This window comes from Persicobacter diffluens (assembly GCF_036244895.1).
Classification (GTDB): domain Bacteria; phylum Bacteroidota; class Bacteroidia; order Cytophagales; family Cyclobacteriaceae; genus Persicobacter; species Persicobacter diffluens.
In genome coordinates, this window is record NZ_BQKE01000001.1 from 3575628 (window position 1) to 3629155 (window position 53528).

Consider the following 53528-nt stretch of genomic DNA (forward strand, 5'->3'; position numbering starts at 1 on the left):
GGAAGATAGCGAACTGACCTTGGCATGCTTTCAGGCATGTTTTGATATCGCTAAAAAAGTGACGCTTTCAGAGTAACATCATGCGGAAAATGGTTAAAAGGATATACTATTCTAATAACAATGAATTTTCTGCTTTTAATCGCCGCAATAGTCTGTAGCCTGGCTTGTGCCGGGCACTTTACCATTGGAGATAAGGATTTCTTAAAACCCGTTTTGGAGAGCCAGGATGTTGGAATAATTCCTAGAAAGGTCATGCACAGCCTGTTTCATTATATGTCCGTCTGGATGCTTATTTCGGCGGTACTGCTTTGGGGATTTGCATTTGATTATGCCTTTGTTTTTCGAAGTACAGAGGATGTAACGCTCCTTATTGGAATTTGCTATTTGGCTTTTGCCATTGTTCAAATCCCCATCGCCATCAATAGTCAACTTGAAAAAGGGCTATTAAAAATGTTCCAGTGGATATTTTGGATCATCATTGGTGTTTGCTGTTTGTTAAGCCTGGGGTAGTTTCAGGCATTTCATGCTCGCCAATGCCCTAATTTGTCTTTAAGAAATTCGATGAGGGCTTCCATTTGATATTTCCCTGAGGCTAAATCTTCCGCCCCCCTTCCCTGTAAATTCATCCACCAGTTCATTCGGAACGTTATTGATTAGGGCAAAATAAGTAAAGGTCACAATACTGATACGCTTATTTCCATCCTGAAATGGATGATTGGAATTAATGGCAAACAACAATTAGGCAGCCTTATCGAAAAAATCAGGAGAATAAATATCTTCCTGTACAAAAAACAAAATCTTATCCAGCTTCCCAATATCAATAATCCCATGACTCCCTCCGGATTTATCAATCAGGATTTTATGGAAATAAAGTATTTCCTCTTTGCTAGGATAATTCATTGAAAAATAGGTTAACCCGGATTATTCGAGCTTAAATCCTCGTTTAGCTGTAAGGCGGAAAAAATGAAGGAATAGTTTCCTATTTCGAGTTTTTTCCAACGAAACAGATGAATGAGGAGAAAGCAAGCTTACCCAACTTTGGGATATAATAAATCAAAGAAAATAGATTTCAAAGACTTGAAAATAAACCGGCTATGATTGACGAATAAAATTTAGCGGTGAATAATTCGGGTTAAGGTTAGGAGAGTAGCTTTACCCGCCTGATCATCAGGTACTTCGTAGTTCCATTAAGATAAGCGCTTAAACATTTCCAAATGCTTATCGATCATTTCTTCCTGTTCTCTCATTTTCAACTGACGATCCACTTCTTTACTTTTATGTAAAATTTGATTCATAGCCGTGGAAAATTTTAAATGGTGACTTTTCGCATATTCCTCGACATAGGCAATGACCTCTGCATCGAGGGTTTCTGCCTTTTTTACCTTTAACTCTTCCATCATTGCGTCTCCTAATGTATGATTTTATACTACTAACGCAAGTCTACCAATTTAATCACTGACTACCAAGCAATTATCAATAACAAACCACATAAACGCCTTTCCTGCCGGAGTCCTTCCTTTTTGATATACTTTCATCCCCAGCTTCTCCGCCAACTTTATGGAGCCTTGATTTTCGGCATACATCCGGGCGGACAATTGTTTGATCCTTAATTCTGAAAAGGCATAATTCATCAGTGCTTTCACCAGCTCATAACCCAATCCTTTTTGCCAATGAAAATGATCCAATATATAGCCCATCTCCAAATGTGTAGCATCCTCAAAAGAGTCAAACAAGCCAACCTCACCAATCAGCTGCTGATTTTCAATTAAAAAAATTCCCCAGAGCCCTCCGTTTTCACCCTGATTACAGCGCTCCACCTTTGTTTTCAATTCCGTATAGGTCCAGTCGGTACGGCCGGATTGAATGTAGCGCATATTCTTTTTTTGCTGATAGACTGATAATAAATCAACAATATCCGTGTTGCTGAGGGACCTGACTTGCAGACGGGAGGTTTCAAAAATGATCATGCTAAAAAATAGTAATAAAACACGAAAAGCCGGCACCCTGAGGATGCCGGCTTCGTATTTTTAATTCCCGAAAAGAATCCGAAAATTTTATTTCGCGCGACGCTCTTTGATACGAGCAGCTTTTCCTTGACGACCACGTAGGTAGAACAAACGTGCACGACGTACTTTACCCAAACGAACAACGTCAATTTTGTCGATGTTTGGAGAAAGCAATGGGAAGATACGCTCTACAGCGATACCAGAAGAGATCTTACGAACAGTGAAAGTTTCACCGTTAGAACCTGCATTACGGATCTGCATTACAGTTCCTTGGTACTGCTGGATACGCTCTTTGTTACCCTCTTTAATTTTACAGTGTACATTTACAGTATCACCGGCTTTGAACTTAGGAAGCGCTGCACGGCGCTCATTGCTCTCAGCTTCTACGAATTTAATTAAATCGCTCATTATTGTAATCTTATCGTGCCCTCGCAGGGCACCATGTTGAATAATTTTAATTCAAAGGAGCGGCTGATCCGCTCTTTAATTTTTAGAATCAGCATCCTTGAGTAATTCCGGGCGACGCTCTTGTGTACGCTTTACGGATTGCTCAAAACGCCAGGCCTCAATCTTGCTGTGGTCTCCGGAAAGTAATACTTTGGGCACTTCCCAACCATTGTATTCCTTTGGTCGGGTATAAACAGGAGGGGCGACTAAACCATCCTGAAAGGAATCAGTAAGTGCTGAAGTTTCATCTCCTAACACTCCCGGGATCAATCGGGCTACTGCGTCCGTCACTACCGCCGCACCAAGCTCACCACCGGACAACACATAGTCGCCAATGCTGATCTCCCGCGTAATGTAGTGCTCCCGCACCCTTTCGTCCACACCTTTATAATGCCCACAAAGAATAATCAGGTTGCCGCCTTTCAGCGCAAGCTCATTGGCAATACTTTGCTCAAATCGCTCCCCATCCGGACTCATGTAAATGACCTCATCGTAATCGCGCTCTGCCTTCAATGAATCGATGCATTTGGCAATCGGCTCAATCATCATCACCATTCCGGCACCACCTCCAAATGTATAATCATCTATCTGGCGATACTTATTGGTAGAGAATTCGCGAAGGTTATGTACCTCCACGGTGATCAGACCTTTGTCCTGTGCACGTTTCAGGATCGAATGACTCAATGGACTTTCGATCAATTCCGGCAGCACGGTGATAATATCAATTCTCATTTCCCTGCTTAGTCCTCTGTGTAAACTTCCAATAAACCCTCAGGCAATTGCGTCTCAATTACCTTTGCTTCCTTATCAACTTTCAGTAGAATATCATCCGCCATCGGGACCAAAACTTCCTTCCCATTACAGTCCACTGCAATTAAAGGTTGTTTATCGTTATCGTAAACGGTGGTAACCATTCCGAAATCCCCGTGCTGACGATCCTGCATCCGGAAGCCAACAATCTCGTGATAGTAAAACTTTCCTTCGCCTAAATCCGGCAGGATATCAAGCGGCAGAAATAATTTTACACCTTTTAATGCGTCAGCGTCTTCAGGGCTTTCAACCCCTTCAAAAGTGAATATCGCCTGATCTCCCTTCATGCGGATATCCTCCACAATATAAGGCACCAAACTTCCACCATGTTCCAGGAATACCGCTTCCAAATCAATATAAACTGAAGGATCATCTGTATCTAAAACAGCATTTACTGATCCATCTAATCCATGTCTTTTGGTGATATACCCCAGCTCAAAACACTGATCTATACGCATCGGCTATTAATCAATCTTATGCTTCAGTTTCTTCAGCAGCAGGAGCTTCTCCTTCTGCATCATCACCAGCAACCTCAGCTTCAGCAGCTGCAGCAGCAGCTTCTTCTTCCGCTTTACGAGCCGCGATAGCATCAATACGCGCTTGGTTTTTAGCCGCTTCAGCGTCAAAACGTGCTTTCGCCGCAGCGTCAGCTTCGTTCGCCAATTTAGCGATCTTACCTTCGATCTTCGCCAATTTAGCTTCTTTCCATGCGTTATACTTCTCGTCAGCTTGCTCCTGAGTGATCGCACCTTTGTTCACACCAATTTGAAGGTGCTTACGGAACATTACTCCTTTGTAAGACAACAATGCACGTGCAGTATCGGTAGGCTGAGCACCTTTCATTACCCAATCAAAAGCTGCATCTTCGTTGAAATCAACGGTTGCAGGGTTTGTGTTAGGATTGTAGATACCCAAGTTCTCGATGAATTTACCATCACGTGGTGATCTTGAATCAGCAACAACCAAGTTATAGATTGCTTGTCTCTTGCGTCCACGACGCGCTAATCTGATTTTAACTGCCATTTTTTAAATTATAAAAACGTTTAACGTTAACGAAGGAACACGTCCTTCTATTTAATTGAGGGGCAAAGGTAGAGAAAATTATTGGGATTTCGTTACAATTCCCCCAATAAATTAAACCGCTAACATGCTGAAAATAAATACGGTTTCATTCTTAACCGTTTGCTTATGCCCATAACATCCTTTGGCCTATTCCCCTTTTGCAAAAAAGTAGCCAAACTTGTGATGCTACCGCCAACAAAGTGTTTTGAAGACATGAAGAAATCGCAACTACCGGTAAAAATTTGTAAAACTTGTGGCCGGCCTTTTAGCTGGAGAAAGAAATGGGCAAAGGATTGGGAAGAAGTGAAATACTGTAGTCACAGATGTAGGGCCAATCGCAAAACAAAAAAAGCCCAAACAGCGGGTAACTGATTGGGCTTTAAAAAGAATATAATCCGTTATCTAGTATAATCCATCTATCGAAAGGTATCTTTCACCGGTATCATAGCAGAAAGTCAAAATTTTAGAACCTACTGGAATCTCCGGTAACTTTTTCGCAATAGCAGCCAATGAAGCTCCTGAGGATATTCCAATAAAAATTCCCTCTTCTTTCGCTGCGCGCTGTGCAAATTCAAATGCCTCCTCCTTGTCCACCGTAATGGCTCCGGTCAATACCGAAGTATCCATCACCTTGGGCACGAAACCTGCTCCAATCCCCTGCAAAGGATGTGGCCCGGGCTCACCTCCCGACAACACAGGACTTGCAGTGGGTTCCACCGCATAGACTTTCATCTTGGGGTGGTGCTCCTTCAAAGCGTTTGCTACTCCGGTAATATGACCACCCGTTCCTACACCAGTAATCATATAATCAAAGCCACTGGACATATCCTGAATAATTTCCTTGGCAGTACGCTCAAAATGCACTTTACTATTGGCCTCATTGTCAAATTGCATGGGCATCCAGGCTCCCTCTGTCGCCTCCACCAATTCTTCAGCTTTGGCAATAGCACCCTTCATTCCTTTTTCTTTTGGCGTCAAGACCAATTCCGCTCCATATGCCGCCATAATTCTCCTGCGCTCAATACTCATGGATTCCGGCATCACCAACTTTATCTTGTAGCCTTTCACGGCAGCAACCAAAGCCAAGCCTATCCCGGTGTTTCCTGAGGTAGGTTCAATAATGGTTCCCCCTTTGGATAATTGCCCCTTTTCCTCAGCATCCTCTACCATAGATAATGCAATACGGTCTTTAATACTACCTCCGGGATTCGCTCTTTCCAGCTTCATCCAAACCTCTACATCTTTTCCAAAAAGTCTGTTGATTTTCACCAGGGGAGTGTGCCCGATGGTTTGTAGGATATTTTGTACTTTCATGTTGAATACGCTTATTCAAAATTCAGCGGGGTGATTTCAATAAACTATATCACTTTTACCCTTTTTCAATGCGCCCCGCATAAAAATGCTTAGATGGTAAAAGCTTTATATTAACGTATTATTCAAAGGCTGCGTTCTGTTTTTTCTTATTATTTGTGCAAACAATCTTTGAAAATTAAAAATTCAGGTCTTCAAATCCTGTTTGCTAATGCAATCTTGAAATGCCCCTCCCATTTAACCAAAAGCAAATCCCCTTTAATAAACTGACTCCGATACTGCTTACAATCAATCGATTACCCCTAGCTAAATCCAATTGCTACTAGATTTTTTCAAAAAGTATAATAATTCTAATCAGTCCCTTTCAGGATCTCCTTGAATCGGTTTTATTTGGAAATTGCGGCTTTTCAATTAATAAAATCTAAGCTTTGATGAAAAATTTAATAAATTACCCCTAATTACCATACTTAACTCCTACAGCATGACGATCAAACAAGTCGCCATTCAGCTACTCAATCAACTAGATTCAGTCATTAAACAAATGACCGCTACCGAATACCAAAGCCCAATTGATGTTTTAGGCAAGGGTAGTATTGGCCAACACGTTCGCCATACTTTGGAATTTTTCACTTGCTTAGAAAGCGGTTTACCAAAGGGAATCGTAAACTATGATGAACGCGAAAGAAAACTCGCTTTGGAAAATGATCCAGTAACCGCATTAAAGGCAATTCAGGAAATCCAAAAATTTATTCTAAACACTGAAAATCAAAAATTAAGTTTGGAAGGAAAATACCTTGGTGATGAAGGGGAGATGAGCTTCAGTGTGGAATCTAATTTTGAACGCGAATTAGCTTATAATATTGAACATACTGTCCACCATATGGCCATGATGAGAGTGGGGTATCGACTATTGTTCCCCAACATTAAGGTTCCGGAACATTTTGGAGTGGCAAGCTCCACAGTAGCGCATCAGAAAATAAAATAAACCTATCGCTCATGTGTACGGTAACCTTTGTGCCCACTGAGGAGGGCTTTATCTTCACCTCCAACCGGGATGTAAGCTATCAACGGCCCTATGCCGAATTACCCAAAATCCATATGGAGGGACACCTGAAGGTTTTAATGCCTATAGACCCCATGGGGAGCGGTAGTTGGATTGGACTTTCTCCCTATTTTCATGCCGTATGCCTTCTAAACGGAGGTTTTGTTAATCACAAAAGCAATCCACCTTATCGCCATAGTCGGGGACTGGTGGTCAGAGACTTGCTTCGGCACCAAGATTTGCCCAAATTTTCATCCGAATATAATTTCCACGGCATTGAGCCCTTTACCTTAATTGCCATTCAGGATAAAACCCTGTATGAGATGGTGTGGACGGGCAAGCAACTTTACATCAAAAACCTACCGAATCATCAAAGCTATATTTGGTCCAGCGCCACATTATACGATGCTAATATCCGGCAAAAAAGAATAGATTGGTTCCAGGATTGGCTGGCCAATTATCCGCACGACCTGGCTTCCCTCCGAGGTTTTCATGAAAATGCCGGGGAAGGTAATCCCAGAAACAACGTCATGATGGACTGGGCCGAAATGGAAGTGGGTACGGTAAGCACCACCACCATTTTAAAGGAAAATGGGGCGCATTTTATGCATTATAAAGACTGGAAGACGCAACGCTCGGCCATGGTCAAATTTGAATCTGATTTAGTCATTGAATAAAAATGAACTTAAGGTCATTTTTCATAAAATTAACCTCCTGGGAATACTGGCCCTGGCAGTTGGTTTACCTCCCGATTTGGTTTTACGCTTTGGGCATTGCTATTCGTGCCCGATCTCCTTTTTTCTTTTCCGCCTCTAACCCCGGAATTGAAAACGGTGGGCTTTTGGCGGAATCCAAATCGGCGATTTTAAAAAAAATTCCGGCGGAGTTTACCCCCAAAACCTTATTGATCGAAAAGCCGGAACCACAAAATATTTTAAGGGGAATGGAACAACTCGGGCTATCTTTCCCCATAATCCTTAAGCCTGATTTTGGAGAAAGAGGCAGGGGCGTTGAAAAAATTAATCATGAAGAAGAACTGCCCTCTTATTGCCGGGAAGTGCAAATTCCGGTCATCATTCAGGAATTTATTGATTACCCTCTCGAAGTAGGTGTTTTTTACTACCGCCACCCCAATCGCCAATTCGGAACCATCAGCTCTGTGGTATTAAAAGAAATGCTAAGCATTACCGGAGATGGAAAAAGCTCGGTGGAAACTTTAATGACACAAAATCCAAGAGCATTCTTACAGTTGGAACGACTAAAGGAAGCACAGCATGATCTAATGACCACTGTAGTTCCTAAGGGGGAGAAATTATTATTAGAATCTATTGGAAACCATTGCAGGGGCACGAAATTCCTAAACGGCAATCACCTCATCAATAAAGTGCTTCATGCCAGGTTTGATCAGATCGCGCTTCAGATTGAAGGCTTTAACTACGGGCGTTTTGACTTAAGAGTGCCCTCTCTGGAAGATTTATATGCAGGAAAAAACATCAAAATCATGGAGCTCAATGGCGCTAAGGCGGAACCTGCCCATATTTATCATCCTGGTTATTCCCTGGTTCAGGCCTACAAAGACTTGTTTGCCCATTGGAAAGTAATGGGAGATATCAGTATTGCTAACCATCAAAATGGAGTACCTTACACGACCTTCCGAAAAGGGATTGCCTCCCTCATAGAATACCAACAACTTTCTAAAATGTAAAAGGGAGGCCTCCGTTTCCGAAACCCTCCCCATTAAATATAGTACTTCAAATAGCTTCCTATAATAAGCCTGTAGCTTTTAAATCTTTACCCACCGCTTTGCCAAAGCTCTTCCCAATGGCCTTTACACTTGGAGGATTCTCAATGGTCGTTCTGCAATTGTAAATACGACTTTTGGTTTTAATATCATAAATATCTCCCTGCAAGCGAAGCGTACGTCTTATCTGGATGGCCTGTGGTCTTGACTTATCTAAATTCTCCTGAACATTGCCTTCAGGATATTGCGAACCTGCCTCCACACCATAATGTTGATTGCTGTAAAAACCCATGGACTGATCTTCCATTAAACTTCTACCCGATCGACCCGTCACCTGCGCCTGCACGGTATCGCTCGCATAATCCAACACCGTCACTACCATCAGAGCAGTTTTGCCCATAGCGATCAGCTGATCCAAATGCGCTTGCTTACTTTTCGTGGTATCAGTCAATATTACTCTGGCAGATGTCGCTTTTAAGGCTGCAGGTAAGCCCTTGGCTACAGTAGATTCGATAAATTCTCCATCTCCATAATCACCCTGATAAAGCACCACCAACGACTGCGGCCCCTCAAAGCCGGATTTGTTCATTTTGTCACTTTGTGTAACGATGGTTTTGGTACAGGCAGAAAAAACCGCTGCCATCATTAAAAAAGTAAGTGTTTTAAAAATTCTCATTATTTATGATTGATTAATTGTTGTTATCGCCAAAGCCCCTCCTTCCTCATATTTTTACCCAAAGCTTTCCCAAAACTACTCCCAACTCCTAAAGAGGGCTTTTTGGTTCCCGTTTTTGAAAGGCAATTATAGACCAGTTTCCGGCTTTTCAGGTCATAAAGTTCTGCTCGTAAAACTACTGCGTCTTCAATTTCTGCTGGAGTTTGCTGATCTAATTGCTGCCGGCCCCGGATACTTCCGCCGTCCGCATCAGTCGTCAGATTCATTTCACTGGAATCCTTCACCAGCTTCACGAGTAAAACCGTATTCTTGCCCTGTTCCATTAAAGATTTTACATGCTGCTCAACGGTCGCATGGGGATCAAACAATACTTTTCGGATAGAAACCGCATTTAAATCTGATGGCAATGAACTCGCCAGGCGCTCCTCAAAACTGCATACCCAGTCCAGATCCTGCTCGCCATCATACACCACGACCAACTGGGGTTCCACCAAACTTTCTTTCACCGGAGATTCAGACTGGGTAATCACCGTTTTAGAACAGGAAAATAAGAACATCAGAAAGGATAAAAGGCCTAGTAGGTAGCGATTCGGTTTCATAAGGAGATGTAGGAAATTGGAATTAAACCATCGTTTCTCCAACAGTCATGCTCAGGATTCGTAAAAATTTCCGAGGAAAATTACAAAGAATAAAGCAAACTATCGAGCAGAAACACAATTGTATCTTTATAAAATTTTAACCCTTTAATTGTTTCATACGATCTTTTTTTTCATCCGCCCATGAAATTTGCAACAAAAACCATACATGCCGGCCAAAAGCCAGATCCCTCCACCGGAGCGATCATGCCGCCCATTTATCAGACCTCTACTTATGTACAAGCCGCTCCCGGAGATCATAAAGGATATGAATATTCCCGAACACAAAACCCTACCCGGGATGCGCTGCAAGCCAATTTGGCAGCATTAGAAAACGGTAAGCATGGACTTTGCTTTGCCTCGGGTCTGGCGGCCATAGACGCTATCATCAAATTATTAAAACCGGGAGACGAAGTAATTTCGTCCAATGATCTGTATGGTGGGAGTTATCGCATTTTTACTAAAATTTTCGAACCCCTGGGAATTAAATTCCACTTCGTTGATATGGAAAAGGTGGACAATATTGAATCCTTTATCAATAAAAACACCAAAATGGTATGGGTAGAAACGCCCACCAATCCCATGATGAACATTGTGGACCTGAAAGCCATCGGTCACCTGGCGAAAAAGCATGATTTGCTATTCACCGTAGACAATACCTTCGCCACGCCTTACCTGCAACAACCCTTGAATTTTGGAGCAGATATCGTGATGCATTCCGCCACTAAATACCTGGGCGGCCATTCGGATGTGATTATGGGGGCCGTAGTCGTGAATGATAATGAGTTGGCGGATAAGCTCGCCTTTATTCAAAACTCCTGCGGTGCAGTACCCGGCCCACAGGATGTTTTTTTAGTTTTAAGAGGCATCAAAACCCTAGCCGTAAGAATGGATCGGCATTGCCATAACGGTACCATTGTGGCAGAATTCTTAAAACAGCACGAGGCCGTAGAAAAAGTTTACTGGCCCGGATTTCACGATCACCCCAACCATGCCGCAGCCCGCGCGCAAATGAAAGATTTCGGTGGAATGATTTCCTTCAGCCTGAAGGACAACCGGCAGGAAAAGGCTTTTGAGGTTTTGAAAAAATTCAAATTCTTTGCCCTGGCGGAATCCCTTGGCGGAGTAGAGAGTCTGGCCGGACATCCTGCTACCATGACACATGCTGCCATTCCTAAGGATCAAAGAGAAAAAGTAGGAGTGACCGACTCCCTGATTCGCCTGAGCGTTGGTATTGAAGATGCCGAAGATCTGGTGGACGACCTGGCGCAAGCCCTTAGCTAAAATGAATAGCCCGGAAATTCCGGGCTACTTTCAATCCCCTCAACTATTTGAAGTTGCTGTAATTAAATGGTAAATTGCATCCATAATAAATAGCAACGCAAGTTTTTTTTGGCTCATGCACATAGAGAAAATTCAGGAAGTAAAGGACACCCTCAAAAAACACGGACTTCGGTATACGGCTTGTCGACAGGATATGCTCCTTTTATTCAAGGACAAAAGAGAGGCTTTGTCCCATCCTGAGATTGAGGCCATCCTTTCGGATGACTATGATCGCGTGACCCTGTATCGCACCCTCAATTCTTTTGAAGAATCCGGCATTATTCACCGCGTTATTGATGATGGTGGCGCCGCCCGTTATGCCACCTGTTCGGGAGGATGTGAAACCCATGAACACCACGACAACCATGTGCATTTCAAATGCAAAGTTTGTGGTAAGGTGCGTTGTTTAGAGGAAACCGAAATTCCGACCATCGCGCTTTCTCCGGACTATGTGGCGGAAGAAATCAATTTATTGGTGTTAGGGAAATGCCCCGATTGCCGCTAAGGCCTGCGGTAGATTCACTTTTTGAATTTTTCATTTACGATTTTTGATGAATAGCAGGGTAGGTGCGTTAATGCAAAACGCCGGCATCGTATTGAGTCAGTATTTTGGCTACGAATCTTTCCGGCCTTTACAGGAAGATATTATTCAAACCGTCCTTCAGGGAGAAGATGCCATGGTGCTCATGCCCACCGGTGGAGGGAAATCACTATGTTTTCAGATCCCGGCCATTGTCATGGAAGGCACTTGTATCGTGATTTCACCCCTAATTGCCCTGATGGAAGATCAGGTGGAGGGATTGAAAAGAAATGGAGTTGCTGCAGCCTGTTTGCACCGCGGTGTGCCTTATCAGGAACAAATGCAAATTGAAGAGGATGCTCGCTCCGGCAGGCTTCACCTCCTTTATATTTCTCCGGAAAAACTACTTTCACAAAACTTCTTTGAGTTTCTGAAGAGGATTCGCATCAATCTTTTTGCCATCGATGAAGCACATTGCATCTCTTTTTGGGGACATGATTTTCGAAAAGAATACAGTAAGCTTTTTGCCCTGAGAAGAAATTTCCCCTCGGTGCCTATTATTGCCTTGACCGCTACGGCAGACAAACTCACCCGAAGAGATATCATCCATCAGCTTCAGATTCCGGAAGCTAAGTCTTTTATCTCCTCCTTTGACCGACCGAACATTTTCTTACAGGTAGTTCCGGCAGAGGATCGAAACAAACAGCTTATTAAATTCTTGTCCCAACGCCCCAACGAGGCAGGAATTATCTATTGCTTAAGTCGTAAATCCACAGAAGATCTTGCATACCGCTTAAGAAAAGAAGGATTTATTGCACGACCTTACCATGCTGAGATTCCGCATTCCGAACGTAATAAAACACAGGAAGATTTTCTAAAAGACAAAGTGCAAATCGTAGTGGCGACCATCGCCTTTGGGATGGGGATTGACAAATCTAATGTCCGCTGGGTGGTGCATTATAATTTGCCTAAAAATATAGAAAGCTATTACCAAGAAATTGGCCGCGGGGGAAGAGATGGCCTGAATGCCCATGCTTTACTCTTCTACACTTATGCAGATGTTATCCGACAGCAGCAAATGCTGAAAGAATTGGAAGAAGACAGAAGAGCCCTGCAGGAAATGAAACTGGAGCGCCTGAAGCATTTCACGGAGGCGCATATTTGCCGGAGAAAGGTATTACTCAACTATTTTGGGGAAGACCTGAAAGAGGATTGCGGCCAATGCGATGTCTGTAAAAATCCACCAAAATCAGTGGATGGCACCGTGACCGCCCAGAAAATCCTTTCAGCAGTATACCGTTGTCAGCAGCAGGCTACCGCTCAGGATGTGGTGGATATTTTGAGAGGGCATATCACCAGTTCCATTCAAAAAAATGGCTGGGACCAGCTCAGGACTTTTGGTATCGGGCAGGAAATCCCAATTCCACATTGGCACAGTTATATCCACCAAATGGTAAATATGGGCTATATGGACATTGCCCTTGAAGATCAGTTTCGGCTGCGCCTAACGGAAAAAAGTCAGGCCGTATTGTTTGCAAAGGAAACCGTCTTGCTACAGCATCGGGCCATGCAAAAAGTGCAGGTTAAACAGGAAAAGCCCAAAAACAAAGCCATTAACGAAGCCCTTTTCGATGCGCTTCGCCTGCTACGCCGACAACTTGCAGAACAGCACGATTTGCCTCCCTATCTGATTTTCTCCGACCGAAGCTTATTAGATATGGTGCGCCAGCAGCCACAAACCGAGGATGAGCTGCTGAAGATCTCCGGTGTTGGTAGTAAAAAATTGGACCAGTTCGGGGATGCCTTTTTAAGTAAGATTCGGTCTTTTGGAACAGGCGAGATGAAAAAAGCCAAAACCACCAATACCAAACTTCAGACCTGGGAATCCTTTAAAAATGGTTTGCAGCCGGAAGAAATTGCCCTGAGCCGGGGACTCAATGTGGTGACCATTTACTCACATTTGGCAGATTTGTACGCCATTGGCTATGAGATTCCGCTGGAAAAATATTTCAGTCCACAGGAAATGCATATGGCAGCACAAGCCTTTCGCGCTTTAGGCTTTGAAGTCACCATCCGACAGGTGTTTGATTACCTGAAAGGAACGGTAGATTTCCACAAAATCCGATTAGCCAAAGCCTATCTGCAAAAAAATGGATTGGATAAAGCGCTTGAACTGTCGGAGTCGGAGCTCAACCAACTCTAAAAGGAATGGCCTTCTTTTTGCGGAGGGCCTAAGAATATATTAATATTAGCAATAAATTAAGATAAATACAGCCCCATGAAAAAGCTCACCATGGATGAACTGGGCCGCCCTTCGGTAGAAGAATTTAAATCTGCTGAAAAAAGCCCAATCGTAATCGTTCTGGACAATGTGCGAAGCCTTAACAATGTAGGTTCGGCCTTCAGAACTTCGGATGCTTTTGCCATTGAAAAACTATACCTCTGTGGCATTACTGGCAAACCACCTCATCGTGATATTAACAAAACCGCCTTGGGTGCGCAGGATTCCGTCACTTGGGAACATGTACCAGAAACTTTGAATTTGGTCAAAAAACTTCAAGAAGAAGGTTATACGGTTTTGGCTGTTGAGCAGGCAGATGAAAGCACCAAACTACAAGATTTTGAGGCTGAAGCAGGAAAAAAATATGCCTTGGTCTACGGCAATGAGGTCTTCGGTGTAGAGGAAGAAGTCGTGGCGCAGGCTGATGGCGTATTGGAGATTCCACAATTTGGTACAAAGCACTCTTTGAACATCTCGGTGAGCATGGGCATTACCATTTGGGATGTGTTCAAAAAAGTAATGCTTTAAAGATCACAGTCCTTATGCAAAAAGGGCGATCCGTAAATGGATCGCCCTTTTTTATATATCGGAAAAAGATCTCTTAGAAGTTAATCTGCGCTTGTAAACGGATCAATGAACCCGTCTGGCGGTTATCAGGATTTAAAGAATCGTTGTATGTTCTGTCGGCATAGGCATAAAGGGCTACTAATTCAAAAGCCTGATTCGGCTGCCACTCGAAACCTACTTCAATCTCTTGCATATCATAGGAACGGGCATCTGTTTCGAATTTCTTACCACCTTCATAGTTCGTGTATCTCCAAAAAGGAAGTAAAAAGTGTTGCCCCAACTCCAAACGGTAAGACATCTGCGCATAACCACCTTTCAATGGTTTCCTCTGAATGGTGTTGGTGGCAGGATCATACTCAGGACCAACCCCTACATTGTATTCCGTCTGGAAACCAAATGGCATGGCGTACCAGATAAAAGAAGCACCAAGACGTGCATCATCCCATTCCATTCCTTCCGCGGAAACCATCTCTTTCTGGCCATTCTCTCCTGTTACCTCTGCCATCACCCCTTCGGAGACTTTTGTGGTTACATACTGGCCGGCATAGGCCTGAATACCCGCTTCGAAAATCTGTCCGTTTGCCAATTCAAAAGGATAGGTCAAACGCGTTACAATATGCTTATTCAGGTTTTCATCTGCATTGTTCGCGGTCTGCCCGTTAAAAGCACCTAAAGCAAACATACCGTAGTTACCAGATCCTTTTAGTTGCTGGTTTTGAAGTTTTTTGAATCTTTCCTGCACAATTGTGGGAGTGTAATACACCACCGCCATCATATCACGCTCATTTTTCAAAGCAGAGTTAATGGCATCATTTCGATCCAAAGACAAACGATTCTGAGAAGACTGCATGTTTTCAAAACCGAAAGGAACCTTAGATTGTCCCAAACGCAATCTCCATCTGCGGTCAGAGGTGAACATCAAATCAAAATAGGCATCTTTCAGACTTACATTATTGCTATTGCCTCCGGCAAAATCCGGCTGAATGTAAAAGTAAACGCGCTCGTGTAGGTAGCCGGAAAACTTAATTCGAATACGACGAAAGGACATCCCATCATTTCCGCCATAGGTACCATCACATTGCTCACATTCCATATCAGGATTGGTCTTATAAAGATCATTATAACGCATCTGAGCGTATCCCGAAATTTTCATCTTATCAAACCACTTGCTTTTCAATGAAGTGGGTAATATGCCATTCACAAAATTCTCTGACTTGGCAAATGGAGCCGTTAAATATTCGTCCTTTTTTTTCGGGGATAGCTTTACTTCTGCGTCCTTGCTCTCCTGTACCTTATCCACACCTTCCGCAAAAGCCGAAGCAGACATAACTAAAAATAATACCAATACTAGGGTAATAATCCTTTTCATTTTTTCAATAGCGATCTTTCCAATACTGACCGCAAAGAAATAATAAATTAAAGAACTTAAGATGACCCAAATTTTAACTTAATGTAATGTAATCAAACGCCCGCATAACATTGAGTTAACAATCGTGCTTATTTACTTAAAATATGGATAAACACAATAACGAAACCCACTCAAAAACAACCACTTACAAGGTAACACCATGTTAAAACCTCAAAACATTACCAATAATTAAACAACAAGAAGTAAAACTCATAATTTGAGACAGCGCTTTAATTTCTTTTTAATCTTTCCAGAATAACCCACAGCCTGACTAAGAAAAATCATATAAACGAAAAAATCCCGACACAAATAAATTGCATCGGGATTAAAATGTCTATTTGAAATAATGTTCTTAGCTGGCAGAAAGTAGCTCCGCTACTTTGTTTTCAAGCTCTTCGCCTCTCAGGTTTTTAGCAACAATTTTTCCGCTAGCATCTACCAATACGGTAGCTGGAATAGAATTGATGCCATAACGTTTTGCCACCGCATTTTGCCAACCCTGTAAGTCAGAAACATGATTCCAGGTCAACTGATCTTTGGCAATGGCTTTTTCCCAGGCTTCTTTCTTATTATCTAAAGAAACACCTAAAATCTCAAAACCCTGATCATGATACTTATTGTACATGGCCACTACGTTTGGATTCTCCTGACGACATGGACCACACCATGAGGCCCAGAAATCAATCAGGAATACTTTTCCGTGTAGTGCTGTAGTAGAAAAGCTTTCTCCTTCCGGAGTGGTCTGCTCAAAATCCAAGACTGGCTGACCAATCGCGGTGGCCATCAAAGTGTTGTAGCGGTCTTCAATAGCGGTATAGTCTGCTGTAGTTTTCGCTTCAGCCGTAAACTTCTCCAAATAAGACTTCAACTCCTTTTCGTCCATGCGGTAGGCGTTTTGTCTTAACAAAAATGGAGATACCATAGAAGAAGTATGCTCATTGATAAAGCCATCGGAATAAGCATTTGCTTCTTTATCCAAAGCACCATACTCGTCTCCAATTTTCTTCAACTCCTCTTTTTGCTCATCAGTAGGAGCTCCCTGCGCGGTAGCGGCAATTTCCTGATAACGCTCAGAAAGCGCCTTCATTTTGTCTACAAAGGATTTTTGCCCCTCTTTGTAAGTGTTAAATTCCGTTTGTGCCAACCCTCCGGAAATTTCACTACCGTTTAAATCATCTGCATTCAGCTTTCCTACCAATGCATCTCCCTCCTGATAAAAAACAACTGTGGTAGGTTTTCTATCTCCAAAGGATCCATCTGTTGGCGCCTGTAAATAAAGCGCGCCATTATGAGCAATAGGTGCCGAAAAGGTGAATTTTCCTTCTGTAACCGCTGCGGCTGCAATTTTTTCAAATCCTGATGCTCCACGGTCCAATAAATAAACCGAATCCACATTTGCAGCTTGCTCACCTTCAATTGATCCGGTGAATGGGGCCTTACCACCATCGCAAGCCCAGGCTAGAGCTGCCAGTGATAAGATGGCTCCACTTTTTTTCAATCCTAAAGATTTCATTTGTAGTATGATTGATTAAATTAATTGTTCAGCGGTTCACCCTCAGCCCAAATGGAATGAAAATGCCGCCTTGCGATTTTCTTTTTTCTTCTAAAGTTTACCAAACAAAGCAGATAATTCAACCCTCCTAGCAAGAAAGAAATACCCGCATAAAGCTGTTTTTCGGTAAAAAAGTATAAAAACAATCCAAATAAAAAGCAAATCACCGACCAAAACACTAAAAAAGCGAAGACAAAAGGAAAAAGCCGATAGGTAATAAATACCAGCGTCCCCTTAGAAGTTGCCTCCAGCTCCCCTACCATTAGCGGTAAATAATTATCCGGATAATTGATATATAAAGAAATTCGGAAAGTGTTTTCAAACACCTTTCCGTTAAATTTGCCCTTCTTTTCTTCCGGCAGGTCGCCATCAGCGACCAATCGTTTCCTCAGTTTTTCCTTGACCTCCTTTAAGGGCAGAGGCAAAACAAGGGTCTCTTTAAAAACCGGGAAAAAAGGCATTCTATTTAACGGCTATACAAGAGATTTCCACTCCTACATCCTTGGGTAGTCTGGCGACTTGTACCGTCTCCCGAGCGGGGGCGTCTTCTCCGAAATATCCGCCATAAACTTCATTGATTTTACCAAAATCATTCATGTCCCGAACAAAAATGCTGCACTTCACCACCTCATCAAAGCTGAAGCCTGCCTCTTCCAAAATAGCTGCCATATTGTTCATCACCTGATGAGCTTCTGCCTCAATTCCACCGGAAACTATTTCCCCGCTTTCAGGATTCGCTGGAATCTGACCTGAAACATAAAGGGTATCTCCAGCCAAAACAGCCTGATTATAAGGCCCGATTGGTGCCGGAGCCTTTGAAGTATTGATGATCTTCTTCATAAAAAATGGGAGTATGTAATCTTTGAAATTAATAAAATTCCATCAAAAGGTCTTTGCCGTCCGTCAAAAATGCTTAGTTCGGATTTTCGAAAAAGATATAATTGGTGGAATAATCACTGAATTCAAAATAAACCTTTTTTTCTCCGGCATCTACCACCCCATTCAAATTCGCGTCTAAATAACCATATCCAAACCGATAGGGTCGACTCATATTGCCATCCTTCGTTCCTGAAGCGGTAGAGAGTTTATCTATTTTAATAAATCGCTTCACCAATTTTTCACCAGCATATACCTCCAGAACCCCATTGGTTCCGGTCCAGTTTTGAATGGATCGTCCGATCCGGTTTTGCGTTTCCTGCGTACAAGCTCCCATTCCCAGGGTGAGTAACAAGAACATCGAAAGTTTTAAAATGGTATTCTTCATCGTTTGCCTTTTTTTTGGTTAAAAATAATCCTAAGAGAACAATATTCGTTAGAATAACACAAATATTATGTGTAATTTTTAATATTCACATATTCAACACCTTAACCTCACTTAATTTCTTTTCTATGGAAAATTTTTCCAAATACCAGGATCAGGCCATGGGCTTCGTGGTGGAATACGGCGGTAAATTAGTCGTTGCCATTCTCATTTTAATTATTGGGCTTTGGATTACCGGGGTGCTCACCGCCGCCTTCCGTAAATTCATGGACAAAAGAGGGCTTGATCAAACGCTGAAACCATTTTTAACCTCTCTTTTTAATTCCATCCTCAAAATTTTAGTGGTGCTCTCCGCTCTTGGTACCTTGGGAGTAGAAATGACCTCTTTTATCGCCATACTGGGGGCTGCGGGCCTGGCCATTGGTATGGCATTATCCGGAACGCTTCAAAATTTTGCCGGAGGGGTAATGCTCCTCATTTTCAAGCCCTATAAAGTAGGAGATTTCATAGAGGCGCAGGGTTATTCCGGATCGGTAGAAAGTATTCAAATTTTCGTTACCATTTTAAAAACCCCGGACAATAAAACCATTTTTATTCCAAATGGCCCTATGGCAAACAATGCTTTGATTAATTACAGTACAGAACCTCAAAGAAGGGTGGACTGGACATTTGGCATTGCCTATGGAGATGATATTCAAAAGGCACAGGATTTATTATCCCAACTCATACAAGCTGACGAAAGAATTCTGAAATCCCCTGAGCCTTTTATCGCACTCCATCAAATGGCTGACAGCTCCGTAAATCTCGTAGTTCGTTGCTGGGTGGACAGTGGGAAGTACTGGCCGGTATACTTTGATATGAACAGAAAAGTGTACGACACCTTTAATAAAGAAGGAATTAACATTCCGTTCCCACAAATGGACGTTCATTTGCACCAGTCCTAATATTCAAATAAAGGAAATATTACATTCTCTCGGAAAAGCAGATTTTCCTGAGATTTCCGAGAGAATTTATAAATCTATTGGACAATTCCTGTTTTCTTAAATCCAGACCGAACATGCACACCGGATCTATGGAGAGTTTTTAAATATTTAGTTCAATAATTGGGAATTACGTAATAAATAGAACCCTACAGATCAACATTTTAGTGAGTTTAGTGGTATATTAATTAAAGTATTAACCGATCTGCATGAAACACAATTTACTATTCATTTTTTTCCTTTTCTTTTGCTCCGCCACTTATGGGCAGGGAATTTTTTTGGACTTGCCGGAAAAAGACCTGAGCACCTCCCAAGGAGTGCCTTTCGAAGTCCCCATTGTGTTATACAATGATTATAATCACAATGTAAAAGTCATCGTCGAATGGAAATCACAATCCATTGAGTTAAAGGATCACGCTGAAGTACTTTTTGGTAAAAGACTTATTGACAGCGGAAAACTGACTATTGAAATGAAAGCAGGGGAAGAAATTGACGACCTCAACGCTCGATTTACTTTTTTAGAAGGCCTTGAGGACAGACGCTACACCATCAAGATTACTGATTTGCAAAATCATCAGGATATTCAGGAAGAATTAGTGTTTACGGTGGCTCCTGTAGACATGGACCAGTACATTTACCTGGATGAGCATCTACAGGTAGGAACCATGTACCCAAACCCCATCAATACTTCCGGCTGGTTACAATACGAACTGTTTTCTTCTGTAGAAGCAAAAATTGTGGTGCATAATGTTTTGGGAACTCAAATTGGCGAGTTTGCCCTTTCTCCATTTGATAACAAGGTTAAAATTCAGGTTGGCAACTATAAAGAAGGTGTTTACTTCTACAGTCTCATTGTCGACGGACAAAGCAAAGCCACCAGAAAAATCGTAGTACAACGTTAATCCTTCCTATTTACAAACTTATTTTTCTTTAATATTCCGATCCTACTGCCTACTTTTGAGTATCTGTAAAGTAATTAATTTAATAAATTGCTTTACCTTTTGTCTTATTTATTGATACTGAGTATATTTGCACCCTTATGCATAAAAACAAAGTCAAACTGCTGCTGGGGCTTTTTATTTTGCCATTGATTAGCAGTTGTGCTACGGAATATAGAAAGGCTCAAAAGTCTACGGACAACGAATATAAGTATCAGGTTGCCATGGATTTGTACCAAAGAGAAAAGTGGTATAAAGCCAATAACCTTTTTGAACAAATTATGCCAGCCATGCGGGGTACCGAAGAGGCGGAAGATATGCAGTTCAAATACGCTTATGGATGTTACAATCAAAAGCAGTACACCATGAGCTCCCATTACTTTAAAACTTTCTACCAAACCTACTCTCGAAGTGAAAAAGCGGAAGAAGCCATGTATATGTCTGCTTACTCCCTTGTAAAAGATTCACCAAGAGAAGAATTAGACCAAAGCAGTACAACAGAAGCCATATCTGCTTTGCAGAGTTTTCTGAACAAATATCCCAATAGTGAATATGCACCGGAGGGAAACCGAATTATCGGGGAATTGCAGGAAAAATTAGCAACCAAAGCCTATTTGATTGCTAAGCAATATTACTTACTGAGAAAATGGAAAGCCGCTATGGTGACTTTCGAAAATTTCAGAAAGGATTTCCCGGATTCAAAATATAATGAGGAGTTAGCTTTCCTCAGACTGGAATCGAGTCATACTTTGGCTACCCAGAGTACCTACCAGAAGAAGGAGGATCGCTTTTCCGAGACCATCGAGATTTACCAAAAGTTTATCGAGAAATACCCGGAGAGCACCTATCTGAAGTCGGCCGAGAAATTGTACGGAGATTCCTTAAACCAATTGGAAAAAATAGCCAAGAATAAAAACTCGTAATGAAAAAAGTTATCAAGTCTAGCATTGTAACCCGCGATCTAAACAAGTTGATCGAACCAACCGGAAACTTATACAAATCCATTGCGGTTATCGGCAAGCGTTCCCGTCAATTGGCAGCTCGTCAGAAAGAGGAGTTGACTCAAAAATTGGCTGAGTTTGCTTCTACAGTTGACAACTTAGAGGAAGTAATGGAAAACAGAGAGCAGATTGAGATCTCTAAATTCTATGAGCGCCAGCCTAAACCAACAGTAATTGCAACTGAAGAGTTCTTGGAAGGCAAATTGAAATTCCGCTACAGAGGCGACGAATAATTCGCTGTTCTTGTAAAATACAAAAGGCCATCTCTTTCCGGGATGGCCTTTTTTTTGGCTTGTCGTTATTTCCCCCAAAATAATTTTACTCATCTCTCTTTTTTTCCCTTAAAAGCCGTATTTTTCCTTTCTAAAAAACATGTTTAGCGGGAGACCAGCCTACTGGTTGAAAATCAGAAAATGATGCAAGACCCACAGACCTCTTTGAAAGGGAAGAAAATATTATTAGCCGTCACCGGAAGTATTGCCGCCTATAAAGCTGCTCATCTCGTACGCTTATTGGTGAAAGAAGGCGCAGAAGTACAAGTGCTCATGACCGAGGCCTCAAAAGCATTTATCACCCCACTTACGCTGGCGACCCTTTCGAACAATGCTGTTTTAAGTGAATATGCCAACCTGAAAAACGGGGTTTGGAACAGCCATGTAGAGCTCGGCTTATGGGCGGATGTAATGTTGGTTGCTCCTGCAACAGCCAAAACATTATCGCAAATGGCCAACGGTTATGCCGATAATTTAATGGGGGCCACTTACCTTTCTGCACGATGCCCGGTGATGTTTGCCCCAGCCATGGACCTGGACATGTACCAGCATCCCAGCACTTTAAAGAATATCCAGACGCTTCAGTCATATGGTAATTTGTTCATTGAAGCGGAACATGGCGAATTAGCCAGCGGATTGATCGGGCAGGGAAGAATGGCCGAACCGGAACATATCGTAACCGCTTTACAACAATATTTTGCATCAGATCGCCCACTAAAAGGAAAGCAATGCCTGGTAACGGCCGGTCCCACTTATGAAGCCATAGATCCTGTTCGCTTTATTGGCAACCACTCTTCCGGAAAGATGGGCTATGCCATTGCCGAAGAATTATTAAGACAAGGCGCCTCCGTTACTTTGGTTTCAGGACCTACAGCATTGGAAATACACCACCCCAACCTGGAAGTGTATAAGGTGACTTCTGCTCAGGATATGAACGACATTTGCTCCAGAACTTTTCCGGAAAGCGATATCGCGGTGCTCTCCGCAGCTGTGGCGGATTATACCCCAAAAATAAAATCAGAAGAAAAAATTAAGAAGGAGGGAGACACCATGATGATTGAATGTGTCAAAACTCCGGATATAGCCGCCAATTTGGGCGAAATAAAAATCCCAAGTCAGTTCATCGTGGGTTTTGCTTTAGAAACCGAAAACGAAAGTCAAAATGCTCAATCAAAATTGGAGCGGAAAAAATTCGACATGATCGTCTTAAACTCTTTAAAAGATAAAGGGGCCGGCTTTGGCTTTGACACCAACAAAGTAACCTTCATACATAAAGACGGAAGTATTCAGGAAAACCCCTTGAAGACCAAAACCCAGGTGGCTGTCGATATTGTAGAACAAATTATTAACAAGAGCAATGGATAAATTTTGGCTCCTTCTCCTTGGACTATCCGCCCTGCTGTCACCATTGCGGGCGCAGGAACTCAATTGCCAGGTAGTGGTAAATGCAGAAAACATTCAAACCCAGGACAAGCGGATTTTCCAGGATATGGAAAGGGCTTTTACCCAGTTTATGAATGACACCCGCTGGACAGAGGAAAGATTCCAGACCGAAGAAAAAATCAAATGCCGCATCCTGATCAATATGCAGCAGATGCCTTCAATCGGTACTTACAAAGCCACGGCCTCCATTCAGTCAGCGCGGCCGGTATACGGAACCTCCTATGAGACGGTACCATTTTTATTCTATGCAGATCAAAACTGGTCATTTGAATACACCGAATCACAGCCTTTGGATTATTCCCCGACCAACTTCACCTCCAATATAGTGGCCCTTTTGTCCTTCTACGCCAATATCATCATTGGTACGGATTTCGACACTTTTGCGGAGATGGGGGGACAAACCTATTTTGATGTGGCCAACCAGATTGTTTCCAATGCCCAGTCCAACAACAGCCCGGGATGGAATCAGTTTGATGGCAATATTAACCGCTACGTTTTGATTGATGACTATCTGAATGGGCAAATGAGAGACCTTCGGGCCGGGAATTATACCTACCACCGACTGGCTTTGGACGATTTTGAATCGGATCCGGATGAAGCCAGAAAGAAAATTTTGGGCGTCATCGAGAATTTGGAAAAAATTCAAAGCCTTAAGCCCAATGCTTTAGGTTTAAGAACCTGGCTAGACACCAAATACCAGGAGATCATCAATATTTTCTCAGAAGGGGACATGAATGTACGCAAACAGGTGCATGACATTTTGGTGAAAATAGACCCTACCCGAACCGACGATTACAAAAAAATATTATCCAATTAAGACATTCTCTTAGGACTGATTTTTCATGCTTTCGCATTTATTAATAAAAAATTACGCCCTGATTCAGCATTTAGCCATTGAACCGGCCAATGCACTGAACATTGTAACCGGTGAAACCGGTGCAGGTAAATCCATCATGCTGGGGGCTTTGGGCCTTTTGATTGGTAAAAGAGCAGATACCAAGGTGCTCTATGATCCCAAACAAAAATGTATTGTTGAGGGGACTTTTGATATTCAGGAATATCAATTACAGGCTTTTTTTGAACAGCATGAGCTGGATTATTCCGAGCAAACCTTTTTGAGAAGGGAAATAAGCCCGGCGGGAAAATCGCGTGCCTTTATCAACGACACACCGGTCACGTTAGAGGTAATCCGCCAGCTGGGGGCAATCCTGATCGACATCCACTCTCAGCACGATACCCTACAATTGGGCGCCAATGCCTATCAATTGGAATTATTGGATGCTTTTGCCGGAAATCAGGAGTTAAAATCAGCTTATGAATTAACCTACCGGGCATTTCGAAAAAAAGAAAGCGTATATAAAAAACTCAAAAGTAACGCAGCTCAAATCAGGCAGGAAGCAGATTACCACCAGTTCCTTTTCAATGAATTGGAAGAAATGCAACTGGAAGAAGGAGAGCAATCTCAGCTGGAAGAACAAGTCCAGTTGATTGACAATGCCGAGGAAATTAAAACCAAGCTGAACGGTTTGCTGGAAATGCTCAGCAGGGGAGAGGGCAATGTAGAAGATCGTCTTTCCACCGCCAGCAACTGGCTGGGACAACTGGCTGGAATTTCCCCCGCTTTTGAAGCATTGAAAGACCGACTGGAAAGCTGTTTCATTGAGCTTAGAGATATACAGGGCGAACTTGAAACTGAAGAAGAAAAAGTAGATTTTAACCCTCAGGAGGCTGAAATTGCCAGAGAACGCCTGAGTGAAATCTTCCGCTTACAAAAGAAACACGGGCTGGATTCTCTGGAGGAGCTTATGGCCTTGCATGAAGAGCTTCGTCAAAAAGTAAGTACGGTTGAAAACCTGGATGAGGAGTTGGAAATGGCGCAGCAAGCCATGATGGTTGCTGAAGAGGAAATGCTTTCTTCGGCCGCTAAATTGAGTCAAAGCCGACTGGAAATTGTGGACCAGTTCACCGAGGAAATTACCGCCCTGGTACGGGAACTAGGAATGGAAAATGCCAGTATGCGTATTGAGCAAGAAACCGTTGCTCCAAGCCCAACAGGAACTGATGAAGTCAATCTGCTATTCTCTGCCAATAAAGGCATGCCGCATCAGTCTTTAAAATCTGTGGCTTCCGGTGGTGAATTTTCACGATTAATGTTTGCCGTCAAGTTTGTGATGGCGGATAAAATGGCACTTCCTACCATTATTTTCGATGAAATTGATACTGGAATTTCCGGAGAGGTCGCTTTGAAAATGGTCAAAATGATGGAACAAATGGCTCAGGGACACCAATTGCTGGTCATTACCCACTTACCACAAATTGCCTCTAAGGGCAGTAAACACTATTTCGTTTTCAAAGACCATTCCGCAGAAAAGACGGTTTCCCGCATGAAGGAACTTTCAAATGAAGAAAGAATTTCTGAAATCGCGAAAATGATTGGTGGAGATCAACCATCTGCTTCTGCTTTGGAAAGCGCCAAAGAGCTACTGAAGTAAAAACATTTAACCCATTGAAAAAAAGGGCTTTCCATTTTAGGCAAGCCCTTTTTTTATGTTCAATAAATCCGTTTATTACACATGAAAATAGTAAAAAGATTCAATTAAAATTGTACTTTTATGACCTCAAATGACAGCTGTTTTTACTGTTTTTTTGTATAACCAATAAAGTCCGGATTTTATAAAATCGACTTCAATTCTCTTTTACATCCAACTATTACAATTTTCCCCAATGAAAAAACTCTGTGCCTTTGCTTTTTTCATATTCCTCCATTTTGGACTACAAGCGCAGGAAGTATTAAAAAACCCCGCTGAATTTCTCGGCTACCCCTTAGGAACTCATTTTACCCCACATCATAAGATTGTGTCCTATTTTGAATATATGGCGCAACTTTCAGAAAATATCTCCCTCCAATATTATGGGGAAACCATTGAGAAACGCCCCTTGATGGTGGCTTTTGTGGGATCTAAAAATAAAATTGACAGTCTGGAATTTTACCGGGCCAATAATCGCCGAATGGCACTCTTAGACAAAGGGATGACGCTTCCCAACGATTCCACGGTTACAGTGTGGCTGAGTTATAATGTCCACGGGAATGAGGCTTCCTCATCCGAAGTATCCATGAAAATGCTTTATGGGCTGATAGAACAAATAGAAGCTCAAAAAGCCGATTGGGCGGACAATACCCTGGTGGTGATCGACCCATGCCTGAATCCTGACGGGCGGGACCGTTATGTAAACTGGTATAACAGCACCGTTGGCATGTTCCCCAATCCGAATATGGAGGCAGAAGAACACCACGAACCCTGGCCCGGTGGCAGATCCAACCACTATTACCACGACCTGAACCGCGACTGGGTATGGCAAACGCAGGTAGAATCTCAGGCAAGGGTGCAGCTCTTTCTGGACTGGATGCCTCATCTCCATCTGGATTTCCATGAACAGTATCCGGATTCTCCTTACTATTTTGCTCCGGCTACGGAGCCTTATCATGAGGCGATCACGGATTTTCAGCGAGAATTCCAAATCACATATGGAAAGGCCAATGCCGAGCATTTTGATGCCAACGGCTGGCTGTATTTCACCAAAGAATGGTTCGATTTACTTTATCCGGCCTATGGGGATACTTACCCCACTTTTAATGGGGGAATAGGTATGACGCTGGAACAGGCAGGTCACGGAATTGCAGGCCTTACTGTGGAAAGAAAAGGTGAAGATAATCTAACCCTGAGCGATCGCATCGCCCATCACTACCAATCGGGCTGGACGGCCATAGAAGTAGCCTCTGAACATTCCCGAGATCTAATCTCAGCCTATAAGTCCTATTTTGAGGATGCGAAAACCAACCCGAAAAGCAAATACAAAAGCTATGTTCTGAAAATCGGGAACAACCCTCACCGCCTGGAGGAAGTCCGAAAACTGCTGGATCAGCAAGGCATTGAGTATGGCCGTGCTTTAGTCAATAAATCCTATCGCGGCTTTAACTATATGAACGGGAAGGATGAAACTTTCAAACTGGATGCTTCTGACATCATCATTTCTGCCTACCAGGCCAAGTCAAAAATCGCCAATGTGCTATTAGAGCCTAAAACACATTTGTCAGATTCATTGACTTATGACATTACCGCATGGAGTTTACCCTATGTGTATGGCATTCCCGCCTTTGCTTCCACGGAAAGGATTTATACCACCAACTATTTTGAGATTCCTCAGCAACAGGTGGTAGTCGAAGATTCCCTGCGTAAACCGGTTGGGTACATACTGGAATGGAACAGTGTAGAAGAAGCCAGATTACTCAGTGCCCTTTTACAGGAAAATGTTCGGGTAAAATTCAACAAAAAGGCCTTTGCACATGGTGAAAAGACCTTTTCCCCGGGGTCAGTGATCATTAACCGACAGTCCAACCGACATTTGCAAAGCGAATTTGATGATTTCATAGCACAAATCAGCAGTCAGTACGACGTTATTCCTTACCCTTTATTTTCCGGCTACTCTACCTCGGGAGCAGATCTGGGCTCAGACAAAATCAGTCACCTCAATCAGCCCAATGTGGCCATCGTCAGGGGAGAGGGCATCAGTAGTACCAGTTATGGTTCCTTATGGCATTATATGGATTTCGACATCAATTATCCTTTTACCGGGATTGATATTCACCGACTGAACTCCGCTGCTCTTAACAGCCATGATGTTTTAATTCTGCCTGATGGAAATTATAGAGCATTATCCGAAAGCCAAAAATCTCAAATACACCAATGGATTTCCAATGGGGGAAAACTGATCGCCATTCGCCATGCAATTCGCCTTTTTAAAGATCAGGAAGGTTATAGTGTAAAAACCTATGCCAATGAAGAAGAGGAAAAAAATTACGCCCCTATTAAAGAACAAAATGCATCCTATGGAGAAAGACTAAGAAATCAGGTATCCAATGACATTCCTGGCGCCATATTCAAAGTTAAACTGGACCCTGATCATCCTTTATCCTATGGTTATGACGATAACTATTTCACCATGAAAATTGGTAAAGAACGCATCGCCAGACTGGAAAAGGGCTGGAATGTGGGCACCATCGATGGAATGGACAGCTGGATTAGCGGATTTGTAGGCTACCGAACGAAACCAACACTGGAAAAAAGCCTGATTATCGGTACGGAGAATGTTGGAGCTGGGGCGATTGTCTATATGGCTGACGATCCCATCTTCCGATCTTTTTGGTACGGTGGGAAATTAATGCTCGCCAACGCTATATTCTATGTCAATCAATAATCTTCAATCCCCGGAACGTACTTGTTTCGGGGATTTTTTTAACCCCTTAAATAGTCAGATCGTTTCTTCTGTATGAAATACACTCCGCTGCTAATCCTATTTTTATTGTTTTCTTCCTGCGAGCACAAAGCTAAAGTGGTCAGTAAAGAAAATATCCGCTTTGATACTAATGATGCGACCGTCCTGTTTTTTAAAAACGTCCGACGGGCCTATTACGATGTGGAGGAAAAACCGGATGTTAATATTTCTATATATCGTTTTGAAGAGTGGGAGGAGTTAAAAGAAAAACCCCTGCTTCGTACCGCCATTATCCATCACTGGGTGGCCAATAGAGCCTTTGTTTTCCTCGAAATTGATCTGCTTTTAGAGGATAAGGCAACTTTCGAAGTGCATTATACGAATTGTGCTACCGGAGAAACGGGCACCATTCCATATAAAAAAGGCAACACGATTCTTCAGGCTGGTTTTGCCACAGATTTGTATGAAAAGGTACAGCAAAGCTGTCAGTTGTATGTTGAACTTGAAGGAAAAAAGCACCCCCTTTTTGGAAACCAAGAAGGCAATGAAGCTTTTCGCATTACCATGGTTGACTATTACCGATTGGTACAAATGCTTTAACTTTCATGGTACGCAATGTCAGAATGTCGCTTTACATTAATTTTTCATTAAAAATAACATTTAAGACAATTAATGGTAATTATTTTACCCCTGAGGCCTGTCCTTTGTGATTAGGTTTTGTATTTTTAATCCTGGTAATAAGTGGCAGGAATGATAAAAACCATACGGCTAATTTTAGGAGATCAACTCAATGAGTCACATCCATGGTTTCGGACCGCGGATGATTCGGTTTTATATGTCATGATGGAAGTGTTGCAAGAATCTAACCACATCAAACAACACATTCAGAAAGTCATGGCCTCTTACGCCAGCATGCGTAACTTTGCCCGAAAAATGCGGGACAAGGGGCACGAATTCTTCTATCTTACCCTGGATGCCCCGGAAAACAGGCAATCCATTCCGGAAAATATTGCCTGGTTGATTTACCAGCACCGGCCGGAGTTTTTCGAATACATCTCTCCGGATGATTACCGAATCAGCCGGCAAATTCATGATTTCTCCCTTATTCTTGGAGTCAAAGTAAACATCTGCAGTGCTTATCACTTCCTTTTTGAAAAATCAGATTACATAAAAATTGAAGGAAATTCACCCGATCAGATTCTTCAGTATTTAAAAGTGAAAAACAGTGCAGTCATTCATAGCATTCAACAACTATCAGATCAACAGCCAGCAATCAAACCGGCCGTAAAAAGCACGCCTGATTTAAAGTTTTCTCATGACTTAAGGCCCATTAAAAAGCTGATCGAAAAAATGGGCATTGATACCTATGGAGAAGTGAATGCAAAAAATTTTCCATGGATTATTTCCCGAGAAAATACCTTTCATTATTTAGATTTCTTTTTGGAACAGAAACTACCGGAAATGAAGGCCCATGAGCCTATTTTCTCTCCACAGTTATCTTTTGCCCTGAATCTGAAGCTGATTTCTCCCCGAGAACTTCTAAGCGTTTTGGAGGAAAAATTACGCAATAAAAGTTGTAGGGCCTCCAAGGAACAGATAAATCGCTTCTTATTTGACCTGATGGGTAAAAGAGAGTTCAGAAGGCAAAAATACAAAAGGGAAACGCCGGTTAACCTGATGGAGGCTTCTCTGGAAAGCAATGAAATTCCCAGGGATTTCCAGATGGGAGAATCTAAAATGCATTGTATTCAGGCAGGATTGAACAGCATCTCAAAAATGGCCACTGTTAATCAGCCTTCAACGCTACAAATTCTTAAAAATTTTGCTGTTTATTCCAAAACAGATCAATTGGCTTTTGAGGAATGGTGGATTGGGAACCTGATGAATGCCTTCCCTTGGAACACCAGTGAAAGCCTGAGAGCGGATTTTTCAACACCATCCAAAATTCCCTTTACAGATGGTAGAAGCATTCAAAAAGTCAGTGGACATTGTGACGCCTGCCTTTATAACCCCAATATGAGTTTTGGGGAAAATGCCTGCCCGATGAATGCCCTGTTTTGGCGTTACGTTCACAAAAATGAAAGTGAACTAAGAAAGTTGCCTGTTTTACAAAAGCTATTGAAAGAATGGGATGAAATGCCTCCACAGGATAAGCATCACATTCTCACCTATGCCCATAATTACCAAAGAGGAGAAATCTCTGTCAATGAAAAAAGCCCTATTTAATAACAGGGCTTAGATCTTTATTTGGTGCGTTTGCTGTTGGGGTAGGATTCGAACCTACACAGGGTGGTTAGTCAATTCCGAGGCAATGCAATCGATTTATTCCAGATCCCTACCCCCGAGACAGGAGGGCATGTCTGCCAATTTCATCACCCAACAGTGTGTGTGTTGTCAGTAAATGTAATTCCTCCACTTTTGGAGAAAGGCGCTGTTGGGGTAGGATTCGAACCTACACAGGGTGGTTAGTCAATTCCGAGGCAATGCAATCGATTTATTCCAGATCCCTACCCCCGAGACAGGAGGGCATGTCTGCCAATTTCATCACCCAACAGTATGTGTGTTGTCAGTAAATGTAATTCCTCCTCTTTTGGAGAAAGGCGCTGTTGGGGTAGGATTCGAACCTACACAGGGTGGTTAGTCAATTCCGAGGCAATGCAATCGATTTATCCCAGATCCCTACCCCCGAGACAGGAGGGCATGTCTGCCAATTTCATCACCCAACAGTATGTGTGTTGTCAGTAAATGTAATTCCTCCTCTTTTGGAGAAAGGCGCTGTTGGGGTAGGATTCGAACCTACACAGGGTGGTTAGTCAATTCCGAGGCAATGCAATCGATTTATCCCAGATCCCTACCCCCGAGACAGGAGGGCATGTCTGCCAATTTCATCACCCAACAGTGTGTGTGTTGTCAGTAAATGTAATTCCTCCTCTTTTGGAGAAAGGCGCTGTTGGGGTAGGATTCGAACCTACACAGGGTGGTTAGTCAATTCCGAGGCAATGCAATCGATTTATCCCAGATCCCTACCCCCGAGACAGGAGGGCATGTCTGCCAATTTCATCACCCAACAGTATGTTATCCGTTGATTACATTACAATGATACGAGCCTTTTTAAATAAAGTCAATAACGAAAGCTACTTTTTTTTGAAAATTTCATCACAAGTGATAGCTATTGTTAAAAATACTCAAAAAAATGGGTGTTTTTGAGTATTTTCAATAATTACCAATTTGTAATATCAAATTAATAACAAGACCTCTATTTTTATAAAATTGATGAAATTCCCCTTTTATGCTTCTTTCCTGAAGGGGAAATTGATTTTCATATGGAAAAAATTCCATTTCAGGGTCTTTGTATTTTTAATCCAAAATCATTCATATTTAAATGCTCGCTTAGCTTCAAGGCGGGAAAAATGAAGGAATCGTTTACTATTTCTATTTATATAAAGAAGCAGAGGAATGAACAGAAAGCTGGCTCACCAAAATTTGTGATATTTAAAAAATCAGGAAAACTAATCCAAACACATTGATGGTATAGCCTTAATTCACCCCCTTAAATCCATCGGTGAATCATTCGGTTTAAGCGAAGGTTTTTCGGAAGAAAAGTCTCGTAATACAAGAAATCTCAAAAAACCGGTAAGCTTAAGCTCGCTATTAGCGCATTCTCCCAAAAAAATTGTCAGGTGGGCTTTTCCTTCATTTTTTGACCTTGCTAAAGGATAATTTTCGCAGGATTAACCCGAAATATTCACCGCTAAATTCATTAACTAATCACAAGTAATTTATTTTCAGTTAATTAAAATTTATTTTCTCTGATTTATAATAGCCCAAATTTGGCAAGCTTGCTTTCTCCTCATTCACCTGTTTCGTTGGAAAAAACTCGAAATAGGAAAAATCCCTTCCTTTTTCCGCCTAACCGCTAAACGAGGACTTAAGCATGAATATTCCGGGTTAATTTGGGCTACATCATAAAGGGGTTAAAAATTAAATGCTAAGTTTGTCGCATCATTCATTTTACTGGTTCAAGAGCCCCGCAAATTCCTGAAAACTTTCCTGTAAGGGGAAAAATGCTGAATTATCGGAAAAGGAATTGACATTAAATAACAAGCACTGATACGGTTGTTATTTATTTGGGCGATACACCAACATTAAGTTACACATGTAAAATGGGTGGTATTTTCTCAACAAAGAATCATAATTTTACACACGAACGATGGGTGATCTTAAAATCATTGTAGAAGAGGTTCATATTCAATCCGCTTTTGAGCAAATTCATCAGGGGAATATGGAAAAAGTAATGGCACAGTTCAGTACAGAGCAGCGTGCCTTATTGACCTATATTTTTCTGATGCAGGAGAAGCTTGAATTTGAAGATGATTTCGAATTGTTATTGCTTTTAAGCACCAGTATCTGGTTGTCCTTTAAGGCTGCCTTCGAAAATTTCCCTTCCATTACGGAGGACAAATTGATGGAAGTAGCCAATGGTTATATGGAAAAACTGAAGGCGGAAGAAGCACCTTTGAGCGGAGAACACCCTCAAATGGAATTATTAGCTTTCGCAGAGCAAATGATCAAAAACCATATGGAGGACCGCCCTGAAATGGACCTTAAATCGCAAAGCATTGTCATGACTACGGCACATATTGTCGTTGACGCTTTGCATCAGACAATTAATTAACAAACAACAATGGGGCAAAACCCCGCTATTGATAAAAAATGGAATTGAAGGATAACGCATATTGTATCCAAGGGGTACAATTGCAGCAAATTGCAGAAGAATTCGGCACACCGGTTTACGTCTATGATGCGGACAAAATCGTTTCCCAGATCAACACTTTAAAAGACGCTTTTGCTGACCTTCCACTGAAGATTAAATATGCGGTAAAGTCACTGACCAATCTTTCCATTTTGAAATTAATGCGTCAGAATGGTACTGAAGTAGACACCGTATCTATTCAGGAAGTGAAACTAGCCATGATGGCGGGATTCACTCCGGAAGAAATTCTATTCACGCCCAATTCTGTTTCTTTCTCAGAAATTCAGGAAGCAGTCGAATTAGGGGTGGTGATCAATATTGACAACATCTCCATTCTGGAGCAATTTGGTCATACTTATGGAAATTCAAAATCTTGTTGTATTCGCCTGAATCCGCACATTATGGCGGGAGGTAACCACAAGATTTCTACCGGGCATATTGATTCAAAATTTGGTATTTCTTATTACCAAATGCGCCACATTTTGCGTGTGGTAAAAACGTATAATATGGACATTTCCGGTCTGCATATGCACACCGGTTCAGATATTCTGGATGCTGAGGTTTTCCTTCAGGGCGCTAATATCCTTTTTGAAGCCGCTATGGAATTTCCGGACCTTCAGTTCATTGACTTTGGTTCCGGCTTCAAAGTAGCCTATAAAGAAAGTGATAATACCACTGACATTAAGAAATTAGGCAAAAGATTAGGAGCCGCTTTCCGTGCTTTCTGTAAAAAATACGGCAGAGACCTGGAAATCTGGTTTGAGCCCGGAAAATATTTAGTGAGTGAGTCCGGTTACTTCCTGGTATCGGCCAACACCATTAAAACCACACCTGCAACGGTATTTGTCGGGGTTAATTCTGGTATGAACCACTTATTGCGCCCGATGATGTACGACGCTTACCATGAAATTTTCAATGTAAGTAATCCAGGCGGAACCAAAAGATTGTACTCTGTGGTGGGATACATTTGTGAGACAGATACTTTTGGTTGGGATCGCCCGATGAATGAAGTACGCGAAGGAGATGTATTAGCCATCAAAAATGCCGGTGCTTATGGTATTTCCATGGCCTCTAACTACAACTCCCGTTTCCGCCCTGCTGAAGTTTTGGTTTACAAAGGAAAGGCGCATCTTATTCGTAAGAGAGAGGAGATGGAAGATTTAACCAGAAATCAGGTTCAGATTGAAATGTAAAATCAATTCTTATTCGCGAGCGGTTTCGACCATTTTTGCGGAATAATAAAATTGAATTCACGATATTGGAGGATGATTAAGGTGGCAGAAACTGTCACCTTTTTTTGAATCAAAATTTTATGCAATGCCCTTATTTGAATTTTTCAATTTTCTGAGAGCCTACGCACTGCCCCTTATTGGTTTGCTGACTGCCGGACTGATTTTTCTTATCATTAAGCTACAGCAGGAGAGACAACAAGCCAGGCAACAACAAAAATTACAACAACAGGCATTGAATGACCTCCGTGCTGAACTTCAGAATCAACATCAGGAGGCCAGCGATCAAAAACAAAAAGAAGCCAATAGCCGCTGGCAAAAAAAATTCAATCAGTCCAAACAAGAACTGGAGGAGCGCCTTGCTGAAATAAACCGACTTCAGAGCAAGCAGACCAAACTTCAGAAACATATTGAGTATCTGGAGCAACAGCTCAAGCAAGAAAGGGGAGAGGATTAACCCGAATTATTCACCGCTAAATTTATTAACTGATCGCAAGCCAATTAATTTCAGCTCATTATAATTTATTTCCTTTGATTAATAACAGCCCAAATTAGGGCAAGCTTGATTTCTCCTCATTCATCGGTTTCGTTGGAAAAAACTCGAAATAGGAAAAATTCCTTCATTTTTTCCGCCTTACAGCTAACCGAGGATTTAAGCATGAATAATACGGGTTAAATCAACTTTTAAGGCAAAGGGGCGTAACCAAAAATATGTTCGAACAATGGTTCATATGCCCTTATTGTCTGGCAGAAATCTCCGTTCTGCTGGACCCTTCTGTTGATCATCAGGAATATATAGAAGACTGTGAAGTTTGCTGTCGCCCCATTGAAATTGCCTATCAAAGCGAAGAGGGAGACATTACCTATTTCAACGCCCATCCTGCCCAGTCCGACTGGGATTAAGGGTCACCTGCAAAAATACCGGAAGATGGTCACTAAAACCTCCCTCATAAGCAAAACCTCTATAAGTGCGCCAGGGAGTACCATCTTCATTAAGTAACCAGTCCGGCCGGAAAACCTGCGCGGGATACATTGCCTTGAAAGATAAACTTCGCCGGAAATTCTGATTCACCCAAATATGATCAAAGCAACTCCATGCTTTTACGGCCTCATTATAATAGTGCGTTTTTCCTTCCTTGCCCTCCGGCATCATGCACTCCATATTGGCGCTGGTTTCCGCTTTAAAAAATGTAAAGGAAGGATCTACCGGTTCATCATTGAAATCCCCCATGGCCAAAATCAGATGTTGAGGATGTTGATCCTTAATTTGATTACAAATTCCGGCCATTTCGGCTGCAAAACGCTTACGTTTCCATTCTGTCGCCATTTCCCCAGACCATCGGGAAGACCAGTGATTCACCAAAACATGCAGCGTATCCTTTCCAACTTTCCCCATAACCCAAAGGATTTCCCTACTAAAATAACCCTCCTCCAGTTCCACTGGCCAGGCACATTGATCCAAAAGCTCGAAAACATCAGGCCTGTACAGCAAGCCGGTGTCTATTCCCCTTTTATCTGAGGACTCAAAATGTGCTATTTGATAATCCGCTTGCCAAAGCAGAGGAGATTTTGCCAGGTCTTCCAAAACCGATCGATGTTCAAATTCACAAAGCCCCACCAACCAGGGCAATTCCCACTCCCCCAAATTCGCAATCACCTTCTGGATATGCTTAAGCTTTTTCCGGTAGCGGCTTTTGGTCCATCGCCTGCCGGACTCCGGAAGGAATTCTTCATCCAGTTTACCGGCATCATCCAGACAGTCAAAAAAATTTTCCAGATTATAAAACATCACTTTTCCCTTTTGATTCGAAGGCTGAGCATCCACCTCCCCGCCAAAAAATATTAGCAGGAAAAGCAGGCACAAAAAGATATATTCATAATGCTTCATACCAGCAAAACGCTAAGCGTTATTAAGGGATCTCTTTCGACATAATCTGGGTGTAAGAAATTGGAATACTGGTCATATTTTACCTAAAAAAGGGATCTTTAGAATTATTTGATCCTAATATTTAAAGAATTTACACTAAGGTTTTATCTTGCGCTTACCCTGAGAGGCTGTTAATCAAAATTATAAGGAATATCATTCCTCATAAAAAAACCTCTACAGCGTGCCACATTCGATTTCTAAAATCAATTAGCCTGACATTATTTTGAAAAAATTCCTGATCACCCTATTGGTCATTTTGGTGGGAGGGGGAGCATTTTTCACTTGGTATCAATTTCAAAACCAAGAGCGCTCCACCTGGGATTTCGTTCCCTCCACTGCATTAGCGGTTTATGAATCCGAGCACATTGTTGAAGACTGGAACCTTTTCAGTCAGCAGCCTATATGGCAAAACCTGATCAATACGCCAGCATTTTCTGCTTTTGACAGCAGCCTGAAGTCCCTGGATAGCATTAGTGGTTCCAATGGAATGCTTCAACAACTTACCCAACAACAAAATTTTCTGCTTTCGTTTCATCTTTCGAGTAAAAATGAAATGGACTGGCTTTTATATTTCCAGCCGGAACTTAAACAAAGCGGGCAATTGCTGAAGATCCTTGAATTGTATAAGCAACACCCCAACTACCAACATGAGGTGCAGGCTTATCAGGACATGGAAATTGAAACTATCAAAAAAGCCGGAGATCAACAGGGCTTTTCCTATTTTGTCAGTGATCGGGCTTTTGTGGGTAGTTTTTCTCCCGTATTAGTAGAAGATGTTATCCGGCATTTGAAAAATAAAAAAGCAGGTTTTAAAGATAAACAATGGGGCTTATTTGAAGTCCCCAAATTCGATCAGGACCAGGGAAATTTATATGTAAATGGAGAAAAGCTAGGGGCACTGACCAAAAGCTTTGGTTCCAAAGAGTTCCGTAAGCCGCATCATCAATTATTGGATAATTTATTGGAGGGGCTTTATCTGGATCTGTACTTTCCTCAAGGAGAAATTATTGGGACAGGTTCCATTTTCATGGACACCACCAACCAGCAACAATACCTTAATACATTCCGGGGACAAACCGTTAAACATCGGGATGTATTTCAATACATTCCCAACCAGACTGCTTTCTTACTCAAAACGGCGATCAGCGATATGCCCCAATGGCAAGGCAAACTGGAAAAATTCTGGAAAGAAAATGAGTATGAAAATTCCCTGCGTCAACAAATGCTTTTCCGATTGTCATTGGATGTAGCAGATTGGCTCTCCTGGTCTTCCGGACATTTGGCATTGGCCACTCTGGAATCTCAAAAACCCCAGCAGGCTGATAAACTACTGATCATGCCCACTGATAATTTGCCATTGGCCAAGGAGAAATTCGCCTGGCTGGAACAACAGCATACCGAGGGTGATCAGGAAATTAAGCCGGTTGAATTTTACGAATCACATGAAATTTATGCTTTGCATTGGAATGAATTTCCGATGCGTCTTTTTGGTCCTTCCTATCAGGGATTTGAAAAGGTCTATTACACTTTCCACGAGCAGGTAGTGGTGATTGCCAATTCCATCCATGGTTTACACCAGTTTATCAATGCCTATCAACTGGAAAATACCTGGGGAAAATCCTTAAGGCATGAACCCTTCATTGCTCAGATCAATGAAAATGACCAACTGACATTTATCGTAGATTTCACCAAATCCTGGTCCATCATAAAGGCACATTTATCTACCAACGCGAATAAAATATATCAGGATTATGCCTTGCCGCTTCGAAGCTTGGAGCTGTTTGCTTTAGGCATTCAAAACCAGGGTAAGCATTTCTCCTCCAACCTGATTTTAAAACAAAGTCAGCAGAGTACTCTTCAGGGAGGTCAACAGCTGATGAGCCTAAGCTCCAATACAAATCTTTCTCAGGTCGCTATGGCTAAGCCTTTAGTCGTAAAAAATCACCAGAGTAAACAATCAGAAGTTTTGGTGCTGGAAGACAGCAGTTTCGTGGAATTAGTGAGCGCAGAGGGTAATGTACTTTGGAAAAAACAATTGGATGATCAATTTCCTTTTGGCAGTGAACAAATTGACTTTTACCGAAACGGCTACTTACAATACTTACTCCCCGGGCAAGAAAGGTTATTCCTGATTGACCGAAATGGAAATCCGGTTAAGGATTTTCCAAAAAAATACCCCAGGGGAATCTCTCCGCAATTTGTCTCGATATTCGATTACGACCTGAACCGAAATTACAGGTTATGCCTTGCCGATAGTACGGGCAGCCTTTGGATGACGGACAAAAACCTTAGTCCATTAAGTGGATGGAAACCGAAAAAGCTGGGTAGTCCCTTGGTTGCTCCTCCAAGACACCTTCGCGTAGGAACCAAAGATTGCATTTTATTGTGTACGCTGAATGGGAAAATCCATTTGTTGAACAGAAAAGGGGAATCTTATCGAGGGTTTCCTATTCAATTAAATCAGGAATTCGATGGAGCAATTTTTCTTGAAGCCGGGACTAATTTTAAAAATAGCCAGGCGCACGTAATTGGTAAAGAAGGTCTTTTAATCACCTTTGATTTATCCGGAAAAATCCTCCACAAAAATCAATTGTATAAACCTTTAAAAGAGTCCAGGTTTAGCCTGGTGCCGGATCTGCTGAACAACGATTTCTTAATTCTTCGTCACGATCTTACACAGGTAAGTTTTTTGAATGAAGAAGGAAGATTACTCTTTGAGAAGGATTACCTCAGTCCAGAGGCGATGTCAGTGCAGTATTACAATTTCAATCAAGGGAATCAGTTTATCGCGATCACGGATAAGGCCCAGGACTTCACCTACCTGTTCAACAAAAATGGCATTTTAACAAATGGGCAACCTATTGACAGCAGCGCTCCTATTGCTCTGACATTCTCGCCCCGACAACAGCAATTCACCCTTTATAATGTCTACCAGCAATATTTAAAAAAGTGGGAATTTTACCAAAACTAAATTTTCAGGATATTAAGAAGGCTTGCAGTAAAATGCAGGCCTTTTTTATTCAGTTCTGAATGAACCCGAAATAGGAATGCTTAAATCCCTGTTTAGCGGCAAGGTGGAAAAATGATGAAGTAGTTTCCCATTTGGAATTTTTTCCAACGAAGAAAATGAATGAGGAGAGGGCTAGCTTACCCAATTTTGGATTATTCAAAACCCTGAGACAACACACTAGAAATAGACTTACTAAAATTCGTTAAAACTGGCAATGAATAATAGTGTCCACGCATCTAGTGCTGCTTTCCGGCTGAATAAAAGAACTCCTATTATTAAAATTAAGCACATTCTGCCATCATAAATGCCTATCAAAACCAAACCCTGGCACCTTCCGTGCAATTGCGGCAAATATCAATTTGCTGTCGGTTTTTTAGCACTCCTTTTTTAAACTGTCGGGCCTTTTGGCCTTTCCATATTTCTGCAAGCGGGAGCGCTTCACTCCACTGCCCAAAGGAGTAGGTGGCATCTTTATCAAAACAACAAGGAATCAAACTACCGTCCCAGGTGATAACAGGGGAGTGCCAAAGCCGCCAGCAATGATTGGCCATTTTATGTTTAAGCTCGTATTTCCCATTCCGCCTGACATATCGACTATAGCGCTCCTTCTTCGGAATGAGATCAGACCCCTGTTCATAATCATAAATCTGAGCACTCTTCAACACCACCTCATCAACCCCTAAGCTTTCTCCTAAAGCCTTTACCTCTTCTATCTGGTGCTCATTTGGCCCAACCACCAAAAATTGGAAAATGACAAAGGGTTTTTGACTATTAAGCGCTTTCTTCCATTTCAAAACCTTTTCCGTGCCGGCAATCACCTTTTCCAACTTGCCCCCAATCCGGTACTGCTCGTAAGTCTGCTGATCAGTTCCATCTACACTTATAATCAAGCGATCCAGGCCTGATTCCACCACTTTTCGGGCAGTATCCTCATCCAGATAATGAGCGTTGGTAGAAGTGGCCGTATATATTTTTTGCTGGTTCGCCCACTGAATCATTTCAATCAGCCTCCTGTTCAAAAAAGGCTCTCCCTGAAAATAAAAATTAAGAAAAGTCAGATAAGGTCCTAATTCCGTTATCCAGGCCTGATAGGGTTTTAAATCCATCATGCCGGTAGGGCGGCTAAACTGCCGCAGGCCACTTGGACATTCCGGGCAACGTAAATTACAGGAAGTGGTGGGTTCTACCGCCAGACTCAGGGGCATGCCCCAATGTATGGGATGATTTACCAGGCCGGAAAGCAGATAAGATGCCCTCACCTTAACCATATTGATCAGCTTGATTAAACTTAATTTTTTTAACCAACTCCAGCCGTCAGCCACTTTTGCCCTATTCAAAACACTCATTTAATCGCTTAGCTTTTGCAACCAGTCCTCATTTTTGATATGACCAATATACATGAATTTACCCATTATACGCATCAGCATGAACAAATACCTGCGCAAATTGCCTACGTTATATATTTTAACTAAAAAGTAAAACAATTGACTCAATTGAGTATTTTAGAATAGAGTAAGGATAAAAACTTATCAAAATATTACATACAGTTTTTTTATAAATTCCATCTTATTTTGCATTTTATAAAGACGATAATGACTAGATTTACATGTTTAATCACTACATTTAAAACAAACCAGCTGCCAAACGGAAACCTATCCTTTTTATGAATTACGCTTACTCAAAAGCCTTTTTTTCAATTTTACTTGGACTATTGCTATTTCCTAACTTCTCAAATGCTCAAAACATCTGGATTGTAAAGGGAAAAGTAGCCGATAACGATACCGGAAAACCAGTCAAAACGCAACTGCATTACCAAACACTCCCACATGGCAACCAAATCGGGATCATCTCCATGAATCCGGAAACAGGAAGTTTTACTTTCAAAGCCATGGAAGGGGAATACGAAATTACAGCCACCGCCGAGGGCTACATCAAAAACACGCAGATTGTATCCATAAAAGAGGTGGGAGAGCATGAACAGTTCTTTGTAGAATTTAAACTAAGAAAAGAAGGATCAAATGAAGTGCTTCGACTAAGCAATCTCACTTTTGATCAAAATAAAGCGGAAATCAAGCCGGAATCCTTTGAAGAGCTGAACGAATTGGCTGCCATGGTCAGGGATAACCCTTCCATGATCATTCAACTTGAAGGACATACCGATTTTAGAGGTTCACAAAAAGGAAATCTAAAACTTTCCGAAGAACGGGTAAAAGCGGTAAGAGATTACCTGGTAAACAAATCAGTCGATAACAAAAGAATTAAAATAAAAGCATTTGGTGGAACTAAACCACTAACAAGAGAATCCAGTGAAGATGCGAGAGCTCAGAACAGAAGGGTGGAAGTAAGAATTCTCGAGTTTTAAACCAATATGATCCATTAAGAAAATTCAAGTCAAAAAATATGCGTAAGTTACTACCCATCCTGTTTCTAAGCCTGTTAGCATTCCAAATAAATGCACAGGATGTTCAGTGGGCTTCCAAAGTGTTGGACTTTTCCTCTGAACTCTCTCCCTTCGAATATTCCTCTCAGCAAATTTTGGGCAAGCCCAATGTACTGCCACAAGGAGGGGATAATCCCAATGCCTGGTTACCAAAATCCCAAGATAAAATAGAGGAGATCACTGTGGGTTTTGAAAACCCTCAAGTGGTTCGCCAGATTGGTGTCGCCGAGTCATACAACCCGTCTGCTTTGTACCAGGTGTACCTTTTAGACTCCGCAGGTAATCAGGAACTACTGAACACTTTCACTCCGAAAAAAGTAGATCTGACCGGTCGTTTGTTAAATATCTTCTTTGATGAAACGACTTATCCGGTTTACGGTGTTCGTTTGGTGTTCAACGGTGCTGCAGTTCCGGGTTATTATGGAATTGATGCTGTTGCCATTTCCAATGATGATCAACCTATAAAAGTAGAAGCCAAAGTTAAAGATGGCGTAAATCCATTTTTACGCTCAACAAAACTGGACACCACCATTAACTCTGATTTTGAAGAACGTCGTCCATTGATAGCTCCGGATGGAAAAACCCTTTATTTCTCTCGCCTGAATCACCCTGAAAATATTGGTGGTCAGAATGACACCGAGGATATTTGGTATTCCGAATGGGACGAAAATACCAAAAGCTGGAAATCCGCGAAAAATATGGGAGAAGGCCTGAACAATGAAGGAGATAATTTCATCTCTTCTATCACCCCTGACGGCAAAAGCATGGTAGTATTGTTGGGTAATGAGTATAAAAAAGGAGGTAAAATGAAGGCCGGTGTTTCCATTGCCAGTAAAACCTCTGAAGGCTGGACCAAACCAGAAAAATTGAAAATCACCAACGCTTATATTGAAGGAACGGATGGGGATTACTTCCTTGGCAATAATCGTAAAACTTTGATCATGGCCATCAGCCGTTTCGATGCCGTGGGAGGAAAAGACCTTTACGTTTCATTCTTACAGGATGATGGAAAATGGACCGAACCCATGAATTTAGGTTCGGATATCAATACTGCGGCTAATGAATATTCTCCCTACTTAGCGGCGGATAATGAAACCCTTTATTTCTCCTCCAAAGGATTTTCCGGTTTTGGTGGTGCCGATATTTACATTTCCCGCAGACTGGATGATACCTGGACCAACTGGACGGAGCCTGAAAACTTAGGGGCTGACATCAATACCGATGGAGATGATGAATTCTTTACCATTCCTCCATCAGGACAATATGCTTTCTATTCCACCGGTAAGGAAGGGGAGAATACCAATGTTCACCAGATCGCGCTTCCTGTTTTCTATCAGCCTGCGCCTGTGATCACCGTAAAAGGTTCCGTTTTGGATAAAGACACCAAAGAACCTGTCATGGCTAAGATTTCTTACAACCTCCTTCCCGAGGATACCGAGGTTGGTTTCACCAACTCTGATCCTAAAACCGGAGAATATGAGATTTCCTTACCAACAGGTGCCGCTTATACCTACTTAGTACAAGCCGAAGGCTACGCTAGCAAAGTAGATTCCATAGACGTTTTAGGAGATAAAGAATTCCGCGAATTCAGCCGCATTATTACCCTTTCTGCCTTAGCGACAACGCCGGAAAGCGGACCTGCTGTCGCGGTAGCCCCTGGCACCGAAGCTCCTGCAGTAAATATGGAGTTACTGGCCCTGGAGGTATTATTCGACTTTAATGCAGATAATGTAAAAGCTGAATACAAAGATGATTTAGAGTCCTTAGCTAGTCTTTTGAAAGAAAACACCTCTATTAAACTTCAGGTGCGCGGATATTCTGATTCCACAGGTCCTAAAGAATACAATGACCGCCTCGGAGAGCGCCGTGCTGAAAGTGTAATGAAATACTTATTAGAGCAGGGAGTAGCTGAAAGTCAGCTATCTGCCGTAAGCTATGGAGAAGAAAAACCAAAAGAATCCAACGCTACACGTGAAGGCCGAGCAGCCAACAGAAGAGTTAGCTTCAAGGAAAATAAATAAAAAGCATTAGATAAAGCACTTTAAAAAGCCAACGAAAATTCGTTGGCTTTTTTTATCTTGCAAAATTAGAAAAATAATTTGCTCTTTTTCCGTTAAGATAAGTGGAAACTCCACTTTACTTTTAATGCCGACGGCTTATTCTATGAAACAAATTTCATTAAATTCAATCTGGCTCTGGGTAGTACTCATCCTGTTTATTTCTGCCTGTTCTACGCCACAACCGCCGGAATTTAAAGGAATCCATGATATTGTTTTTTCACCAACCTCCAACAATATGGTGAAAGTTCAGGCGCAGGCTCGCTTGTTCAATCCCAATAAAAACAAACTGGTACTTAATTCTGTTGATCTGCAAATGCATTTAGATCAGGAGCCTGTGGCGGAATTAGTCAAAGATTATGATTTACCCATTCCACCGGAAGGAGAATTTGATATCCCCATTGAGCTGGAAGTTCCCATGAAAATGGTACAGGATAAGATTTTCAAAGGCGCTTTGCTCAACTTTATGGGAGGCAAGCCCATTCAGGCACAGTTCACCGGAGATATAAAAGTGAAAGCCTCAGGTATCCCCGTAAAAGTTCCGGTCAACATTAAGAAGGAAATCGACTTAATGAATCTTTAAAGAAACAGAGTGATTCGGAAGAATCACTTTTTTTGTATCCACTATCCGCACCCCCTATGATTAGCAGAGACATACTCCTCTCTAAATATACCCAAGATCCCTTCGTCCAACAGGTCATCCAACTGCTTCAGGGTTCCAAAAAACAGCGACTTCAATTTAAAAATCTAGCCGGAAGCGCTGATGCCTTACTTTCCGCAACCATCCATCAATTAAGCGATCAACCCCAACTGATCATTTTACATGATCGGGAAGAAGCCGCCTATTTCCTGAATGATCTTCAAAACCTGACCGACAAGGAGATTTTACTTTTCCCCTCTTCTTTCAAAAAACCTTACCAACCGGAAGAAACAGAAAATGCCAATGTTTTACTCAGGGCCGAAACTTTAAATAAAATCAACCATTCTGATGACAAACAAAACATCATCATTTCCTATCCGGAAGCATTAACCGAGAAAGTAATTAATAAAACTGCTCTTGAAGAGCATACCTTCCGGGCATCCATCGGGGAGGAGGTAGATGTTGATACCCTCAGAAGTATTTTACTGGAATTCGGCTTTGAAATCACCGACTTTGTTTACGAAGTAGGACAATTTGCCATCCGCGGGGGAATCATTGATGTGTTTTCTTTTGGAAATGACTTACCCTATCGTATTGAATTGTTTGGCGATGAGATCGACAGTATCCGAACCTTTGATCCTGAAAACCAGCTTTCGGTGGAATCAGTGGAGAATATCAGCCTGATCCCTAATATCAAAACACAGATTCAGGAGGAGGAAAGAATCAGCTTCCTCCAATTCCTGCCAGAAAACACCCAAATCTGGATCAAGGATGAGGAACTGTTGTTAGATACGCTGGATAAGGTTTATGAAAAAGCCGATTCCATATTTGAAGATAAACAGGAGGATAGCGGAGGCGCCAAACTATTATTACCCCCGGATCAACTATTTGAGAATAGTGAATCCTTTTCAAAAAGCCTTAATGCCTTTTCCATCATAGCTTTTGGAAACCGCTTTTTGGGTAAATCAACCAAATCTTTCGATTGGGGATTCAAAGCGCAGCCTAATTTCAATAAGGACTTTAACCTGTTGGTGGAAGATTTAAAAGCCCATCAGGATCAGCATTACCAAATATACCTGATTGCCGATGTGCCCAAACAAAGGGAAAGATTATTGAATATTCTGGAAGAAATTGCGCCTGACTTAAAGGTAGAAGCTATTCCCATTGCCCTGCGTGGTGGGTTTATCGATACAGAAAGAAATATTACCTGCTATACGGACCATCAGATCTTTGAAAGATTTCACAGATATAAGGCCAAACAAAGCTTCTCTAAATCAAAAGCACTAACCTTAAAGGAATTAAGAAGTCTGAAAACCGGAGACTACGTCACCCATATAGATCATGGGGTGGGCAGATTTGCCGGTCTGGAAAAAGTGGAGGTCAATGGGCGATCGCAGGAGACCGTTCGGCTGATTTATCGGGACAATGACTTGCTCTTTGTCGGCATTCATTCCCTGCATAAAATCTCCAAATACACCGGAAAAGAGGGTATCGCTCCACAAATGAGTAAGCTCGGTTCTGCGGAATGGGAAAAGAAAAAGTCCCGTGTAAAAAAGAAGGTGCAGGACATCGCCAAAGACCTGATCGCGCTTTACGCCAAAAGAAAAGAAGTGGAAGGCTATGCTTTTGATGAAGATTCCTTCCTTCAGGCTGAACTGGAATCCTCCTTTATTTACGAAGACACCCCCGATCAGGCCAAAGCCACAGCGGATGTAAAAAGAGATATGCAGGCAAAGTATCCAATGGATCGCCTCGTATGCGGGGATGTGGGGTTTGGAAAAACCGAAGTCGCCATTCGGGCGGCATTCAAAGCCGTCACGGACGGCAAACAAGCTGCCGTTTTGGTGCCGACCACTATTCTGGCCATGCAGCATCACAAAACTTTTGAAAACAGACTGCAAAACCTGCCAGTCAGAGTCGATTATATCAACCGATTCAGAACCGCTAAGCAGGTTAGGGAAATCCTGAAAGACCTGAAAGAGGGCAAAATCGATATTCTGATTGGTACACACCGATTAGTCAATAAAGATGTAGTTTTTAAAGACCTGGGCTTACTCGTGATTGACGAGGAACAAAAATTTGGCGTTAAAGTAAAAGATCGGCTAAAAGAAATGCGGGTAAATGTGGATGTGCTGACCTTAACGGCAACCCCGATACCCCGAACACTTCACTTTTCCCTGATGGGCGCCAGAGACCTGAGTGTCATCGCCACTCCTCCGCCAAACCGCCAACCCGTAACCACTGAAATTCATACTTTCAATGAATCCATTATTCGGGACGCGGTGGACTTCGAAGTGAAGCGCGGTGGACAGGTATTCTTTGTACACAACCGAATTGGTGATATTGAAGCGATTGCCAGTCTTATCAACCGGCTGGTTCCTGATGCCAGAGTTACTTTTGCTCATGGACAAATGGAGGGACCGAAATTAGAGAAGATTATGACCTCTTTCATTGAGGGAGAATTTGATGTACTGATTTCCACCAATATCATTGAATCCGGACTGGATATTCCCAATGCCAACACTATTATTATTAATCAGGCGCATATGTTTGGCTTATCCGACCTGCACCAGATGAGAGGCCGGGTAGGACGGTCCAATATAAAAGCATTTTGCTATTTACTCTCTCCTCCAACTTCCACCCTGACCAGTGAGGCTAGAAAAAGGCTAAGCACTTTAGAAGAGTTTACGGATTTGGGAGATGGATTCAAAGTAGCCATGAGAGATCTCGACATTCGTGGTGCCGGAAATCTATTAGGTGCCGAACAAAGTGGATTTATTTCAGACCTTGGTTTTGAACTCTATCACAAAATTCTCGATGAAGCGGTAACAGAGCTTAAAAATTCTGAGGAATTCAGAGATCTTTTTGATGAGCAGAAAGAGGAAAAAGCCACTAAACCGGCCAAGGAGTGTGTATTGGAAACGGATCTGGAATTATTAATTCCGGAAGAGTACATTACCAATACGGCCGAAAGACTAAACATTTACAGTCAGCTGGATAAACTAGAGCCAGAAGACCTACAGGAATACACCCTCAATTTAGAGGACAGGTTTGGTGCTTTACCGGAACAAGTACAAAATTTAATTTTAGCCGTTAAGTTACGTGCAACGGCTCAGGAATTAGGCTTTGAAAAATTATTGATCAAAGGAACTAAAATGAAAGCCTATGTCATCGGACAGGAAAATACGGAATATTTTCAGTCTGAAGTTTTTGGGAAAATATTGCAATATGTTCAATTAAATGCCCGCAGGTGCCAAATAAAGGAGATCAGGGACAAATTAATGGTCCGTTTTTCAGCAGTGGATAGCATCGAGGAGGCCTATAAAATTTTCCAAACTATTTTGGATTAAAAAAATTAAAGAACATAACGATATTTTCACAGTTTAATACGTACTTAAATTGTTTTATGCTAACTTTACCGAAATGATGGGTAAAAATAATATTTGCTAATTAATCCTTGGTTTGGCAACAAAAATCCTTATAATTATATTAGCAACCTATCATGCGAAGATCAAAAACAGGTTATGAAAAATTTTGTGTCAATCTTTAGTGGTGTGGCATGCACAGCTCTATTAGCCTTTGCGTTAATTAGCTGTAATACCAGCACTCAACCTACCGCTTCCAGCCCTGGCAGGATTTCTACTGCTACAGGTTTGGAATACAATGACGACGACGGATTCAAAGTCAATGATTTCCGTGGTCAACCCGATGGTCCCAACTTAGTCTTCATAGAAGGAGGACGTACCGTACTGGGTTCTTTCGAAGAGGATGTTATGAACTCCCGTGACAATTTAGAGCGTACTGTTACTGTTGCTTCCTTTTATATGGATGAAACAGAAATCGCCAATATTCACTGGTTGGAATACACCCACTTCGTTAATCAAGATTCCTCCCAAGAATTTTATCGTTCAGCTTTGCCTGACACGACTGTTTGGGCTCGTGAACTTGCTTATAACGATTCTTACGTAAACCATTACTTCAGATATCCTGGTTTCCGTTTCTTTCCTGTGGTTGGTATCAACTGGCAACAGGCAATGGATTACTGTACCTGGAGAACTGCCATCGTGAACTACAAGTTGGCAGAAGATGCGGGTGAAGATTTACCAGAAGGTGGTGGACGAATTCCTTTAGAGTCTGGGGTAGTACTTCCGGATTACCGTCTACCGACAGAGGCTGAATGGGAATACGCTGCGCAGGCACTTATCGGTACACAATGGATGGATGAAAATAACACCCACCGTCGTCAGTACCCATGGGACGGTCACGCAGTTCGTAACCCTTACGGAAAGCAAATGGGACAAATCCTGGCCAACTTCAAAAGAGGCCGTGGTGACTATGCCGGTATTGCAGGTAAATTGAACGATGGAGCCATGATTACCAGCTCTATCTACGATTATCCTCCGAATGATTTCGGTTTGTATAATATGGCAGGAAACGTTAACGAATGGGTATTGGATGTTTATCGTCCGCTATCTTTCCAGGATATGGAAGATTTGAACCCGGTTCGTCGAGATGGTTTCTTGGATAGCCAGGACAAATACGATTATGAGAGTGCGAACTCCCTAATCAGTGACCAGGCACGTGTCTATAAGGGTGGATCTTGGTCCGATGTGGCTTACTGGTTAAATCCTGGAACTCGCCGCTATTTGGAGCAGGATTCTGCTACTGCAACCATCGGTTTCCGTTGTGCAATGATTAGAGCAGGAACGAACTATTAATTCAATCCTTTCAAAATAAGAGAAAAGAGATGTCGAATCGGCATCTCTTTTTTTTATGCCTCTGCCTTTCCCAAAACCCCGATCTCAATATGATCTGCCTTCGCCTCAATTAAGACTTGAACCAAAGCCCTTAAAGTTGCGCCAGTAGTTAATACATCATCCACCAGCAAAACTCTTTTTCCTTTAAAGTTTAGTTTTTTTCGTAAACCAAAACTCCTTTCTACATTCCTGATTCGCTCTTCCTTATTCAATTTAGTCTGCGAAAAAGAATGCCTCTGTTTTTTGAGAAGACCAAAAGCCAGGGGAATCCCCGTTTCTTCCATTACCCCTTTAGCAATATGCTCCGCCTGATTATACCCTCTGATTTTCCTTTTTTTGGGATGAATTGGAACCGGAATAATAAAATCAAAAGGCTGCTGTTGTCGCTTTATGATCCTCCCCAATTTGCGCCCCAATAGTTCTCCCACTTCAGGATAATGCTTATATTTCAAATAATGAATTAATTTTTGAACCCTGGAATTATCGAAAAACTGAAAGGCGATATATAAACCCTTTACTTGTGGCATATCATAAAAAATCACTTTTAATTCTCGATCACTATCCGTCATGGAACAGGAAAGATCCAATTCACAGTCCATACAAATCATGGCATTTTCAAAAGGGATGTGAGCATCGCAGCATAAACAATAAGGGGGAAACAATAAATGCTTTACTCCTGCCAGGGTAGCTTTAAATATCTTCATGCCCTAGTAAAACCTATTGAAAATAAACTGTTTTCGGAAATTTCTTTGGCAGATGTAAAGTCCAATACAAATTTGCGGAAAGAAGGAAATTACTTTCATTAATAATCAAAAGCTTACCTTTATCTTTGCGTCATTAATCGGAATTTAATTATGAATCCAGTAGAAGAATTTAATGCCTATCGTTCTGAAATGAATGATAAAATCTTGGCGGCAGACAATAAAGTATTAAAAAGAATCTTTAACCTTGACACCAATACCTTCGCCGAAGGCGCATTGGATGTCAAAACCAAAGAAATGTTGGGCTTAGCCTGTTCGATGGTGTTGAGATGCGAGGACTGCATCAAATATCATTTGGAAAAAGTACACGAATTAGGCGTCACCAAAGCCGAAGTCTTCGAAATCTTTAGCATTGCGAATTTAATCGGAGGAACTATCGTTATTCCGGAGCTTAGAAGAGCGGTGGAGTATTGGGAGGCTTTAGATAAGCAAAAAAATAAGGCATGATCAAAAAAGACTTAGACTTGGCCCGTGCCTGGGCCAAGCTCTTATCCGAAATCAAGGAACGACTCAACACCCGACCAAAAGATATTAATGGGGTGCTTTTATTAATCGGTGTACAAGAATTAGGAAAAGGTTTTGCGCGCTTTACCAAAGAAGAAAAACAAGATTTAATGCATATTGCCATTTGCAAAGTCTTGAGCTATTCGGGTTTCTACGAATTAGAAGGATTGGATAAAGATGGCTGGCCACATTGGAAAGTTTTAAAGCCATTGCCACATTTTGATCTGCTGGAGCAGGAAAAATTACTTAAAATGCATATCATTGAGTATTTTGAGAAAGAATTAGACTTTTCACTAAATTCACCAAATTAGTCACGATTATTAATGAAAATTATCTCTTACAATATCAACGGCATCCGGGCGGCCATAAAAAAAGGTTTTAATGAGTGGTTGGAAGAAGAGCAGCCAGATGTACTTTGTTTGCAAGAAGTTAAAGCAGAACAACATCAGGTAGATACTGCTGCATGGGAAAAACTGGGGTATCAAATATATTGGATGGCCGCGGAGAAAAAGGGTTATAGCGGAGTAGCGGTATTAACTAAAATTGCTCCTAAACATGTGGAATATGGCTGTGGAATGGAAAAATATGATCGTGAAGGTCGGGCCTTACGAGTTGATTTTGAGGATGTTTCTATCTTAAATACTTACATGCCTTCAGGTTCAAGCGGAGAAGAAAGACAAGCATTCAAAATGGAGTGGTTGGAGGATTTTTATCAGTATATTCAGTCCCTGAAGCAAGATTTGCCTAATTTGGTGGTTTGTGGGGACTATAACATTTGCCACACTGCCATTGATATCCATAACCCTGATAAGAATAAAAATACATCAGGATTCTTACCTGAAGAGCGGGAGTGGATGACAAAATTCATTGACGGTGGTTTCATTGATAGCTTTCGCCAATTCCAGCCGGAACCTCACCATTATTCATGGTGGAGCTATCGGGCAGCTTCTCGCGAAAGAAATAAGGGCTGGCGTATTGACTATTTGATGGCGACAACCGAAATGAAAGCACGTCTGGTAGACGGCAAAATTTTACCGGAGGTTAAACACTCTGATCATTGCCCCGTCTATTTAGAAATAAAATAAGAAACCTTACCCAACATTATGAATATTTTTAAAAGCATCCTTTTACTCGGTATTACCACCATCTTTCTTTGGTCGTGTGGCGCCCAGACAGGGCAAGACCGTAGCCAGGAAGTAAAAGAAGCAAAGGCTGGAAGAAATTATGGTGGTGTTTTTAGATTAAATGAAACGGAAAACATCAAAACCTTATTCCCTCCCGCTATTGCGGATGCTTTTTCTTATCGGGTAGCCACTCCCATATTTGAAGGCTTATTTACCTTTGACCAGGCGGACATCTCCAAGGTTCACCCCTCTCTGGTGGCGGACTATACTATTTCGGACGATCGAAAAACGTATACTTTTAAACTGAAAGAAGGTGTTTTCTTTCATGATGATCCCTGTTTTGCCGAAGGAAAAGGACGCGAATTTACGGCTGAGGATGTGAAATTTTGTTTGACAAAATTATGCACCCAAAGTCTTCAAAATAAAAACTTCCCTGCATTTAAAGATCTGATTTTAGGCGCTCAGGAATATTATGACGCCAGTGCCAACGGCAATGTTCCTGCTTTTGAATTAAAGGGCGTTAAAGTCATTGATAAATATACCGTTTCTGTAGAGCTACAAGCTCCAAACGCATTATTCCTGGTAACACTGGCCAGACCCGCAGCCTTCATCTACCCCAAAGAAGCCCTTGAAAAATATGGCTTAGATGTTAGGATTCACCCGGTAGGTACTGGTCCCTTTTATTTAAATACTATAGATGAGGATGTTTCGGTTACCCTTAAAAAGAACCGACATTACCACAAAACGGATGAATACAATAATCAATTACCTTTCATTGATGCCATAAGCATTTCCTTTATAAAGGATAAAAAAACAGAGCTTTTGGAGTTCAAAAAAGGAAAATTAGACATGATTTATCGTCTTCCTACCGAATACATCATTGAGATTTTGGAGGAAACAGCTGCTAAAGGAGCCAATGTCCCAACAGATTATATGCTTCAGCGGGTACCTGAAATGCTATCACAATACCTTACTTTTAGAAATGATCAGGGTGTTTTCCAGGATGTGAATGTCCGTAAAGCGATCAGTTTTGCTATTGACCGGCATCGAATTTTAGATTTTGTTTTGAATGGAGAGGGCTATGCTCCAGCGGAACAAGGGGTAACCCCACCAGTATTTGAAAACTACGATATCCAAAAAATTAAGGGATACCCCCTAAATCTGGATTCTGCCAGATACTATCTACTAAAAGCGGGTTATAATAAGCGTAATCCATTTCCTAAAATAAAATTACTGCTAAATGCGGAAGGAGATCGAAATACTTATGTGGCCATGGAACTTCAAAAGCAATTGAAAGACCATTTAAACATTGATCTTGAATTACAAATCTTACCCTTCTCACAATTGCTGGAAAAAAGCTTTAGTGGTGATTTCAATCTGATCAGAACGGCCTGGCTGGCAGACTATCCAAGTCCGGAGAATTTCCTTTGGCAGTTTTATGGCCAACATGTACCGGAAGATCCAAATCAGCAATCTGTCCCCAATATTGGTCGATTCAAGGATCAAAAATATGACCAGCTTTTTGAAAAAGCCCTTGCCGCCGGTTCACTGGAAGAGGCTAATCAATACTTCACACAAGCCGAGAATTACCTGATGACACAGGCCCCGATTGTGGCCTTATGGTATGATGAAGGTTATCGTTTAGTGAAAAATTACGTGCAAAACTTCCCCAATAATCCAATGCAGTATCGAGATTATAGCGAAGTTTATTTTCAACACGATCCTCAAACTCACATTTCATCCGCCAGCAGTGCTGAATAAATGATTTTATGCATT

The 53528-nt window shown here is 41.8% G+C and carries 53 protein-coding genes (1 of these 53 only partly in view); 34 read left to right on the forward strand and 19 right to left on the reverse strand.

Features of this window, described 5'->3' with window-relative positions; translation table 11 throughout:
* Both AAA970_RS14790 and AAA970_RS14795 read left to right on the forward strand, forming a co-directional pair.
* Positions 1-76, forward strand: partial view of a 3'-5' exonuclease gene (locus AAA970_RS14790; protein ID WP_338237665.1) — the final stretch only. Its footprint begins 521 nt before the window's first position; 76 of the gene's 597 nt are visible here — the last part of the coding sequence; the start codon falls outside the window, past its left edge; the stop codon is at positions 74-76.
* Between the two features lie 44 nt (positions 77-120).
* Positions 121-510 (forward strand): hypothetical protein, encoded by a 390-nt coding sequence (locus tag AAA970_RS14795; protein ID WP_338237666.1) that lies wholly within the window; start codon positions 121-123, stop codon positions 508-510.
* A 39-nt stretch (positions 511-549) separates the two neighbouring features.
* On the opposite strand, the gene AAA970_RS27825 is transcribed toward AAA970_RS14795, so the two are convergent.
* The 8 genes from AAA970_RS27825 to AAA970_RS14830 all read right to left on the reverse strand — a co-directional run bounded on the left by AAA970_RS27825 (position 550) and on the right by AAA970_RS14830 (position 4286).
* Complete coding sequence (locus AAA970_RS27825) at positions 550-738, reverse strand: Fic family protein (RefSeq protein WP_420916719.1); 189 nt, start codon at positions 736-738, stop codon at positions 550-552.
* The gene (locus AAA970_RS14800; RefSeq protein ID WP_338237667.1) at positions 739-900 is read right to left on the reverse strand and encodes a hypothetical protein; all 162 of its coding nucleotides are present in this window, start codon (positions 898-900) and stop codon (positions 739-741) included.
* Between the two features lie 287 nt (positions 901-1187).
* Entirely contained in the window at positions 1188-1400 is a 213-nt protein-coding gene (locus AAA970_RS14805; protein WP_338237668.1) for a hypothetical protein, read from the reverse strand.
* Positions 1401-1448: 48 nt separating this feature from the next.
* The gene (locus AAA970_RS14810) at positions 1449-1967 is read right to left on the reverse strand and encodes a GNAT family N-acetyltransferase (RefSeq protein ID WP_338237669.1); all 519 of its coding nucleotides are present in this window, start codon (positions 1965-1967) and stop codon (positions 1449-1451) included.
* An 87-nt stretch (positions 1968-2054) separates the two neighbouring features.
* Positions 2055-2414, reverse strand: a complete 360-nt coding sequence (rplS, locus tag AAA970_RS14815; RefSeq protein ID WP_338237670.1) for a 50S ribosomal protein L19 — start codon at positions 2412-2414, stop codon at positions 2055-2057.
* 75 nt (positions 2415-2489) lie between these two features.
* Complete coding sequence (trmD, locus tag AAA970_RS14820) at positions 2490-3185, reverse strand: tRNA (guanosine(37)-N1)-methyltransferase TrmD (RefSeq protein WP_053406440.1); 696 nt, start codon at positions 3183-3185, stop codon at positions 2490-2492.
* A gap of 8 nt (positions 3186-3193) precedes the next feature.
* Positions 3194-3721 carry a ribosome maturation factor RimM gene (gene rimM / locus AAA970_RS14825; protein WP_338237671.1) on the reverse strand — a complete coding sequence of 176 codons (528 nt, stop codon included), beginning with the start codon at positions 3719-3721 and terminating at the stop codon, positions 3194-3196.
* A 16-nt stretch (positions 3722-3737) separates the two neighbouring features.
* On the reverse strand, positions 3738-4286 hold the full coding sequence (locus AAA970_RS14830; protein WP_053406438.1) for a 30S ribosomal protein S16: 549 nt from the start codon (positions 4284-4286) through the stop codon (positions 3738-3740).
* Between the two features lie 252 nt (positions 4287-4538).
* Between AAA970_RS14830 and AAA970_RS14835 the strand changes: the two genes are divergently transcribed.
* Positions 4539-4697, forward strand: a complete 159-nt coding sequence (locus AAA970_RS14835; RefSeq protein WP_338237672.1) for a DUF2256 domain-containing protein — start codon at positions 4539-4541, stop codon at positions 4695-4697.
* A gap of 30 nt (positions 4698-4727) precedes the next feature.
* Here the strand turns inward: AAA970_RS14835 and cysK are convergent, their stop codons facing one another.
* Positions 4728-5639, reverse strand: a complete 912-nt coding sequence (gene cysK, locus AAA970_RS14840; RefSeq protein WP_053406436.1) for a cysteine synthase A — start codon at positions 5637-5639, stop codon at positions 4728-4730.
* A gap of 478 nt (positions 5640-6117) precedes the next feature.
* On the opposite strand from cysK, the gene AAA970_RS14845 reads away from it, so the two are divergent.
* Genes AAA970_RS14845 through AAA970_RS14855 form a run of 3 tightly spaced genes read left to right on the forward strand, consistent with a single transcriptional unit; the run spans position 6118 to position 8383 of the window.
* A complete protein-coding gene (locus AAA970_RS14845; protein ID WP_060684990.1) occupies positions 6118-6621 on the forward strand; it encodes a hypothetical protein in 504 nt (167 codons plus the stop codon).
* An 11-nt stretch (positions 6622-6632) separates the two neighbouring features.
* Positions 6633-7355 carry an NRDE family protein gene (locus AAA970_RS14850; protein ID WP_338237673.1) on the forward strand — a complete coding sequence of 241 codons (723 nt, stop codon included), beginning with the start codon at positions 6633-6635 and terminating at the stop codon, positions 7353-7355.
* A gap of 2 nt (positions 7356-7357) precedes the next feature.
* Positions 7358-8383, forward strand: coding sequence for an ATP-grasp domain-containing protein (locus tag AAA970_RS14855; RefSeq protein WP_338237674.1), 1026 nt, complete (start codon positions 7358-7360; stop codon positions 8381-8383).
* A 58-nt stretch (positions 8384-8441) separates the two neighbouring features.
* Here the strand turns inward: AAA970_RS14855 and AAA970_RS14860 are convergent, their stop codons facing one another.
* A complete protein-coding gene (locus AAA970_RS14860; RefSeq protein ID WP_338237675.1) occupies positions 8442-9095 on the reverse strand; it encodes a hypothetical protein in 654 nt (217 codons plus the stop codon).
* Between the two features lie 23 nt (positions 9096-9118).
* Positions 9119-9694: a hypothetical protein gene (locus tag AAA970_RS14865; RefSeq protein ID WP_060684994.1), complete on the reverse strand. Its 576-nt coding sequence runs from the start codon at positions 9692-9694 to the stop codon at positions 9119-9121.
* A gap of 180 nt (positions 9695-9874) precedes the next feature.
* Here AAA970_RS14865 and AAA970_RS14870 point away from each other — a divergent pair, with 180 nt between their 5' ends.
* From AAA970_RS14870 to AAA970_RS14885, 4 genes are all read left to right on the forward strand, one after another.
* The gene (locus tag AAA970_RS14870) at positions 9875-11014 is read left to right on the forward strand and encodes a cystathionine gamma-synthase (RefSeq protein WP_338237676.1); all 1140 of its coding nucleotides are present in this window, start codon (positions 9875-9877) and stop codon (positions 11012-11014) included.
* A gap of 115 nt (positions 11015-11129) precedes the next feature.
* Entirely contained in the window at positions 11130-11558 is a 429-nt protein-coding gene (locus AAA970_RS14875) for a Fur family transcriptional regulator (protein WP_053406427.1), read from the forward strand.
* Positions 11559-11604: 46 nt separating this feature from the next.
* The gene (recQ, locus tag AAA970_RS14880; protein ID WP_338237677.1) at positions 11605-13776 is read left to right on the forward strand and encodes a DNA helicase RecQ; all 2172 of its coding nucleotides are present in this window, start codon (positions 11605-11607) and stop codon (positions 13774-13776) included.
* A 75-nt stretch (positions 13777-13851) separates the two neighbouring features.
* Positions 13852-14382 (forward strand): TrmH family RNA methyltransferase, encoded by a 531-nt coding sequence (locus tag AAA970_RS14885; protein ID WP_338237678.1) that lies wholly within the window; start codon positions 13852-13854, stop codon positions 14380-14382.
* A 73-nt stretch (positions 14383-14455) separates the two neighbouring features.
* Here the strand turns inward: AAA970_RS14885 and AAA970_RS14890 are convergent, their stop codons facing one another.
* From AAA970_RS14890 to AAA970_RS14910, 5 genes are all read right to left on the reverse strand, one after another.
* Positions 14456-15790 (reverse strand): porin, encoded by a 1335-nt coding sequence (locus AAA970_RS14890; RefSeq protein ID WP_338237679.1) that lies wholly within the window; start codon positions 15788-15790, stop codon positions 14456-14458.
* Between the two features lie 391 nt (positions 15791-16181).
* Positions 16182-17342 (reverse strand): redoxin domain-containing protein, encoded by a 1161-nt coding sequence (locus AAA970_RS14895; RefSeq protein ID WP_338237680.1) that lies wholly within the window; start codon positions 17340-17342, stop codon positions 16182-16184.
* A gap of 20 nt (positions 17343-17362) precedes the next feature.
* Positions 17363-17842 (reverse strand): hypothetical protein, encoded by a 480-nt coding sequence (locus AAA970_RS14900; protein ID WP_060685000.1) that lies wholly within the window; start codon positions 17840-17842, stop codon positions 17363-17365.
* Between the two features lies 1 nt (position 17843).
* Complete coding sequence (locus AAA970_RS14905) at positions 17844-18221, reverse strand: RidA family protein (RefSeq protein WP_053406421.1); 378 nt, start codon at positions 18219-18221, stop codon at positions 17844-17846.
* Positions 18222-18294: 73 nt separating this feature from the next.
* A complete protein-coding gene (locus AAA970_RS14910) occupies positions 18295-18645 on the reverse strand; it encodes a hypothetical protein (RefSeq protein WP_338237681.1) in 351 nt (116 codons plus the stop codon).
* A gap of 125 nt (positions 18646-18770) precedes the next feature.
* Here AAA970_RS14910 and AAA970_RS14915 point away from each other — a divergent pair, with 125 nt between their 5' ends.
* The 14 genes from AAA970_RS14915 to AAA970_RS14980 all read left to right on the forward strand — a co-directional run bounded on the left by AAA970_RS14915 (position 18771) and on the right by AAA970_RS14980 (position 35435).
* Positions 18771-19586 (forward strand): mechanosensitive ion channel family protein, encoded by an 816-nt coding sequence (locus AAA970_RS14915; protein WP_338237682.1) that lies wholly within the window; start codon positions 18771-18773, stop codon positions 19584-19586.
* Between the two features lie 245 nt (positions 19587-19831).
* A complete protein-coding gene (locus tag AAA970_RS14920; RefSeq protein ID WP_338237683.1) occupies positions 19832-20524 on the forward strand; it encodes a T9SS type A sorting domain-containing protein in 693 nt (230 codons plus the stop codon).
* Between the two features lie 137 nt (positions 20525-20661).
* Positions 20662-21483 (forward strand): outer membrane protein assembly factor BamD, encoded by an 822-nt coding sequence (locus AAA970_RS14925; RefSeq protein ID WP_338237684.1) that lies wholly within the window; start codon positions 20662-20664, stop codon positions 21481-21483.
* Positions 21483-21794, forward strand: coding sequence for a DNA-directed RNA polymerase subunit omega (locus tag AAA970_RS14930; protein ID WP_053406416.1), 312 nt, complete (start codon positions 21483-21485; stop codon positions 21792-21794). The genes AAA970_RS14925 and AAA970_RS14930 overlap by 1 nt, the downstream gene beginning before the upstream one ends.
* Before the next feature lie 180 nt (positions 21795-21974).
* Complete coding sequence (gene coaBC, locus AAA970_RS14935) at positions 21975-23198, forward strand: bifunctional phosphopantothenoylcysteine decarboxylase/phosphopantothenate--cysteine ligase CoaBC (RefSeq protein ID WP_253275702.1); 1224 nt, start codon at positions 21975-21977, stop codon at positions 23196-23198.
* Positions 23191-24093, forward strand: coding sequence for a type IX secretion system protein PorD (porD, locus tag AAA970_RS14940; RefSeq protein WP_053406415.1), 903 nt, complete (start codon positions 23191-23193; stop codon positions 24091-24093). Before coaBC ends, porD begins: the two co-directional genes overlap by 8 nt.
* A gap of 25 nt (positions 24094-24118) precedes the next feature.
* A complete protein-coding gene (gene recN, locus AAA970_RS14945) occupies positions 24119-25768 on the forward strand; it encodes a DNA repair protein RecN (RefSeq protein ID WP_053406414.1) in 1650 nt (549 codons plus the stop codon).
* A 232-nt stretch (positions 25769-26000) separates the two neighbouring features.
* On the forward strand, positions 26001-28532 hold the full coding sequence (locus AAA970_RS14950) for a M14 family zinc carboxypeptidase (RefSeq protein ID WP_338237685.1): 2532 nt from the start codon (positions 26001-26003) through the stop codon (positions 28530-28532).
* Between the two features lie 72 nt (positions 28533-28604).
* Entirely contained in the window at positions 28605-29150 is a 546-nt protein-coding gene (locus AAA970_RS14955; protein ID WP_060685006.1) for a hypothetical protein, read from the forward strand.
* Between the two features lie 150 nt (positions 29151-29300).
* The gene (locus AAA970_RS14960; RefSeq protein WP_338237686.1) at positions 29301-30776 is read left to right on the forward strand and encodes a cryptochrome/photolyase family protein; all 1476 of its coding nucleotides are present in this window, start codon (positions 29301-29303) and stop codon (positions 30774-30776) included.
* Positions 30777-32760: 1984 nt separating this feature from the next.
* Entirely contained in the window at positions 32761-33225 is a 465-nt protein-coding gene (locus AAA970_RS14965; RefSeq protein ID WP_338237687.1) for a hypothetical protein, read from the forward strand.
* A 38-nt stretch (positions 33226-33263) separates the two neighbouring features.
* Positions 33264-34496: a diaminopimelate decarboxylase gene (gene lysA / locus AAA970_RS14970; protein WP_053406409.1), complete on the forward strand. Its 1233-nt coding sequence runs from the start codon at positions 33264-33266 to the stop codon at positions 34494-34496.
* A 124-nt stretch (positions 34497-34620) separates the two neighbouring features.
* Positions 34621-34989 (forward strand): hypothetical protein, encoded by a 369-nt coding sequence (locus tag AAA970_RS14975; RefSeq protein ID WP_338237688.1) that lies wholly within the window; start codon positions 34621-34623, stop codon positions 34987-34989.
* A 254-nt stretch (positions 34990-35243) separates the two neighbouring features.
* Positions 35244-35435 (forward strand): CPXCG motif-containing cysteine-rich protein, encoded by a 192-nt coding sequence (locus tag AAA970_RS14980; protein ID WP_072159106.1) that lies wholly within the window; start codon positions 35244-35246, stop codon positions 35433-35435.
* On the opposite strand, the gene AAA970_RS14985 is transcribed toward AAA970_RS14980, so the two are convergent.
* Positions 35401-36420, reverse strand: a complete 1020-nt coding sequence (locus tag AAA970_RS14985) for an endonuclease/exonuclease/phosphatase family protein (RefSeq protein WP_338237689.1) — start codon at positions 36418-36420, stop codon at positions 35401-35403. The genes AAA970_RS14980 and AAA970_RS14985 overlap by 35 nt on opposite strands.
* A gap of 262 nt (positions 36421-36682) precedes the next feature.
* On the opposite strand from AAA970_RS14985, the gene AAA970_RS14990 reads away from it, so the two are divergent.
* On the forward strand, positions 36683-39430 hold the full coding sequence (locus AAA970_RS14990; RefSeq protein ID WP_338237690.1) for a hypothetical protein: 2748 nt from the start codon (positions 36683-36685) through the stop codon (positions 39428-39430).
* 350 nt (positions 39431-39780) lie between these two features.
* On the opposite strand, the gene AAA970_RS14995 is transcribed toward AAA970_RS14990, so the two are convergent.
* Complete coding sequence (locus tag AAA970_RS14995) at positions 39781-40815, reverse strand: radical SAM/SPASM domain-containing protein (RefSeq protein WP_338237691.1); 1035 nt, start codon at positions 40813-40815, stop codon at positions 39781-39783.
* Between the two features lie 317 nt (positions 40816-41132).
* Between AAA970_RS14995 and AAA970_RS15000 the strand changes: the two genes are divergently transcribed.
* From AAA970_RS15000 to gldJ, 5 genes are all read left to right on the forward strand, one after another.
* Entirely contained in the window at positions 41133-41831 is a 699-nt protein-coding gene (locus AAA970_RS15000; protein ID WP_053406404.1) for an OmpA family protein, read from the forward strand.
* 38 nt (positions 41832-41869) lie between these two features.
* Complete coding sequence (locus AAA970_RS15005; RefSeq protein ID WP_053406403.1) at positions 41870-43930, forward strand: OmpA family protein; 2061 nt, start codon at positions 41870-41872, stop codon at positions 43928-43930.
* A gap of 142 nt (positions 43931-44072) precedes the next feature.
* Positions 44073-44549 carry a hypothetical protein gene (locus tag AAA970_RS15010; RefSeq protein ID WP_157601120.1) on the forward strand — a complete coding sequence of 159 codons (477 nt, stop codon included), beginning with the start codon at positions 44073-44075 and terminating at the stop codon, positions 44547-44549.
* 56 nt (positions 44550-44605) lie between these two features.
* Positions 44606-47956 (forward strand): transcription-repair coupling factor, encoded by a 3351-nt coding sequence (gene mfd / locus AAA970_RS15015; protein WP_338237692.1) that lies wholly within the window; start codon positions 44606-44608, stop codon positions 47954-47956.
* A 174-nt stretch (positions 47957-48130) separates the two neighbouring features.
* Entirely contained in the window at positions 48131-49324 is a 1194-nt protein-coding gene (gene gldJ / locus AAA970_RS15020) for a gliding motility lipoprotein GldJ (protein WP_053406400.1), read from the forward strand.
* A 53-nt stretch (positions 49325-49377) separates the two neighbouring features.
* Here the strand turns inward: gldJ and AAA970_RS15025 are convergent, their stop codons facing one another.
* Positions 49378-50067, reverse strand: coding sequence for a ComF family protein (locus AAA970_RS15025; RefSeq protein ID WP_338237693.1), 690 nt, complete (start codon positions 50065-50067; stop codon positions 49378-49380).
* 150 nt (positions 50068-50217) lie between these two features.
* Here AAA970_RS15025 and AAA970_RS15030 point away from each other — a divergent pair, with 150 nt between their 5' ends.
* Genes AAA970_RS15030 through AAA970_RS15045 form a run of 4 tightly spaced genes read left to right on the forward strand, consistent with a single transcriptional unit; the run spans position 50218 to position 53513 of the window.
* Complete coding sequence (locus AAA970_RS15030) at positions 50218-50571, forward strand: carboxymuconolactone decarboxylase family protein (protein WP_053406398.1); 354 nt, start codon at positions 50218-50220, stop codon at positions 50569-50571.
* Complete coding sequence (locus AAA970_RS15035) at positions 50568-50939, forward strand: hypothetical protein (RefSeq protein WP_053406397.1); 372 nt, start codon at positions 50568-50570, stop codon at positions 50937-50939. Before AAA970_RS15030 ends, AAA970_RS15035 begins: the two co-directional genes overlap by 4 nt.
* Positions 50940-50951: 12 nt before the next feature.
* Positions 50952-51713, forward strand: coding sequence for an exodeoxyribonuclease III (locus AAA970_RS15040; RefSeq protein ID WP_338237694.1), 762 nt, complete (start codon positions 50952-50954; stop codon positions 51711-51713).
* 18 nt (positions 51714-51731) lie between these two features.
* Complete coding sequence (locus tag AAA970_RS15045; RefSeq protein WP_338237695.1) at positions 51732-53513, forward strand: ABC transporter substrate-binding protein; 1782 nt, start codon at positions 51732-51734, stop codon at positions 53511-53513.
* Positions 53514-53528: the final 15 nt, after the last annotated feature.

Bases quoted from the DNA above. Each gene is read 5' to 3' on its own strand.
- AAA970_RS14795 (WP_338237666.1), top strand. From the start codon at position 121: ATGAATTTTCTGCTTTTAATCGCCGCAATAGTCTGTAGCCTGGCTTGT.
- AAA970_RS14800 (WP_338237667.1), bottom strand. From the start codon at position 900: ATGAATTATCCTAGCAAAGAGGAAATACTTTATTTCCATAAAATCCTG.
- AAA970_RS14805 (WP_338237668.1), bottom strand. From the start codon at position 1,400: ATGATGGAAGAGTTAAAGGTAAAAAAGGCAGAAACCCTCGATGCAGAG.
- AAA970_RS14810 (WP_338237669.1), bottom strand. From the start codon at position 1,967: ATGATCATTTTTGAAACCTCCCGTCTGCAAGTCAGGTCCCTCAGCAAC.
- rplS (WP_338237670.1), bottom strand. From the start codon at position 2,414: ATGAGCGATTTAATTAAATTCGTAGAAGCTGAGAGCAATGAGCGCCGT.
- trmD (WP_053406440.1), bottom strand. From the start codon at position 3,185: ATGAGAATTGATATTATCACCGTGCTGCCGGAATTGATCGAAAGTCCA.
- rimM (WP_338237671.1), bottom strand. From the start codon at position 3,721: ATGCGTATAGATCAGTGTTTTGAGCTGGGGTATATCACCAAAAGACAT.
- AAA970_RS14830 (WP_053406438.1), bottom strand. From the start codon at position 4,286: ATGGCAGTTAAAATCAGATTAGCGCGTCGTGGACGCAAGAGACAAGCA.
- AAA970_RS14835 (WP_338237672.1), top strand. From the start codon at position 4,539: ATGAAGAAATCGCAACTACCGGTAAAAATTTGTAAAACTTGTGGCCGG.
- cysK (WP_053406436.1), bottom strand. From the start codon at position 5,639: ATGAAAGTACAAAATATCCTACAAACCATCGGGCACACTCCCCTGGTG.
- AAA970_RS14845 (WP_060684990.1), top strand. From the start codon at position 6,118: ATGACGATCAAACAAGTCGCCATTCAGCTACTCAATCAACTAGATTCA.
- AAA970_RS14850 (WP_338237673.1), top strand. From the start codon at position 6,633: ATGTGTACGGTAACCTTTGTGCCCACTGAGGAGGGCTTTATCTTCACC.
- AAA970_RS14855 (WP_338237674.1), top strand. From the start codon at position 7,358: ATGAACTTAAGGTCATTTTTCATAAAATTAACCTCCTGGGAATACTGG.
- AAA970_RS14860 (WP_338237675.1), bottom strand. From the start codon at position 9,095: ATGAGAATTTTTAAAACACTTACTTTTTTAATGATGGCAGCGGTTTTT.
- AAA970_RS14865 (WP_060684994.1), bottom strand. From the start codon at position 9,694: ATGAAACCGAATCGCTACCTACTAGGCCTTTTATCCTTTCTGATGTTC.
- AAA970_RS14870 (WP_338237676.1), top strand. From the start codon at position 9,875: ATGAAATTTGCAACAAAAACCATACATGCCGGCCAAAAGCCAGATCCC.
- AAA970_RS14875 (WP_053406427.1), top strand. From the start codon at position 11,130: ATGCACATAGAGAAAATTCAGGAAGTAAAGGACACCCTCAAAAAACAC.
- recQ (WP_338237677.1), top strand. From the start codon at position 11,605: ATGAATAGCAGGGTAGGTGCGTTAATGCAAAACGCCGGCATCGTATTG.
- AAA970_RS14885 (WP_338237678.1), top strand. From the start codon at position 13,852: ATGAAAAAGCTCACCATGGATGAACTGGGCCGCCCTTCGGTAGAAGAA.
- AAA970_RS14890 (WP_338237679.1), bottom strand. From the start codon at position 15,790: ATGAAAAGGATTATTACCCTAGTATTGGTATTATTTTTAGTTATGTCT.
- AAA970_RS14895 (WP_338237680.1), bottom strand. From the start codon at position 17,342: ATGAAATCTTTAGGATTGAAAAAAAGTGGAGCCATCTTATCACTGGCA.
- AAA970_RS14900 (WP_060685000.1), bottom strand. From the start codon at position 17,842: ATGCCTTTTTTCCCGGTTTTTAAAGAGACCCTTGTTTTGCCTCTGCCC.
- AAA970_RS14905 (WP_053406421.1), bottom strand. From the start codon at position 18,221: ATGAAGAAGATCATCAATACTTCAAAGGCTCCGGCACCAATCGGGCCT.
- AAA970_RS14910 (WP_338237681.1), bottom strand. From the start codon at position 18,645: ATGAAGAATACCATTTTAAAACTTTCGATGTTCTTGTTACTCACCCTG.
- AAA970_RS14915 (WP_338237682.1), top strand. From the start codon at position 18,771: ATGGAAAATTTTTCCAAATACCAGGATCAGGCCATGGGCTTCGTGGTG.
- AAA970_RS14920 (WP_338237683.1), top strand. From the start codon at position 19,832: ATGAAACACAATTTACTATTCATTTTTTTCCTTTTCTTTTGCTCCGCC.
- AAA970_RS14925 (WP_338237684.1), top strand. From the start codon at position 20,662: ATGCATAAAAACAAAGTCAAACTGCTGCTGGGGCTTTTTATTTTGCCA.
- AAA970_RS14930 (WP_053406416.1), top strand. From the start codon at position 21,483: ATGAAAAAAGTTATCAAGTCTAGCATTGTAACCCGCGATCTAAACAAG.
- coaBC (WP_253275702.1), top strand. From the start codon at position 21,975: ATGATGCAAGACCCACAGACCTCTTTGAAAGGGAAGAAAATATTATTA.
- porD (WP_053406415.1), top strand. From the start codon at position 23,191: ATGGATAAATTTTGGCTCCTTCTCCTTGGACTATCCGCCCTGCTGTCA.
- recN (WP_053406414.1), top strand. From the start codon at position 24,119: ATGCTTTCGCATTTATTAATAAAAAATTACGCCCTGATTCAGCATTTA.
- AAA970_RS14950 (WP_338237685.1), top strand. From the start codon at position 26,001: ATGAAAAAACTCTGTGCCTTTGCTTTTTTCATATTCCTCCATTTTGGA.
- AAA970_RS14955 (WP_060685006.1), top strand. From the start codon at position 28,605: ATGAAATACACTCCGCTGCTAATCCTATTTTTATTGTTTTCTTCCTGC.
- AAA970_RS14960 (WP_338237686.1), top strand. From the start codon at position 29,301: ATGATAAAAACCATACGGCTAATTTTAGGAGATCAACTCAATGAGTCA.
- AAA970_RS14965 (WP_338237687.1), top strand. From the start codon at position 32,761: ATGGGTGATCTTAAAATCATTGTAGAAGAGGTTCATATTCAATCCGCT.
- lysA (WP_053406409.1), top strand. From the start codon at position 33,264: ATGGAATTGAAGGATAACGCATATTGTATCCAAGGGGTACAATTGCAG.
- AAA970_RS14975 (WP_338237688.1), top strand. From the start codon at position 34,621: ATGCCCTTATTTGAATTTTTCAATTTTCTGAGAGCCTACGCACTGCCC.
- AAA970_RS14980 (WP_072159106.1), top strand. From the start codon at position 35,244: ATGTTCGAACAATGGTTCATATGCCCTTATTGTCTGGCAGAAATCTCC.
- AAA970_RS14985 (WP_338237689.1), bottom strand. From the start codon at position 36,420: ATGAAGCATTATGAATATATCTTTTTGTGCCTGCTTTTCCTGCTAATA.
- AAA970_RS14995 (WP_338237691.1), bottom strand. From the start codon at position 40,815: ATGAGTGTTTTGAATAGGGCAAAAGTGGCTGACGGCTGGAGTTGGTTA.
- AAA970_RS15000 (WP_053406404.1), top strand. From the start codon at position 41,133: ATGAATTACGCTTACTCAAAAGCCTTTTTTTCAATTTTACTTGGACTA.
- AAA970_RS15005 (WP_053406403.1), top strand. From the start codon at position 41,870: ATGCGTAAGTTACTACCCATCCTGTTTCTAAGCCTGTTAGCATTCCAA.
- AAA970_RS15010 (WP_157601120.1), top strand. From the start codon at position 44,073: ATGAAACAAATTTCATTAAATTCAATCTGGCTCTGGGTAGTACTCATC.
- mfd (WP_338237692.1), top strand. From the start codon at position 44,606: ATGATTAGCAGAGACATACTCCTCTCTAAATATACCCAAGATCCCTTC.
- gldJ (WP_053406400.1), top strand. From the start codon at position 48,131: ATGAAAAATTTTGTGTCAATCTTTAGTGGTGTGGCATGCACAGCTCTA.
- AAA970_RS15025 (WP_338237693.1), bottom strand. From the start codon at position 50,067: ATGAAGATATTTAAAGCTACCCTGGCAGGAGTAAAGCATTTATTGTTT.
- AAA970_RS15030 (WP_053406398.1), top strand. From the start codon at position 50,218: ATGAATCCAGTAGAAGAATTTAATGCCTATCGTTCTGAAATGAATGAT.
- AAA970_RS15035 (WP_053406397.1), top strand. From the start codon at position 50,568: ATGATCAAAAAAGACTTAGACTTGGCCCGTGCCTGGGCCAAGCTCTTA.
- AAA970_RS15040 (WP_338237694.1), top strand. From the start codon at position 50,952: ATGAAAATTATCTCTTACAATATCAACGGCATCCGGGCGGCCATAAAA.
- AAA970_RS15045 (WP_338237695.1), top strand. From the start codon at position 51,732: ATGAATATTTTTAAAAGCATCCTTTTACTCGGTATTACCACCATCTTT.